This window comes from Dysgonomonas hofstadii (assembly GCF_014196915.1).
Taxonomy (GTDB): domain Bacteria; phylum Bacteroidota; class Bacteroidia; order Bacteroidales; family Dysgonomonadaceae; genus Dysgonomonas; species Dysgonomonas hofstadii.
The window spans coordinates 1-57,671 of sequence record NZ_JACIEP010000005.1; the positions used below are offsets into that span (position 1 = coordinate 1).

At 39.0% G+C, this 57,671-nt stretch carries 47 protein-coding genes and 1 tRNA gene (1 of these 48 running past the window's edge); 17 read left to right on the top strand and 31 right to left on the bottom strand.

Annotation, left to right across the window (positions count from 1 at the left end):
• Window positions 1–101: 101 nt before the first annotated feature.
• The 7 genes from GGR21_RS07465 to GGR21_RS07495 all read right to left on the bottom strand — a co-directional run bounded on the left by GGR21_RS07465 (window position 102) and on the right by GGR21_RS07495 (window position 11,285).
• Window positions 102–1,367 carry a retropepsin-like aspartic protease gene (locus tag GGR21_RS07465; protein WP_183306586.1) on the bottom strand — a complete coding sequence of 422 codons (1,266 nt, stop codon included), beginning with the start codon at window positions 1,365–1,367 and terminating at the stop codon, window positions 102–104.
• A gap of 126 nt (window positions 1,368–1,493) precedes the next feature.
• Window positions 1,494–2,891 (bottom strand): TlpA family protein disulfide reductase, encoded by a 1,398-nt coding sequence (locus GGR21_RS07470; protein ID WP_183306587.1) that lies wholly within the window; start codon window positions 2,889–2,891, stop codon window positions 1,494–1,496.
• 28 nt (window positions 2,892–2,919) lie between these two features.
• A complete protein-coding gene (locus tag GGR21_RS07475) occupies window positions 2,920–4,542 on the bottom strand; it encodes a PKD-like family lipoprotein (protein WP_183306588.1) in 1,623 nt (540 codons plus the stop codon).
• Between the two features lie 20 nt (window positions 4,543–4,562).
• A complete protein-coding gene (locus GGR21_RS07480) occupies window positions 4,563–5,411 on the bottom strand; it encodes a DUF4843 domain-containing protein (RefSeq protein WP_183306589.1) in 849 nt (282 codons plus the stop codon).
• Window positions 5,412–5,432: 21 nt separating this feature from the next.
• Window positions 5,433–6,929, bottom strand: coding sequence for a RagB/SusD family nutrient uptake outer membrane protein (locus GGR21_RS07485; RefSeq protein ID WP_183306590.1), 1,497 nt, complete (start codon window positions 6,927–6,929; stop codon window positions 5,433–5,435).
• Window positions 6,930–6,975: 46 nt separating this feature from the next.
• Window positions 6,976–10,116 (bottom strand): SusC/RagA family TonB-linked outer membrane protein, encoded by a 3,141-nt coding sequence (locus GGR21_RS07490; protein ID WP_183306591.1) that lies wholly within the window; start codon window positions 10,114–10,116, stop codon window positions 6,976–6,978.
• A 1,095-nt stretch (window positions 10,117–11,211) separates the two neighbouring features.
• A tRNA-Met gene (locus tag GGR21_RS07495) sits at window positions 11,212–11,285 on the bottom strand.
• 270 nt (window positions 11,286–11,555) lie between these two features.
• On the opposite strand from GGR21_RS07495, the gene GGR21_RS07500 reads away from it, so the two are divergent.
• From GGR21_RS07500 to GGR21_RS07515, 4 genes are read left to right on the top strand one after another with little or no spacing between them, the layout of a single operon-like run.
• On the top strand, window positions 11,556–13,550 hold the full coding sequence (locus tag GGR21_RS07500; protein WP_246348025.1) for an LptF/LptG family permease: 1,995 nt from the start codon (window positions 11,556–11,558) through the stop codon (window positions 13,548–13,550).
• Window positions 13,551–13,565: 15 nt separating this feature from the next.
• Window positions 13,566–14,783, top strand: a complete 1,218-nt coding sequence (locus GGR21_RS07505; protein WP_183306593.1) for a bifunctional 3,4-dihydroxy-2-butanone-4-phosphate synthase/GTP cyclohydrolase II — start codon at window positions 13,566–13,568, stop codon at window positions 14,781–14,783.
• Window positions 14,784–14,836: 53 nt separating this feature from the next.
• Window positions 14,837–16,030: a pyridoxal phosphate-dependent aminotransferase gene (locus GGR21_RS07510; RefSeq protein ID WP_183306594.1), complete on the top strand. Its 1,194-nt coding sequence runs from the start codon at window positions 14,837–14,839 to the stop codon at window positions 16,028–16,030.
• A gap of 3 nt (window positions 16,031–16,033) precedes the next feature.
• Window positions 16,034–17,443, top strand: a complete 1,410-nt coding sequence (locus GGR21_RS07515) for an amidophosphoribosyltransferase (protein WP_183306595.1) — start codon at window positions 16,034–16,036, stop codon at window positions 17,441–17,443.
• Between the two features lie 74 nt (window positions 17,444–17,517).
• On the opposite strand, the gene GGR21_RS07520 is transcribed toward GGR21_RS07515, so the two are convergent.
• The 8 genes from GGR21_RS07520 to GGR21_RS07555 form a co-directional block, all read right to left on the bottom strand.
• A complete protein-coding gene (locus GGR21_RS07520) occupies window positions 17,518–18,471 on the bottom strand; it encodes an N-acetylornithine carbamoyltransferase (protein ID WP_183306596.1) in 954 nt (317 codons plus the stop codon).
• On the bottom strand, window positions 18,471–19,379 hold the full coding sequence (locus GGR21_RS07525) for an acyltransferase family protein (RefSeq protein WP_183306597.1): 909 nt from the start codon (window positions 19,377–19,379) through the stop codon (window positions 18,471–18,473). Before GGR21_RS07525 ends, GGR21_RS07520 begins: the two co-directional genes overlap by 1 nt.
• A 93-nt stretch (window positions 19,380–19,472) precedes the next feature.
• Window positions 19,473–19,655: a hypothetical protein gene (locus tag GGR21_RS07530; protein ID WP_183306598.1), complete on the bottom strand. Its 183-nt coding sequence runs from the start codon at window positions 19,653–19,655 to the stop codon at window positions 19,473–19,475.
• A complete protein-coding gene (locus tag GGR21_RS07535; RefSeq protein ID WP_183306599.1) occupies window positions 19,652–20,905 on the bottom strand; it encodes a glutamate-5-semialdehyde dehydrogenase in 1,254 nt (417 codons plus the stop codon). Before GGR21_RS07535 ends, GGR21_RS07530 begins: the two co-directional genes overlap by 4 nt.
• 2 nt (window positions 20,906–20,907) lie before the next feature.
• Window positions 20,908–21,984: a glutamate 5-kinase gene (gene proB, locus GGR21_RS07540; protein ID WP_183306600.1), complete on the bottom strand. Its 1,077-nt coding sequence runs from the start codon at window positions 21,982–21,984 to the stop codon at window positions 20,908–20,910.
• 82 nt (window positions 21,985–22,066) lie between these two features.
• Window positions 22,067–22,588: a ribosome maturation factor RimM gene (gene rimM / locus GGR21_RS07545; protein WP_183306601.1), complete on the bottom strand. Its 522-nt coding sequence runs from the start codon at window positions 22,586–22,588 to the stop codon at window positions 22,067–22,069.
• Between the two features lie 32 nt (window positions 22,589–22,620).
• A complete protein-coding gene (locus tag GGR21_RS07550; RefSeq protein WP_183306602.1) occupies window positions 22,621–23,232 on the bottom strand; it encodes a DUF4290 domain-containing protein in 612 nt (203 codons plus the stop codon).
• Between the two features lie 118 nt (window positions 23,233–23,350).
• Window positions 23,351–25,081: a S41 family peptidase gene (locus GGR21_RS07555; RefSeq protein WP_183306603.1), complete on the bottom strand. Its 1,731-nt coding sequence runs from the start codon at window positions 25,079–25,081 to the stop codon at window positions 23,351–23,353.
• A 409-nt stretch (window positions 25,082–25,490) separates the two neighbouring features.
• Between GGR21_RS07555 and rfbA the strand changes: the two genes are divergently transcribed.
• The 5 genes from rfbA (at window position 25,491) to GGR21_RS07580 (ending at window position 31,219) form a co-directional block, all read left to right on the top strand.
• Window positions 25,491–26,354 carry a glucose-1-phosphate thymidylyltransferase RfbA gene (gene rfbA, locus GGR21_RS07560; protein WP_183306604.1) on the top strand — a complete coding sequence of 288 codons (864 nt, stop codon included), beginning with the start codon at window positions 25,491–25,493 and terminating at the stop codon, window positions 26,352–26,354.
• Between the two features lie 2 nt (window positions 26,355–26,356).
• Entirely contained in the window at window positions 26,357–26,905 is a 549-nt protein-coding gene (gene rfbC, locus GGR21_RS07565) for a dTDP-4-dehydrorhamnose 3,5-epimerase (protein ID WP_183306605.1), read from the top strand.
• Window positions 26,906–26,914: 9 nt separating this feature from the next.
• The gene (locus tag GGR21_RS07570) at window positions 26,915–27,715 is read left to right on the top strand and encodes a glycoside hydrolase family 25 protein (RefSeq protein WP_183306606.1); all 801 of its coding nucleotides are present in this window, start codon (window positions 26,915–26,917) and stop codon (window positions 27,713–27,715) included.
• 16 nt (window positions 27,716–27,731) lie between these two features.
• A complete protein-coding gene (locus GGR21_RS07575) occupies window positions 27,732–28,730 on the top strand; it encodes a S41 family peptidase (RefSeq protein WP_183306607.1) in 999 nt (332 codons plus the stop codon).
• A gap of 203 nt (window positions 28,731–28,933) precedes the next feature.
• Window positions 28,934–31,219, top strand: coding sequence for an NADP-dependent malic enzyme (locus tag GGR21_RS07580; RefSeq protein ID WP_183306608.1), 2,286 nt, complete (start codon window positions 28,934–28,936; stop codon window positions 31,217–31,219).
• A gap of 61 nt (window positions 31,220–31,280) precedes the next feature.
• Here the strand turns inward: GGR21_RS07580 and GGR21_RS07585 are convergent, their stop codons facing one another.
• Genes GGR21_RS07585 through GGR21_RS07615 form a run of 7 tightly spaced genes read right to left on the bottom strand, consistent with a single transcriptional unit; the run spans window position 31,281 to window position 38,664 of the window.
• Window positions 31,281–32,390: a hypothetical protein gene (locus GGR21_RS07585; protein ID WP_183306609.1), complete on the bottom strand. Its 1,110-nt coding sequence runs from the start codon at window positions 32,388–32,390 to the stop codon at window positions 31,281–31,283.
• Window positions 32,391–32,434: 44 nt separating this feature from the next.
• Entirely contained in the window at window positions 32,435–33,802 is a 1,368-nt protein-coding gene (locus tag GGR21_RS07590; protein ID WP_183306610.1) for a DUF58 domain-containing protein, read from the bottom strand.
• Entirely contained in the window at window positions 33,766–34,740 is a 975-nt protein-coding gene (locus tag GGR21_RS07595; protein ID WP_183306611.1) for an AAA family ATPase, read from the bottom strand. Before GGR21_RS07595 ends, GGR21_RS07590 begins: the two co-directional genes overlap by 37 nt.
• A gap of 13 nt (window positions 34,741–34,753) precedes the next feature.
• A complete protein-coding gene (locus GGR21_RS07600; protein ID WP_183306612.1) occupies window positions 34,754–36,070 on the bottom strand; it encodes a DUF4350 domain-containing protein in 1,317 nt (438 codons plus the stop codon).
• On the bottom strand, window positions 36,060–36,785 hold the full coding sequence (locus GGR21_RS07605; protein ID WP_246348026.1) for a hypothetical protein: 726 nt from the start codon (window positions 36,783–36,785) through the stop codon (window positions 36,060–36,062). Before GGR21_RS07605 ends, GGR21_RS07600 begins: the two co-directional genes overlap by 11 nt.
• Before the next feature lie 57 nt (window positions 36,786–36,842).
• Entirely contained in the window at window positions 36,843–37,715 is an 873-nt protein-coding gene (locus GGR21_RS07610) for a hypothetical protein (RefSeq protein ID WP_183306614.1), read from the bottom strand.
• Window positions 37,693–38,664 carry a stage II sporulation protein M gene (locus GGR21_RS07615; protein ID WP_183306615.1) on the bottom strand — a complete coding sequence of 324 codons (972 nt, stop codon included), beginning with the start codon at window positions 38,662–38,664 and terminating at the stop codon, window positions 37,693–37,695. Before GGR21_RS07615 ends, GGR21_RS07610 begins: the two co-directional genes overlap by 23 nt.
• A gap of 116 nt (window positions 38,665–38,780) precedes the next feature.
• Here GGR21_RS07615 and GGR21_RS07620 point away from each other — a divergent pair, with 116 nt between their 5' ends.
• Window positions 38,781–39,527: an RDD family protein gene (locus tag GGR21_RS07620; RefSeq protein ID WP_183306616.1), complete on the top strand. Its 747-nt coding sequence runs from the start codon at window positions 38,781–38,783 to the stop codon at window positions 39,525–39,527.
• A gap of 5 nt (window positions 39,528–39,532) precedes the next feature.
• Here the strand turns inward: GGR21_RS07620 and GGR21_RS07625 are convergent, their stop codons facing one another.
• The 4 genes from GGR21_RS07625 to GGR21_RS07640 form a co-directional block, all read right to left on the bottom strand.
• Entirely contained in the window at window positions 39,533–40,027 is a 495-nt protein-coding gene (locus GGR21_RS07625; RefSeq protein WP_183306617.1) for a radical SAM-associated putative lipoprotein, read from the bottom strand.
• Window positions 40,028–40,094: 67 nt separating this feature from the next.
• Entirely contained in the window at window positions 40,095–41,549 is a 1,455-nt protein-coding gene (locus tag GGR21_RS07630; protein WP_183306618.1) for a glycoside hydrolase family 57 protein, read from the bottom strand.
• Window positions 41,550–41,570: 21 nt separating this feature from the next.
• Window positions 41,571–42,827, bottom strand: a complete 1,257-nt coding sequence (locus GGR21_RS07635) for a glycosyltransferase (RefSeq protein WP_183306619.1) — start codon at window positions 42,825–42,827, stop codon at window positions 41,571–41,573.
• Window positions 42,828–42,899: 72 nt separating this feature from the next.
• On the bottom strand, window positions 42,900–44,861 hold the full coding sequence (locus tag GGR21_RS07640) for a glycogen debranching enzyme N-terminal domain-containing protein (protein ID WP_183306620.1): 1,962 nt from the start codon (window positions 44,859–44,861) through the stop codon (window positions 42,900–42,902).
• 408 nt (window positions 44,862–45,269) lie between these two features.
• Here GGR21_RS07640 and lgt point away from each other — a divergent pair, with 408 nt between their 5' ends.
• Window positions 45,270–46,313: a prolipoprotein diacylglyceryl transferase gene (gene lgt, locus GGR21_RS07645; protein ID WP_183306621.1), complete on the top strand. Its 1,044-nt coding sequence runs from the start codon at window positions 45,270–45,272 to the stop codon at window positions 46,311–46,313.
• Window positions 46,314–46,343: 30 nt separating this feature from the next.
• Window positions 46,344–47,549: an FprA family A-type flavoprotein gene (locus GGR21_RS07650; RefSeq protein WP_183306622.1), complete on the top strand. Its 1,206-nt coding sequence runs from the start codon at window positions 46,344–46,346 to the stop codon at window positions 47,547–47,549.
• 55 nt (window positions 47,550–47,604) lie between these two features.
• Here the strand turns inward: GGR21_RS07650 and GGR21_RS07655 are convergent, their stop codons facing one another.
• Window positions 47,605–49,236: a sulfatase-like hydrolase/transferase gene (locus tag GGR21_RS07655; RefSeq protein WP_183306623.1), complete on the bottom strand. Its 1,632-nt coding sequence runs from the start codon at window positions 49,234–49,236 to the stop codon at window positions 47,605–47,607.
• A 216-nt stretch (window positions 49,237–49,452) separates the two neighbouring features.
• Here GGR21_RS07655 and corA point away from each other — a divergent pair, with 216 nt between their 5' ends.
• Both corA and GGR21_RS07665 read left to right on the top strand, forming a co-directional pair.
• Window positions 49,453–50,529, top strand: coding sequence for a magnesium/cobalt transporter CorA (gene corA / locus GGR21_RS07660; protein WP_183306624.1), 1,077 nt, complete (start codon window positions 49,453–49,455; stop codon window positions 50,527–50,529).
• Between the two features lie 55 nt (window positions 50,530–50,584).
• Window positions 50,585–51,739 carry a tetratricopeptide repeat protein gene (locus tag GGR21_RS07665; protein WP_183306625.1) on the top strand — a complete coding sequence of 385 codons (1,155 nt, stop codon included), beginning with the start codon at window positions 50,585–50,587 and terminating at the stop codon, window positions 51,737–51,739.
• Window positions 51,740–51,941: 202 nt separating this feature from the next.
• Here the strand turns inward: GGR21_RS07665 and GGR21_RS07670 are convergent, their stop codons facing one another.
• The 4 genes from GGR21_RS07670 to GGR21_RS07685 form a co-directional block, all read right to left on the bottom strand.
• Window positions 51,942–52,625 carry a hypothetical protein gene (locus GGR21_RS07670; RefSeq protein WP_183306626.1) on the bottom strand — a complete coding sequence of 228 codons (684 nt, stop codon included), beginning with the start codon at window positions 52,623–52,625 and terminating at the stop codon, window positions 51,942–51,944.
• Between the two features lie 5 nt (window positions 52,626–52,630).
• Window positions 52,631–53,422, bottom strand: a complete 792-nt coding sequence (locus tag GGR21_RS07675) for an LVIVD repeat-containing protein (RefSeq protein ID WP_183306627.1) — start codon at window positions 53,420–53,422, stop codon at window positions 52,631–52,633.
• A 13-nt stretch (window positions 53,423–53,435) separates the two neighbouring features.
• Window positions 53,436–53,924, bottom strand: coding sequence for an LVIVD repeat-containing protein (locus tag GGR21_RS07680; RefSeq protein WP_183306628.1), 489 nt, complete (start codon window positions 53,922–53,924; stop codon window positions 53,436–53,438).
• A gap of 332 nt (window positions 53,925–54,256) precedes the next feature.
• Window positions 54,257–55,663, bottom strand: coding sequence for a DHA2 family efflux MFS transporter permease subunit (locus GGR21_RS07685; protein ID WP_183306629.1), 1,407 nt, complete (start codon window positions 55,661–55,663; stop codon window positions 54,257–54,259).
• Between the two features lie 280 nt (window positions 55,664–55,943).
• Here GGR21_RS07685 and GGR21_RS07690 point away from each other — a divergent pair, with 280 nt between their 5' ends.
• The 3 genes from GGR21_RS07690 to GGR21_RS07700 form a co-directional block, all read left to right on the top strand.
• The gene (locus tag GGR21_RS07690) at window positions 55,944–56,564 is read left to right on the top strand and encodes a YiiX/YebB-like N1pC/P60 family cysteine hydrolase (protein WP_183306630.1); all 621 of its coding nucleotides are present in this window, start codon (window positions 55,944–55,946) and stop codon (window positions 56,562–56,564) included.
• Between the two features lie 22 nt (window positions 56,565–56,586).
• Window positions 56,587–56,994 carry a DUF4878 domain-containing protein gene (locus tag GGR21_RS07695; RefSeq protein WP_183306631.1) on the top strand — a complete coding sequence of 136 codons (408 nt, stop codon included), beginning with the start codon at window positions 56,587–56,589 and terminating at the stop codon, window positions 56,992–56,994.
• A gap of 495 nt (window positions 56,995–57,489) precedes the next feature.
• A protein-coding gene (locus tag GGR21_RS07700; RefSeq protein ID WP_183306632.1) for a hypothetical protein crosses the window boundary here: on the top strand, window positions 57,490–57,671 show its 5' portion. 133 nt of this gene lie beyond the right edge of the window; the window shows 182 of its 315 coding nt (coding positions 1–182); its start codon is at window positions 57,490–57,492; its stop codon lies beyond the right edge, outside the window.

The following is a 57,671-nucleotide window of genomic DNA, read 5'->3' on the forward strand; positions in this document are numbered from 1 at the left end:
GTTGCGCAGGAGTGCGTAAACAAACTATGCATGTACATACGGGGATATCCTCTGCCTGCGACAGGCAGGGGGACCCAAAGTTTTTAAAAATGAAATAAACTTTAGTCTTCTAATTGTTTTCTTGGTACTAAATGGATTTGCTTTCTTAATAAATCTATTGTGAAATTATAATTGCTGAAAAATTTTATTCCGATAGATCCATCCGGAGAGTCATTATCTTGTTTAGATACTCCTCCTTTCGATGCTTGCAAAGTTATAGGCATATTCTTTTGGCTTATTTCGTTATCCAGTTTAAACTCAGAGGCCTTTCCATAGAAGACAGGACTTGAATATCCCATACTTACAGTAGTTGCTTCACCTTCGGGCTTAAATCCGGATAGGAGAAGTCTGTTTTTTCGTACATATTGTTCGAAAAGAATAAGGTAATAATTTGCACCTGTATCTATAATAAAGTTGCCGGTTATCTCCTTTTTCCCGGTAAGGTTCAACAAACTGGGAACGACAATGGACGAAGACGGTTTGCTTATCGGAAACGTTTTTCCGTTATCAGTATATCGATAGTTACCAAAGCTATATAAATAGATTTGATTTTCATCAAAGTTTATATTTGTTATAAATCTTGATACGAGATTGAGACCAATAATACCGTCAAAGGAATCGATAGTTTCAAATATAGCAATATTTTGATTTTTTAATGATATAGAGTCTGATAAATGAATTGTATTTCCGCCAGATATATTTACCTGTATTTGAGTACCCACTACACTTGTATTTTGAGAGTGGCTTATACTTAAGGAAAGAGAATCAGCCAGAGTTTTTCTTATAGCTATTCCATCTGCTCCTGTGTCGAGTAGAAACAATAATTCACGGGGATTATCATTAATTTTTATTTTAAGAATGATATATCCATTAAGGTGATTGAATGGTAAAATACCTAATAGCTTTGAGTCCTTAAAACGGGAATGTCCTGCGAAATGGTCAAAATAATCAATAAACAGTATCATATTGTCTCTATTAATAGCGATGACACTTTCTTCAGTCTTCCCATTTTCTAAATTGAATTTTACGTTGACTAAAACCACGCTATCTTCTTGTACACGTAACTCGTTATTTGTAAGCTCAACAGATTCAAAATTATTATTCTTAATTATATGTTCCAGTATATACTTTGCTCTTGGCCAGTTTTCTGTACTTAAAGAGAAATCTGGATCTAAATTCTTCTTAATAGCTGTAATATCTTTATTTTTCAAGCCAATACTGAGCCTGTATAAATTGGCTTTTATACTGTCTTCCGATATCTGAGTGGAGCCGGATAGGACAGAAATAATAAACAAAACGAGGATAGATAAAATCTTCCGATAATTCATACTATTAGGTTTATAAGTATTGGTAGTCTTCTGTGATAAGTATGGGAGGACGACAATTAATTGTTATATTCCTCCGGATACAAATCGCAGTATTTTAAAGATTTTTTTTTCTGATGTATTGATTCTCTATTTTGCTAAAGCGGAATCCAGTTGGGCTCTTATGTCTGTAGAGGATGGACGAAGAGCGTCGGCTGATATAAGTTTGCCATCTTTACCAACGAGTATAAAACGAGGAATTCCACTTATTTTATAAATTTCCATTAATTCTTTTTTTGCTCTGTCTCCAGCAAAAAGCTGAATACCTTTCAATTCTCTTTTCTGAATAAAATCTTTCCATTTCTGAATATCTTTACTCTCATCGGTACTAACACTCATGAAAACGATATCTTTACCATGGTATTCTTCTTCCAGCTTTTTTAGTGATGGTATTTCTTTTATGCATGGAGCACACCATGTTGCCCATACATCAATATATACTACTTTTCCTTTAAAATCCGATAATGCTATTTCTTTATTATCTGCATCAGGAAATTTGAAGTCTACAGCCATTTGCCCCTGAGCAAGTTTGGCTACATCTTTTATTTTATCATTCAGACGTTCCTTTTGATTATCAGTTATGAGGTGTTTTCCGTATTTCTGCTCAAAATCGAGGAATTCCTCATATGTTCTCAAATATTGCGAATACATTAATATGAGTTCTCCTTGGACTTCATCATTCTTTATTTCGGGGAGAACAACATCTAAAGCTTTCTTTACGTTTTTCAAATCCTTTATCTGCTCTTCAGTATACTTATCTGCAAGAATTCGGGGAGCCATCAGGTTGTAAGAGGTTATCAGAGTCATTCCATAGGGGTATTTAAGTAAGGTTTGTCCTGATGTAATGTCAGATATGTCAATCTGATGATAATAATCAGGAAAGTCCTCATCTTGCGGATGTGCAGAACGAGGAGTAGTAGTGAACATAAGAGCGTTGAGCAGCATATCGTACTTTCTGTAGTCTTTGAACAGTTCATTGAAAGTTGAATTGGCTGTATATTCTACTTTATAATTATTCATGACCTCTAATTTTTCATCCAGCAACGGAAAGAAATCAACATAGGTACTGTGTTCCGAGACAAAATACAGCGATTTCCTTTCTATAGGCAGGATAAATTCATGCCATTTTTCCATTTCTCTATTTTCGGGTGTATTTTCTCCTATCAGTTTATAACTTTTTTCTCCTACTTCTACATTGAGCTGATCTCCAGGTTTGAAATAGAAGGTATAATTATCTGAAGCAGTTTTCGCACTGTTTCCAATGACATAAAAGCCGTCATTTGAAATATTGAAAGCAAATAGGAATTTATTATTACTATCAAGCTGAGAAGATGCCATTTCTTTTATTGTTCCGCTTTCTACTTTGAACAATTTGACTTCCTTCGCTCCTTTTCTCAGCCATGTTCCATTAATAATGGATATGTTGTTGGCAAAACCTCCTGTAAAGGAGGCTGCCAATAATATAGTTAATAAGATTATTTTTTTCATTTTTTTAGAGAGATATTATCTATTCGTATTACTGATTACTTCTACTTTTCCATTCAATATCTACAATTTTACCAAATCCCGTCCATTCCATTTTTTCTTCGTTATATTCGTTAATATTTAGGTCTCCGTACAACGGGGTTACTTTCATTACTTCAAGTTTTCCACAGCTGTTGGCAGGTTTGGCAGGGTCATATGTTGCAATCATCAAGTCTTCGAGCCATTCGCTGCTGCTGCTTACGTTACGTGAATTTCCCAGAAACTTCATAGTGGTTATAATATTATTATCGGGAGCAGTATATACAACTTTGTTATCGCCATCGTTGATATTGTATACATATACCTTATTGTCAGTCCTGTAATACAGGAAAGGATTTAAATTACCTGTTTTGCTAATATTCTGTCCCATGGCAAATTCCCTAATGTTTTCAGAATCTACTAATGGGATTTTTGCATACATGGTTTGTTTTATTGTATTACCAAATTCAAAAGATCCAATAAATAACTCTTCTGTTACAGGATCTTTCAGTATACAGTAAATTTTAGGCATAGATACTGAGGCTTCAGTTTCTCTGCAAAATAGATATAATAAGTCTTTTCCTGTATTATTCATCTTGAATTCCAATTCGTTAAATGTTTGCTCCAACGAAGTGGAAAAATAGGATGAATATTTAATAAAACTGCCTCTTTGGTATATAAAACTTTTATTGTCAGTATCGTACATTACAATTCCGCCATAGGAAGAAGTAGGGGTGACAGCCCCAATCATAGGACTTACATTTATATATTTACTGTCGACAGTTGTATTAACATAAATGCCTACAGTCCAATATGTGCTGTAGGTATAATTATACAGATACACATTATTGCTATTATCAATAAGATATCCTCCTTCAGCGATTCTCATGGCAATGAAATCATCCGAAGGGTTTCCGATAAATACATAATTAAGATTGTATAACGGATCATAGGTGAAATTACCCGGATGCAGGCGATAAGCCCCCGTATTAGTTAATATAGTAACAGCGTATCTGCCATCTTCTACTGTCGCTCCCATTTTAGGCGAATTATTATCACTGTAGCAGGAGAGACTCAAGGGTTTACCAAAGTCCGGGTATTCAGAATTTATGATAGATAAGACATCGAGCTTAAGGGTTAATTCATTATTAAAATAACTGATAAAATCTACTCTTGCCTTATCATTTACATCGCTTAGGACAAGTATTCCGGAAGCAATTTCGTCAGAAATTGATATTTTAAAATTTTTGGACACCCATTCTATTCCGGTGGATGTATCTGTTATTTTATAGTAAGCGGTATAAGACCCCCCTGGCAGTTGGAGCCATACATCTTCCAAATATTTATCATTGGAAAAGGTATAGTTGTAGTAGAGCTTTTTGTCTATCTGGATACTCAGGAATATCCATTGGTACTTATAGTTTGCTTCGTTTCCTTGTATCGAAGATTTCAGGATGGGCTTAATAGTAAGCAGTTCTTCCATCCTTAACGAATACTCTTCTTCTATACCTTCTATTTCTATTTCATTGATGTCATTATAATCGTAATTTCCTTTGTCGTCGTAGCATGATATACAAAAAGATATGCTAAATACAACGCATAAAATATACTTAATAAAATTATATTTCTGATTCATGATTTTTATCTTTTTATTAGTTATGCATATAGTCCGGCTGACATTTCTTCGCCATTTTCTTCATAGATTGTATTTCCTGCTGCTTTTTGCTCGGCAAGGTATTTTTTCAAAAGCCCTCCCCATGCTGTGACTTGTGCTATGGTAGGTCCTTCGGCTGTGGAGGCGACATAGAATATTTCTATATCGAGATTTACAAGTTCTTTTAATAAGAATACCTTTTTAGCAGAAAAGGTTCCGAGATAATAAGCCCAGTTGTTCCACAAAAGAGGTAGGGTCAGAAAGTCGGATACTGTTACCCTAAAGTCTATAGTGCTGGCCTTGAGCGTGTCAGTTGCGCTCCGCAACACTTCCTTATAGTTTGTATAAAAATCGTTACCGGGAACCAAAGTGAGGTCAATTGTTTTCGTTTCTTCGGTATACTTTTCACGATACAACTCTATCACTATAGCACCAACCTCTTTATTAGCCGGAATTTTGGCTTCCAATATTTTGAAATCGGAATTTTCGACAGCTGTCGATGTCGATGCTAGTTTGTAACTTATTGTCCTGTCATAATCGGCCAGATTACCCATTATACTAACAGGTACGTATGTCGTATCTATAGGTAATAATCCCTTTTCTAAATATCCATAAGATAAGCTGATGCTATCCATTGGCACTGTTATATACCATTGTTTACTATAATATACATCATTGAAAGTGTATGAAAAATTAAAATGATTATCGGATTCGCGCCGATTTTGCAAAGAAAAATAGATATTGGTTTCTCCCTCAAAGAGATCTAATTTGTCTTCCTTGCAAGAAGAGAAAATTGCTATGGCCGTAATAAGCAGGACGGCAGGTTTTATATTTAATATACTCTTTTTCATGTTTTTGTTGATTCATTGTTTTTAATTATCTATTTCTACCTGAGGTATAGGAAGTACATATTTAGTAGCATCCATCGTGACATTACTAGTGCCACTGGTTAGATTTCCACTACGGATTGTTTTTTGATTCCGTCTTTTATAGTAGAAAAATAGTTGGCCTTCGCCCTGGAATTCCCTCATATTTTCTAACAATAATTCTGTAGTTACATTCACAGAAGTTTTGGCTTCTGATACTTTTTTCAGTCCTCTGTTTACCCGTACCTGGTCGATATATTCTATATCATTTTGAACTTCTGCAATGATATAATACAATTCTGTTTTGCGTATAAGAGGTTGATAATTCCAATTGTTGGTGGTAATTGTCGTTTTGGCAAATTTATAAGATGTCATATAAGTAGCATCGATACTATAATTAGCCCAATTCAGCGCTCTGTAGTCTGTACTTGTTGATAGTTGCCCTGAAGAACTAACATCGAAAGCATAGTTTACATTTGTCTGTGTAGAACCGGTAAAGACTGAAGAGCCTAGCCCAGGCGAGAAATTATTGTCCCAGACCGAGTACATATAAGGCGAATGTATTCCAAACAATACTTCGGGTGAAGCGATACGATCTTCTTTATTTGTGAGAGCTACTTGTGCCCTTGTAACCCATGGGAAATGCTCCGACAACTTTGAGTCATTCAATAGTGCCAGTGCCAATGCCAGTGCTGCTGCTTTATCTTCCCTGTATAGTAGCGCTCTCGCTTTGAATGTAGAGACAGCGTAATAATTCATCCGTCGGTTGCGGAAACGATAAAATTCATTGATTTCCAGTTGTGAGACGGACAAACTGTCCTCGCTTGCATATACCATTGCACCTTCTGTTATTACCGGATCATTTTTTAGATATTCGAGAGATGTTTCGATGTCGGTAAATATCTTGTCCATGATTGTATTTGCAGTTTCTCTTGGCTGTGTTTCTGTTATCGGCTCATTGTAATATGGTATAGATAACGCGGTAGAGTCGGTCACATACACAGGGCCAAAGAGCCTGAGCATGTCGAAGTGTATAAATGCTCTTAATCCATGTGCTTCTCCCAGCATAATTTCTTTTCGGCTTTGAGGTATAATTCCTTCTGTCGCATTGAGTTTTTTTATGAAATAATTAATGTTAAGAATTGTACTGTAGGCTTCTGTCCATATTTCAAGGAGATTATTTGTAACTACCTGATCTGAATAAGCGTAAGAATTCATATAATACCTTAGCTTATTGCTCGATGAAGTATTTGCGGGAACAGCATATCTTTGAGCTAGTATTTCTACAGCCCTATTGGTCAAGTCTTGTCCGTAAAGAGGCGTGTTTGCCATTTTTAGATAAATTCCGTTCAGCGCAATTTGAGTATTGTTTTCGGTTGCATATACCCAATCTTCAAGGGTTGAATCAACCGGGTCAACTTTTAACCAGTCACTGCATCCGACAATAGATAATGTTATGGCAACTCCTAACATTGTTTTTTTTATCATATTTACATATTTCATATGCATATTTTTTATTTTAAAATTTAATTCAATTACGTATCACTCATTAAAATGAAAGGTTTACACCCAGAGCAACACTTCGGGCGAATGGATATTGAGTAGATCTTTCGGTTTTGGATGTCTCCAGCCTGAATATATCATTCAGGTATCCGGTTACAGATAGAGTACTGATACCCAAATTTTGTTTTACCCATTCATTGTTTATAATATCATATTTACAGCTGATAGATTCGGCTCTCAGATAGTTGTTTTTTTGTATAAAACGGGAAGTTCTTGGTGAGGTACTGCTTACAATTGATATTCCTTTGTATTCTGCTATATCACCCGGATTCTTCCATCGGTCATATAATGCCCGTTTGTCCTGATTCTTTTCTAATTGAGATTTCGTTATATTCTCTACTTTGTTGTATAATACGTTATTATATATATCAGAGCCAAAACTGTAAGAGAAAGCCATGCCAATTTCAAAATTTTTGTAACGGAAAGAAGTAGAGATCACACCTCGCAGGTCAGGTCTGGTACTACCGACAGCGACCATATCGTCTGCATCGTAATCGAATGTCAGGCTACCATCTTTTTTTATATATATTTCTTGTCCGGTAGCGGGATCGATTCCATACGAACGTACAGCCCAAATATCATCGTCACTATAACCATCAACATATTGTCTCATTGTATTACTCTGCTGTTGTTTTAAATTATAAGAATCTATTGCGTTGCCGAATCCTCTGTATGTTTTTTTATTATGAATACCCGAAAAAGACAGCGACCAAAGTATACGGTCTTTCAAATTATATATAGGGAATACTGTAGCTCTAAATTCCACACCTTCATTTATTTGATAGCCTAAATCCATTGGATATGAGCTTATTCCTGTCGATGGTACCAGAGGTACAGGTATAATATTAGGGTCATTCTTTTTACGGAAATAATCAAATGTCAAGGATGTGCGCCCATTTAAAATTCTAAAATCGATCCCCGCATCAAAATCTTTTGAGATAGCCCAAGGTAAATCAGGATTGCCTACATTACTGAGATAAGCGCCTTGCCCGAATATATTACTGTCGATAAAGTATGTATAAACAGATTTTGAATAGGTCGTACCCGAATTTTGGCTTCCGGATGTACCTATTGTGGCTCTTATTTTAAGAATATCTATCCAGTATTGATCCTTCATGAAAGATTCTTGATTGATATTCCAACCTATTCCGGCAGACCAGAAAGACTTGTATAATTTATTAGAGCCAAATGAAGATGTTCCGTCTACACTTAAAGAGAAGTTGAAGAGATATCTTTTATCAAAATCATAGGTCAAAGCCCCAACAAGACCGACAGATCTTTTTTCATCTTCGAGATAGCCCGGTTTAGACTCTTGTTTGTAGCTATAGGCAAGGTTAGGAGTGCCTTGGCTGCCATATGGAAACCCGACAGCAGTGACACTTACGTAGTTTGTTTTACTCATTTCCATCTGTGCTCTGGCATTTATTGTGATCGAGTGCTTGTCTATAACTTTTGCATATGCTCCATCGATGCGCCCTTTATAAACCATTTGATTGAGGTCTTTATGAAAATATTCCCCCTTCTCATACATTGTTAGATCGTTATATTTTGTGTTTTCAGGAGGTGAGAACTGAGTTGTCTTGCTGTTTGTCCTTATCAGATCCAATCCGGCCTTGAATCGCAATTCATCAGTAGGCATGTATTGTATTTGGAAACTATTGGAGATAGTAATGTCACTTCGTTCGTCTTTGCTATTCAATAATGCATTATATAGCGGATTAGGAATGTTATCTACAATTGGAGAACTTAGATCTGCGTATCCCAGTCCGGTTCTGTATTGAAGGTATTTTTCTACTGTTCCATCTTCATTTCTCATTCTGAAATAAGGACTTGTGTTTACCCATGTGGAAAAATCTCCATATGGACTATTAGTCGCTTTATATCCAGTAATATCAAGGTCGTTTGATACGATAAATTTTTGATTACGATATACCATGCTTATATTTCCAGCCCATGTTTCACGTCCGGATCCTTTCATTACGCCCTGGTTATTCTTATATTTTGCTCCTCCATCGATTGTTAAGAACTCATTACCTCCCGATACCCTTACTGAATGTCCATGAGTGAAGCCTGTTTGTACAGGCTGGCTTAGCCAATATGTATCCACGCCACGTTGTATGTCTGCTAATCTGTAATTGTATAGCTCCATTAGGGCTTTTTGGGAGGCGGCACTTGAAGTGTTTGTATACTTTCCAGCCAACCTTTCGAATTCAAGTTTTTCGCTAGCATTCATCATGTTATATCCTGAAAGGTCAGTCATATCTATCTGAAAATCTCCGCTATAGTATACTTTTAGTTCTCCTGGCTTCGGTTTTATTGTTTCTACAACAATAACACCATTTGCTCCCTTAGAACCATATATCGCAGTAGAACCAGCATCTCTAAGGATAGTTATAGACTCTACTCTATTTATATCAAGGTCGTTTATACGACTAATGGATACTTCAACCCCATTCAAAACAAATAACGGCTGATTAGGATCATTACCAAACTCATCAATTGTAGCATTCAGAACAGAGCCTCCTTGTCCCCTCATTTCTATAGTAGGCATGGAGTTAGGGTCGGAACCTCTGAGGCTATTGTCCAGAATCACAAAAGACGGGTCTAATACTTTTAGACTTTTCAGTACATTCTGGTTACTTATGTTTCTGAGTTCCTGACCTGTATATGTTGATACTGAACCTGTAAAGCTAACCCTGTCTCGCTGAAACATACCTGTTTCTACAACGACTTCTTTCAATTGGTTGTCGGCAGGATATAGTTTTACATTATAGTTCGTCACCCCATCTTTTAGGCGAACTTCTTCTTCTTTCATTCCTATGAATGAGAAAATTAAAGTTTCACCTGGTTTGGTGACCGTGAATAAATATTTACCATCGGCACCAGAGAAATTAGCTACTTTTTTGTCTGATTTTAAGGAGATAGTAACTCCAGGTAGAGGCTCTCCACGTTCGTCAGTTATTAATCCTGTGATTTTAATAGGATCGGCTGCTACTTTTGTTTCATTTATAATTACTTTTTCAGCCGCTTTGTTCATTTCTAAAGCAGATAGTGTTTGTCGCGGATAACTATTTCCTGCATATAAGAAAAATATGCTCCAGAAACATAGAAATGTAGTGATTTTCATAATTTTAAAGATACGATTGTTATTCCCTCGCGAGAGATAATGGGGATTACTCTTTTGTTTCATATATCTGTAATAAATTTAGTTAACAAATTCGCTCTATAGGCGAGGCTTTTCACTTATAATATAATAAGTTCTTTTTTTAATTTCTTCATAACTAATGTTTTTCATAATGGATAAAAGGGTGTTTTAATTAGTGTTTTTATAATTATTCATTGTTGATTGTTAATGATATTTTTGTCTCCTGATTGTTGATATGTTGTATTTGATATTGTACATACGATATTTTCAGTACTTGTTTCTCATTTTATAAGTGATAAAGTTTTCTGAAGCATATTCTGTATTTTCAGCTTATACATTGATCTGTATTGGCTTTCTTATGCGTTTCTTTTCCGAATTCATTGAGAACAGTTCGTCAGGGCTATATATTAGTGTTTTGGATTTAATTTCGGATTCTATTTTTCTGCTAATCAAAACGATCGATTCTTTCTTATCATTTTTACAAGATTGTAAACAATCAATCCTGTATTTACTAAGCAATTATAAAAAGGATAAAGATGATAAAGATTAACTGGGCATATTTCAGTACGTTGATGTATTTTATATCCTCTACTTTATGCGAAAATTATGCGATTTGTTCTGTCATTATTTAATTTGATTACTTGTATTTCATTTATTTATTTTATGTTAATAAAATTAAATATATAATAATGATTATAAGGCTATAAAACTGATATTTAAATATGTGTGTAAAACCACATATTGATAAAAAATAAAAAGGGATTAGGGTGAATTTTCAAAATGTGGTTACATTGATATGTTTTTGGTATAATTTCGAAATTTAAATCTGATTATTTGCAAAATGGTATTGTGGGCTCATGTTTGATATTCTTTTAAGTATATTATACACTGATCATCCGCTGGCCAAATGAGGATGTGCTTAAAGATATGGTAAATTTTACCCATGCGTCTGTCAGGTATTTCGTAACAGAACCGGTTAAGGACGGTATAATATAAATAGTGGGTTTATTTTATGCAATTTTTATGCAAAAATAAAAAGAACCTACAATTTCAAATTGTAAGTTCTTTATTTTTAGGTAGCGGGAGGGGGACTTGAACCCCCGACCTCATGATTATGAATCATGCGCTCTAACCAGCTGAGCTATCCCGCCATCATCTTATTAGCGGGTGCAAAAATAGAAGAATATTTTTGATAAAACAAGCATCATGCCCGAAAATAAAAAAATAATTTGGCAAATGGTCGAGAAAGTTCTCATATTCAACGCGAAAAAGCTAATAAAATCTAAGAAACTCATCTTTCCATCTATTATTACCTTTCGAAAGGTTCTTTTTACTACTTTTGTACTCAATTTGAGTAATTACCAATGCTAAGGATAAAGCGGCTATATACATTCATTATTCAAACATTTATCCCAGTCTTCATGATGACTTTCGGGATATGCCTGTTCATCTTTATAATGCAGTTCCTCTGGCGTTATATCGAAGATCTGGTAGGTAAGGGGCTCGATAATGTTGTCCTATTTGAGCTATTCTTATATGCAGCTTTACAGCTGATACCGATGAGCCTGCCATTATCATTGCTTCTGGCCTCACTTATGGCTTTCGGTAATATGGGAGAAAGGCTTGAATTGCTAGCAGTAAAAGCTTCAGGAGTATCGTTGTTGAAGGCAATGAAACCGCTCATTATGCTAGTGGCTTGTATATCCATAGGTGCATTCTTTTTTCAGAATGAAGCTATGCCACGTATCAATGTGAAATTTCGCTCCCTGTTGATTTCCATTAAACAAAAATCACCCGAACTGGATATTCCCGAAGGTTCTTTCTATAGTGGGATAAATAACTATAGCCTGTATGTAAAGAAAAAGAATAAGGAAACAGGGATGCTCAAAGATGTAATGATATATGATACATCCAGCGGATTCGATAATATGTCTGTATTTGTCTGCGATTCGGCTTTAATGCGTGTTTCGGAAGATAAGAAATATCTGGTGCTGAACCTTTTCTATGGGCAGCGCTTTGCAAATTTCCAGCAGGCTGATATAACTAATACCTCTAATGCCCGGAGGAGGAATGATAACCAATTCGTCCCATACGGACGGGAGAATTTCAAGGAAAAGGAAATCATTATTCCTTTCGACGCCAACTTTGAGCGGATGGACGAATCTAATCTCGAAGGTACCCAGATCGCAAAAAATATTGTTCAGCTGGGGCAGTCCATCGATTCGATGTCGTTACGTCTTGATTCTATAAATGTAAAAGACAGGCGTACAATCGGGCAGCATACTTATCTTTCATACAAAATGTCTGATTCTTACAAAAAGGAAAAAGCCGCCCGGGATTCGATAAATAAAATAGAAAAGCGAGATAAAAAGATAACGGAAAACCGGATAGACTTTGATTCCCTACTGGCCTCATTCAGCAGGAATGATATGTCTCAATATTTGAGCGCAGCATCTGTCGAGGCCGATAATAGTAAGTTCAACGTGATAGAATGGAATCAGAAAAAGAGTCTGCAAAAGAATATTCGTTTGCATGAAGTAGAATGGCATCGTAAATTTACCTTGTCTTTTGCCTGTCTTATCTTCTTCTTTATTGGTGCGCCATTGGGAGCTATAATACGCAAAGGCGGGTTGGGAATGCCCGTTGTTGTATCAGTAGCCTTATTTATTATATACTATATAATAGACAATGTTGGCTATAAGATGGCTCGTGACGGAGTTTGGTATGTATGGCAGGGAATGTGGTTGAGTTCTGCAGTATTGTTCCCTTTAGGAGTATTCCTTACATACAAGGCAATGAATGACTCGGCATTGTTCAATCCGGAAGCATACAATAAATTTTTCCGTAAAATAATGTTCATTAAAGAACCTCGGAAATTAAATGCAGAGGAACGTAGTATATTAGTTGACCGCATACCTCCGGTATCACAATTGAACATTGAGCCTGAAAGATTAATCAGTCTGCAAGCTATGGACAGTGACCTGGTTAGGGACATTGCGAAAAATTATATAAAACACGGCTATGGCAAAGATATGCAGATAGCTGCAATAAGTGTTCTGAAAGAAAGAGAAGCCGAACTTGACGATCTCATTGGCAGTCAAAGCTATGAAATGGCTAATGAAGATTATACCGATTTTTGTAAGAGTGCTCTGCTTACAGGGATTGGGTATGTTATTTCCCTAATATTACTGATACTCAATATTCCTGATTTTTCGACTATAATTTACGCCGCTTACGGGATATTGTTTATCCGTTCGGCTACGTATTATATGATGTTCTATGCAGGCATTATCGAGAAGTCGAAATTATATCATCTTTTCAACATAATCGCATTATTCACATTCTTCCCTGTTGCATTTCTTTTTGTAAAGAAGGATATGGAAAAGGTGAAGGAAAAAATCGGAATGAATATTTAAAAACAGCTATAATAAATGGACAAGATAAAGTTAGATACAGTAGAAGAGGCCATTGAAGAAATACGGAATGGTAATTTTGTAATTGTCGTTGATGACGAAGACCGTGAGAATGAAGGTGATCTGATTATTGCAGCAGAAGCTATAACTCCTGAAAAGATCAATTTTATGGAAACCCATGCCCGGGGACTGCTTTGTGCTCCACTTACGGCAGAGAGATGCGAGGAATTGGATCTACCGATGATGGTTACTCACAACACTTCGGTACATGCCACACCTTTTACCGTTTCGGTAGATCTGCTGAAGAATGGCGTAACTACAGGAATATCAGCCTATGACAGGGCTCAGACTATATTGGCATTAACAAAAAAAGATACGAAACCCGAAGATTTAGGACGTCCGGGGCATGTATTCCCTTTAAAGGCAAAAGACAAAGGTGTTCTTAGCCGTGTAGGACATACCGAAGCCGCGGTTGATTTGGCTCGTCTGGCAGGATTATATCCGGCAGGGGTACTTATCGAGGTGAAGAAAGAAGATGGAGAAATGGCCCGTCTTCCCGAGCTGAAGAAGATGGCTGACGAATTCAATCTGAAACTTATATCAGTGGCCGATCTGATCCGTTACCGTCTTGAACGCGAATCGCTGATAGAAAAAGGAGCAGAAGTAAAAATGCCTACTCAGTACGGGGACTTTCGCTTAATCCCGTTCAAACAAAAATCAAGCGGACTTGAACATATCGCTTTGATAAAAGGTACATGGGAAAAAGATGAACCTATATTGGTCAGGGTACATTCATCCTGTATGACCGGAGATATATTTGGCTCTTACCGCTGCGAATGTGGAGAGCAGCTGCATAAGTCGATGCAAATGATACAAAAAGAAGGGAAAGGAGTTGTCATATACCTTAACCAGGAAGGCCGCGGTATTGGGCTTATGGCTAAAATAGAAGCATACAAACTTCAGGAAGAAGGTTATGATACAGTTGATGCTAACCTACATTTGGGTTATCGTGCTGATGAACGTGATTATGGAGTAGGGGCTGCCATGCTTCGTGATCTGAATGTTTCCAAAATGCGTCTTTTGACAAATAATCCGGTGAAACGCAGGGGGCTGGAATCTTTTGGCCTTGAGGTAGTAGAGAATGTGCCGATCGAGATTACCCCGAACAAATATAATGAGTTCTATATGCACACAAAGAAAGAGCGTATGGGGCATGATTTGCATCAGGTAGACTAGAAATGGATATCTAAAAACAATAACGAATAAATCTAAAAAAATCTTTATCAACTATGACACAAGTGTCGCAACGTATAGCCAGTCTCGCCGTTTCGGAGACACTGGCTATGTCTCAAAAAAGCACTGAGTTGAAAGCCCAGGGAATCAATGTTATCAATATGAGCGTAGGAGAGCCCGATTTCTTTACTCCGGAGCATATAAAAGAGGCTGCAAAAAAAGCAATCGACGATAATTTTTCATTCTATACTCCTGTTCCCGGCTATATGTCGCTGCGTCAGGCTATCAGCCGGAAATTGAAAAACGAGAACAGACTTGATTATAAGCCGGAGCAGATCATCTGTTCGAGCGGTGCTAAGCAAGCGGTGTGTAATGTTTTACTTACAGTAGTTGACAAAAATGATGAAGTGGTTATCCCTGCACCATGTTGGGTGAGCTATATTGAAATGGTGAAGTTGGCCGAAGGTAAAAGTGTGGTCGTGCGCACAGGTATCGAGCAGGATTTTAAAATAACACCGGCTCAGTTGGAAGGGGCAATAACCCCCAAAACAAGAGCTATAATTCTCTGTTCCCCGTCAAATCCTACAGGAAGTATATATTCAAAGGCGGAACTGGAAGCCTTGGCAAATGTATTAGCTAAATATCCGAATATAATTATTATAGCCGACGAGATATATGAGCATATCAATTATGTTGGTAAACATGAGAGTATTGCTCAGTTTGATAATATAAGAGATCGTGTGGTAATTATAAACGGAGTGTCTAAAGCTTATGCGATGACGGGCTGGCGTCTCGGCTGGATGGCTGCGCCGCAGTGGATCGCATCGGCTTGTAATAAATTGCAGGGGCAATATACATCAGGCGCGTCCTCCATAGCCCAGAAAGCTGCTGAAGCGGCTTATAACGGAGACCAACAGTGTGTGGAGGATATGCGTGAGGCTTTTATGCGCCGCCGCGATCTGATTGTAAAACTTGCATCTGGAATAGAAGGTTTCAAAGTAAACAAACCGGAAGGAGCATTTTACCTGTTCCCTGAATGTAGCTATTATCTGGGTAAGTCGTATAATGGCAAAACAATAGTAACATCGGCCGATCTGGCAATGTTCCTTCTTGAAGAAGGGCATGTGGCATGTGTCGGCGGACTGGCTTTCGAAGCTCCTGACTATATCCGTTTCTCATATGCTACATCTGATGAGAATATCATTGAAGCAATGAGACGAGTGAAAGAAACTTTAGCAAAACTGAAATAAAAGATGGGAGGTTTTTTCGGAACTATATCAAACTCACCTTGTGTAACCGATCTGTTCTATGGGATTGACTATAATTCGCATCTGGGAACACGCAGGGGTGGGATGATAACCTTTTATGATGGCGAATTTAACAGGGCGATACATAACCTGGAAAACTCATATTTCCGCCTGCGATTTGAAGCAGATCTGAGTAAGTTTAAAGGCAATTCGGGTATCGGGGTAATAAGTGATACCGATCCACAGCCCATATTTATAAATTCTCACTTGGGGAAATATGCAATCGTGACGGTAGCAAAGATAAATAACCTGAAGGAATTGGAGAAAGAGCTTCTGGCAACAGGTGCTCATTTTACCGAATTGAGTTCAGACCAGAAAAATCAAACCGAACTGATCGCCTTACTGATTTCACAGGGGAAGACTTTTCTCGAAGGTATCGAATTAGTTTATGAGAAGATCAAAGGCTCGTGTTCGATGCTTATCCTCACAGAAAACAGTATTATCGCTGCCCGCGACAAATGGGGACGCACACCTGTGCTGATAGGATCGAAAGACGGGGCTAATGCGGTTTCAAGTGAACCATGCAGCTTTCCTAACTTAGGTTATGAATTGAGCTATGATGTAGGCCCGGGTGAGGTAGTCGAGCTTACCGCTGATAAAATAACACAATTGCGTAAACCAAATAAACAGAAACAGGTCTGCTCATTCCTTTGGGTATATTACGGTTATCCTGTATCTGATTATGAAGGAGTGAATGTAGATGCTGTGCGGTATGCTTCCGGTCAGGCTATGGCGAAAAGAGATGCCGTAGATGCCGATTATGTGGCCGGTATTCCCGATTCGGGAATTGGTATGGGATTGGGTTATGCCGAAGGTAAAGGTATCCCGTATCGCAGGGCGATCATTAAATACACCCCTACATGGCCAAGAAGCTTTACTCCTGCCAATCAGGCCGTGCGTGACCTTGTAGCTAAGATGAAGCTCATACCTAACCGCCGTTTACTGGATGGCAAGAGAGTCATATTTTGTGACGACTCTATAGTAAGAGGTACACAGTTGAAAGATAACGTAAGTATTCTGTACGGATATGGCGCAAAAGAGGTGCATATGCGTATTGGTAGTCCGCCTATCCTGCATGCATGTCCATATCTGGGATTCACTGCTTCGAAGTCTGCGATGGAACTTATCACACGTCGTACAATAGAGGAGTTGGAAGGTGATGCCGATAAAGATTTGGATAAATATGCTATTACCTATTCGCCTCAATATAACAATATGATTGATTGCATCCGTAAGAAATTGCATATAAGTACATTGAAATTTATGACAGTCGAAGATTTGCTTACTTCTATCGGATTGCCTGAAAATCATGTTTGTACATATTGTTATAACAAAGTCGAGCCGAAAGAAGAATAAGAAATAGAGGCATATAAAAAAATAACAGGGGAACATCTATGTAGATATTCCCCTGTGTTTTTATAGCTGTTGCATTATAATGTTTCCAGCATTCTTTTTATTACAGTTTGTGCAGATATCTCTCTGTTCGCAGCTTCTGGAATAACAATCGACTGAGGACTCTCAATAACATCGTCACTAACGATCATATTTCTTCTTACAGGCAGACAGTGCATAAAATAAGCATTATTTGTTAATGCCATTTTCTGTGCGGTTACAGTCCACGACATATCTTTGCTCAGGATTTTCCCATAGTTAGGATTGGTATAGGCAGCCCAGTTTTTGGCATATACAAAATCAGCATCTTCGAGGGCTTTATCCTGATTGTATTCAACCTTTGCTCCTCTGACAAACTTAGGATCGAGATCGTAGCCCTCAGGGTGGGTTATAACGAAATCCACATCAGCTTCATTCATAAAGTCAGCAAAAGAGTTTGGCACAGCCTGAGGTAATGCTTTCGGATGTGGAGCCCATGTCAGTACAACCTTTGGGCGGGCTGTTTTTTTGTATTCTTCGATAGTTATCAGATCGGCGAATGCCTGTAACGGATGGCCTGTAGCGGCTTCCATACTAAATACAGGCTTACCTGAGTATTGGATAAACTGGTTTAATATTTTTTCCTGATAATCATCTTCCTTATTTTCGAATTGGGCAAATGCACGCACGCCTATAATATCACAATAACTGCCCATTACAGGTATGGCTTCGAGTATATGTTCCGATTTATCGCCATCCATAATTACGCCACGCTCTGTCTCCAGTTTCCAGGCTCCCTGATTAATATCGAGCACCATTGTATTCATACCCAGGTTCATTCCTGCTTTTTGGGTGCTTAGCCGTGTGCGTAAACTGGAATTGAAGAATACCATCAACAGGGTTTTATTTTCGCCTAAGTGCTTATATGCAAAGCGGTTTTTCTTTATTTCAAGAGCTTCTTTTACAGCGGCATTCAGGTCGCCAAGATCTTTAACATTGGTATATGTTCTCATTATAGAAATATTTTTATTCGTTTATTTACAAAGATAACAAAGATAGACAACAATATCGATAGTGTGGCTACAATAGGATAAGTAACGATATTATATGTCTCAGATAATGGTACTGCCAGCGCGATCACCAAAATGTGAATATAATATATGCCGGTCGCTAATTGTCCCGGATTTATTTTACCGGAGACTATCTTCTTTTTTGCTCCTTTTAATAACAGGACAAACAGCATGGGACAGAATATATACAGGGCAATTATCATGTTCTTATGGGTATTGAGAACATATCCAAGATATGAATCCAGGAATAAGAAAACTAAACCTATAATAAGAAAAAGGTATAATCGGAAACCTTTAAATCTTTCTATCCAGATTCTCTTATTTATGCAATAGCCCAGAACTAAAAACGGATAGCCGAAAAAGAGTCCGTTGCAATATGTCCTGTAATAAAGACCTTTGTATTCCAGATAATAGCCAATAATAAAAAGAGGGAAACCGGTATATAGAATAATCCTGTCATTATTTATAAAGCGCTTAACAATTAGCAGTAATATAACAGCTATAATTAATGCGGGCAAAAACCATAGGTGATAATATCCCAGCAAAGCAGATGTAATAAAGGAACGGGGCTCTATTTCCTGATAATAGGTAGGAAGATAAAGTAATGACCAGACTATATACATTATTAATAGATGCAGAAGATAATTCTTTGTATATTTCCGGTCATCAAGTTTGGTACTTATAAAATAACCACTCAGAATAAAAAAGAAGGGAACGGCTATGCGGGCGATACCATTAGAGATAAGCCATCCTGCTAGTGAATCTTCTCCGAAAAGAGGCTGCATATGTATTGTGATAACCAATAAACTAAGTATGAGTCTGAAATAATCAAGTCTTATGATCCGTTCCATATTGATCAGTAGAATATCTTAATATGCTTGTTTATCCTATAGATAAAGTAAGACAAAATTAATGAAAACAGGGTATTTATCGTAAAGAGTCTTTTATTCATCCGGAAGGCTCTTCTTATCTCTTTTCCTGTCGTAGGCTTTCTTGTTCTTATGTATGCTGGTTGTGCGTTTCCATCCGGCCGACTGGGACAATTCATTTTCCCTGTCGGCTTTCTTCACTGCTTTTACATAATCTTCTATAGTGATTTTTCCTTTGGTCTTTTTCTTCTTTTTCATGATCGTGTTTGTCCGTCTCCCTCAATTATCCATTTGTAGGAGCATAGTTCTTCCAATGCCATCGGGCCACGGGCATGCATTTTTTGTGTACTGATACCTATCTCAGCGCCAAGTCCGAATTGTGCGCCATCGGTAAAGGCTGTAGATGCATTGGCATAAACGCAGGCTGCATCCACCAGTTTTTCGAATATATTTATGGCTTCACGGTTCTCGCTGACTATGGCTTCGCTATGTTTCGAACTGTATTTTGATATGTGGCTGATAGCTTCATCCAGCCCCCAAACGGTTTTGATCGCCATTTTATAGTCGAGGAATTCTGTGCCGAAGCTATCTTCGTCTGCTTTTTTCAGCAGATCGTAGGAGTATGAAGGAAAGAGTGCTTCGTATGCCTGTTTATCGGCATAGATAGTTACATCTTTCTTTTGCAGGTCTTCACACAGGAACGGCAGGTCTTCAAGCCTGTCCCTGTCTATGATGAGGCAGTCCAGAGAATTGCATACACTTACTTTCCTCGTCTTGGCGTTGGTTATGATCTCTTTTCCTTTTGCTAGATCCCCGTCTTTATGAAAATATGTATGGCATACGCCGGCTCCTGTTTCAATTACAGGTATTTTAGAATTCTCCCGTACATAGTTGATCAGTTCTTTTCCTCCGCGGGGTATGATCAGGTCTACATATTCCCGCGCGTTGAGTAGCTCCTCTGTTGCCGAACGTTCATTAGGCAATAATGTGCATACATTGGGATTAACGCCGTTCTCATCCAGCACATTCTGTATGATGTTTACTATCGCTTCGTTGGAATACCAGGCATCTGAACCTCCTTTCAGAATGCAAGCGTTGCCTGACTTAAAGCACAGAGAAAAGACATCGAAGCTCACATTCGGGCGTGCCTCATATATGATTCCTATTACACCGAACGGAACTGTCTTTTTGGTTAGATTCAATCCGTTTGGTAATGTTTTTTGCATCAGGATTCTTCCTGTAGGAGAGGGTAGGGTAGCTACATTCCGGATATCCTTTACAATATCTTTTATACGTTGCTCGGTCAAAAGCAGCCTGTCGTATTTAGGGTTACCTGTATCCATCCGTTGCAAGTCCTTTTGGTTTTCGGCAAGGATGTAATACATTTTAGACTCTGTTTCTTTAGCAATACATTCAAGTATCGCATTGATCTGATTCTCGTCCAGCAGGTTAAGACTCTTACTTACTTCAGAAACTAATTGAAAGGTACTCTGGTGATAATCGTCCATTTTTATTTATCAATATATAAATAGTCGTAATGAATAATTGCTTTCTTATTGCTTTTCCCTATTATTTCTTTTGCTTTGTCGCTATTGTATGCAGTCTTGCCAATACCAATCTGATTGCCCGATTCGTCGATGATGCGTACAATATCGTCAGCCTCAAAGTTACCAATTATTTTTGTTACGCCAATAGGCAGCAGGCTAACGGCTTTGTTGCTTAATAATGCTTCGCGTGCACCGTCATTGATATATATTTCGCCTTTGGTAAATCCGTTGGAATGAGCAATCCATTTTTTTACACTCGTGGTTCCTTTGTCAGAGGGCATAAAACGGGTAGATACAACATCCTTTCCCTTTATCAGTTCAATGAGTATATTGTCTCTCCGCCCATTGGCTATAATAACCTCGATACCCTCTTCGGCGGCTTTACGGGCGATATTGTATTTGGTAGTCATTCCTCCCCGTCCCGTAGCCGACTTTGAGGATTGGATACAGTCTTCTATATTATCTTTATGTATGTCGATTTCTCTGAATATCTTCGACTTGGGATTGCACGGATCTCCTGTATATATACCATCTATATTGCTGAGGATGATAAGCTTTTTGCAGTTCATCATTGCAGCCACCAGTCCCGAAAGTTCATCATTATCGGTGAACATCAGTTCGTTTACTGATATAGCATCATTTTCGTTTACGATTGGTATGACTTTGTTATCGAGCATCACCGACATGCAATTCCTTTGATTCAGATAATGGCGGCGTGTGGCAAAATCTTCTTTGGTAGCCAGTATTTGTCCGCAAACGATACTTTGCTGGCGAAAAAGGTCGTAATAGCGGTTTATCAGTTTTACCTGCCCTATGGATGAGTATAACTGGCGCGCCGATATCGTATCGAGTTTTGCTTTTGGCTTTATCTCTGTTCTGCCTGCAGCTACCGCACCTGATGATACGAGTATGACTTCTGTATTTCCTTTATGCAGTTCCGCTATCTGGTCGACAAGCGCCGACATTCTGGTGACATCGAGTGTGCCGTCCTTGCGTGTAAGTATTTGGCTTCCTATTTTTACAACAATGCGTTCTTTCATTGAAATAGTATCTAAAAAGACAAAGATATGATTTTATTTCAAGAAAAATGATAGTGGAGCGTTGAATGCAATAGATGGTATGTTAATCCAATAATCCTTCGGGCAAATTTACGTACACTATTTTTTTCTTAGGGTCGACCTTTTCTATAAAATCTTCTGTGGCGGGGACGATGATTTCTTCCTCTCCGTTTTTAATGAGAAATAGTGTGTTAAGTGTTTTGTCGTCAATTTCTTCTATTATTCCGATCTTGCCCGCGGTTTTGTCTACAATGGAAAAGCCGATGAAGAAATTCCATGAGTATTCTATATCATCGTTGTTTTCTTCTTCATAGTACTTCCGGGGAAAGTAAACTTCGAGGCCGGATAACCTCCTGGCCTTTTCTTCATTGTCTACATCTTCGAAAGTAATCAAGGCGGTTTCACTGCCTTTAAAACGGTATTCCTCTATAAAGAAGGGCACAAATATACCATCTACCCTGCATACAAGATAAGGGCAGTCCACCCTGTCGAATACATCGTTCTCAAAAGCAAAACTTATCTCGCCCTTTATTCCGTGTGGCTTGATAAGTTTACCTATTTTAAAAACCTCGTTGTCTTTTATCATTTCTTTGGAGTGGAGGTTATAATTGTTTCCGGCTATTTTTTCTTTCCGCCTTTCTTTCCGTTGTTGCTGTTATTGTTGGTATTATTATTGCGTTGTCCGAGGTCTTTCATTTCCGGCAGTTTGATATTTGAATTCCGTATGTCTACCTTGCCATTAGTCAGGTCATACAGGTCTCCGAATATCTTTTGATCGTCCACATCCTTGTTCCATTGTATATAAGATTTCTTCATGTGGGTAGCTACCAACAGGGTGAACTGCTCTTTCTCTTCCGGATTATCGATGCTTAGTATCATACGGGCCATCTTTTCCAGCGTTTTTCCGTAATGGCGGTATTGCATGTCGGGACGGCTGTATTCTATTTTACCGGGTTTAGTGTAGAGATCTTCTTTCTTCACTATTTCGTATGGATACTCTATATCGAGTTTAAAATCGGACATTATAGCCAGATGGTCCCACAGGATATGCTTAAAATCATTCACATCACGCAGGTGGGGGAACATGTTTCCCATAATGTTTATTATAGTGTTTGCACAGCGTTTCCGTTCCGCAGGGTCAGGTATGGCTACACAATAGTCAACCATGTTCTGTATATTTCTTCCATACTCGGGAAGTGCGAGTTTCTTTAATTGGGTATTATATTCCATTCGTGAATTAATATAAGTAATAAAAAGGTCTGCACCCTTGATGTGATAAGAATAATGCTATCAGGACTGCAAAGATAATAATTTATCTATCAATCTGAAATACATTTAAATGGCTTTTTTACTCGGCATTGGCTACATTTTCCAGAGCAGGGGATGATAATGTCTTTTTGTATGTATCCTGATCATTGAGTATCTCCAAAGCCTTAGCCAACCCTTTGTCATTCTTTAGGTTATAGATATATTCTCCTTTTTGGTAATAATAACGCTTTATCACCTCGGCATTTATAAGCTTAATGATGTCGTCCCTGAATGTTTCCAGATCCCTGTCCAGATCGGGTACCAATTTCGCTTCCAGTGCTTTAAATTCTTCACTTGCCGATTTCATATATCCTTCAAAGTCCATTACTTCTTTTAGTGCCGCCATCGACTTTTCACTCATGCGGTCGTATTGGAAATCTTTCGATTTCACAAAGGCTTTGAAACTATCATAATCTTCATCCGAAATGGAAAATGCTTCGGGTGAGTCGATCTTCTTGTGCTTGCTTACCCAGTCGGTAGCCCAGTCGAATATAATGTACTGGTTTGCCAGATAGTATGTTATCGTCGGAGTTTTTTCTTCTTCGAGCACAATATCGGGAGTTACGCCACCCCCGTCTCTTACAGGGCGTCCCACTTCAGTATAGAAAACAGTAGTAAGGCTGTCGGGTATACGGCCCACACTGCCATCGGCGTTACGGTGCGAATAGTCTATCGCCTGAATACACCTTCCGCTCGGGATATAATATTTCGATGTGGTTATTTTAATTCCCCCTCCGTAAGGAACTTCCCGTGGCGATTGCACCAGGCCTTTACCGAATGTGCGTTCACCTACAAGCACAGCCCTGTCCATGTCTTGCAAGGCTCCGGCAACGATTTCGGCTGCAGAGGCAGAACCCCTGTCTACAAGTACGACAACAGGAATGTCCATATCTATGGGTTCCAGCGTTGTACGGTAAGTCCTGTCCATTTGTTTCAGTTTTCCTTTTGTGGAAACTACAACCTTTCCTTTAGGTGTGAACATATTTACCATCTGGACTGCTTCTTCCATGATGCCACCGCCATTTTCCCGTAAATCGAGTATAAGCGAGGTGATACCTTGATTTTTCATTTCCAGAAAGGCTTTTTTTACGTCCATAGCACTTTTGTCGGTGAAAGTGCTAAAACTAATGTAGCCCGTTTCAGGAGCGACAAGCCCATGATAAGATATGGGGTCTATATTTATTTTCTCCCGCACTATTTTTACTGTAATGGGCTTCTTTTCCCCAACACGTTCCACTTTTACTTCAATGGTCGACCCGGGCTGACCTTTCAGGTTCGAACTGACAAAGTTGCTCAATGTGCGTCCGAATGCTTCACCCTCTACAGCTTCACAGGTAGTCATATCTTTTCCATCGATGGAAAGAATATAATCCCCGGCTTTCAGTCCGGCTTTATCGGCTGGTTTCCCTTCAAACGGGTCTGTTATAGCCACTTTCCCTTCTTTGAAAGCAATAGCAGCGCCAATGCCTGCATATTCTCCGGTAATCTGGGTGTTGAACTCTTTCATGTCATCCTTATTGAAATATGTTGTATAAGGATCCAGCGTATTCAGCATATTGTCGATGCCACTACGTACGGTTTTGTTCAGGTCTATGCTATCCACATAGAACATTTCCATTTCGCGTACAACGGAATTGAATATTTCTATATTCTTGTTGATGTCAAAATAGCGTTGCTGTTGTTTGGCATTGCTTTCAGTGTTGGTTTGACCGTAAGTAAATGTGCCACCAAGTGCAAATATCAGTAAAGATGTTATAATTCTATTTTTCATTGAATTTATACCTAAAATATATTCTATTCTAAAAACAACACAAAGGAATACTTTTTTTTATTAATACCGAAATTTGATATGTCCATATCTGTCTTATTTTTAACTAAAAACTTACAAAACTTACAAAAATAAGTAGTTAAAGTAGTCAGAGGTGTTAAGCCGTCAAAGATTTTTATTTTCATATAGGTATAATAATATCCTTTTTTGCTTATTTCATTTTTAACTAAAAAGTGACAAACATTACACTTTTCATTCTTTCCATTCTTCATTTTCAAAGATCGTTTTCTACTTACTACTTGACTCCTTTAACTACTCTGACTACCTAATAACTACAGATAAAGTTTTCAACTTCTGATTACTATTACATTATTAACGCTTATATTTGTAACCATAATTGAAAAATGCACAAATGAAAGGAATTATTCTGGCCGGAGGAAGCGCGACACGCCTTTACCCTTTATCTAAAGCTATATCCAAGCAAATAATGCCGGTTTACGACAAGCCGATGATCTATTACCCTTTGTCAACACTGATGCTGGCGGGAATAAAGGAAATATTGATTATTTCTACGCCCCGCGATTTGCCTATGTTCCGCGAATTGCTGGGAACAGGCGAAGAATTGGGTATGAGTTTCGAATACGTTGTACAGGAAGTGCCCAACGGACTGGCTCAGGCTTTTGTTTTAGGCGAAAAATTTTTGAACGGAGAACCGGGTTGCCTCATTCTCGGAGATAATATGTTTTACGGGCAGGGCTTTTCCAGGATGCTGAAAGAAGCCGCTTCAATAAATAAAGGTGCTTGCATATTCGGTTATTATGTGAAAGATCCGAGGGCATACGGCGTTGTTGAATTCGATGAAAACGGAAGAGTCCTGTCTTTGGAAGAAAAACCTGAAAACCCAAAATCAAATTATGCTGTTCCCGGTCTGTACTTTTACGACAATACGGTAACAGCAAAAGCAAAGGCATTGAAACCATCAGTCAGAGGAGAATATGAGATCACCGACCTGAATAAATGTTATCTGGAAGAAGGTACATTGCAGGTACAATTGTTTGGACGTGGTTTTGCTTGGCTCGATACAGGCAATTGTGACAGCCTCCTCGAAGCAGGAAACTATGTGGAAACTATTCAAAATCGTCAGGGATTCTATATTTCGTGCATAGAAGAGATCGCATGGCGCAACAAGTGGATAAATAACGAACAATTGCGTGTTTTAGGGAAGATATTAGATAAAACAGCATACGGACAATATATACTAAGTTTATTAGATTAAGAATGAAATTTACGGAACAAGAGATAGAAGGTGTCTGGATAATAGAACCGAAAGTATTCAATGATGAGAGGGGATACTTTATGGAATCTTACAAAAAGGAATTATTTGAACAGCATATCGGTAAGGTAGAGTTTATTCAGGATAATGAATCGAAATCTACTCGTGGAGTCCTTCGCGGATTACATTATCAGACAGGAGAATATGCTCAGGCCAAACTGGTAAGGGCACTCAAAGGACGTGTGCTCGATGTGATTGTGGACCTACGCAAGTCTTCGCCTACCTTCGGCAAAAGCTTATCAGTTGAACTGACAGAAGATAATAAGAAACAGTTCTTTATCCCCCGTGGTTTCGCCCATGGTTTTTTAGTGCTTAGTGAAGAGGCGATATTCTCATATAAGGTAGATAATGCTTATGCTCCGGCACATGAGGCGTCTTTGTTGTGGAGCGATCCCACAGTGAATATAGATTGGGGTATAAAGAAAGAGGAATTGATTTTATCGGCCAAGGACAAAGCCGGGAAATTGATATCCGAAACCGTTGTGTTTGATTGATAGTGCTTTATGGCCAAAAGGGTAATAAAAAAGACTATACAGAGAAGGAAAGTAAAGAAGAAGAAAAAAGCGGATAATAAGATTATTCTCAAAAAATATGCACTTCCTCTTGTATTGGTTGTCTTTTTTGTCCTTGTGGCTTTTTTCCTGATAAAGGATTACTATAATGAATCGCCAACATTCGATTCGGGTAAATATTTTGTAAAAGGTATCGATGTTTCACATCACAATCCGATCCTCGACTGGCGGGCTGTTTTGGATCAGAATATAACATTTGCCTATATTAAAGCCACCGAGGGTACATCTCATCTGGACAGGAATTATCCGTATAATTACGATTTGGCCCGAAAAGAAAATATAGCGGTAGGTTCATACCATTTTTATTCATTTAACCTGCCGGGAAAAGAACAGGCTGCACACTTCCTGAAAACGGCAAAGTTTAGTGCCGGTGATATGATTCCGGCGATAGATGTAGAGCATTCTCCGGCAAATATATATAACAAGGATAAAAACTATATTGCGAATATAGTAAGAGAATTGAAAGAATTGGAAAATGAATTATATGAGCATTTTGGTGTACACCCTGTAATATATACGAATCGGGATTGTTATAAGTTATATATAAGGGGAAATTTTCCTGACAATATTATCTGGATGTGCGATTTGCATAACGAGCCGTCGGAAGATATTGCGAACTGGCGGGTTTGGCAGTTCTCACATAAGGGAGAGCTACCCGGAATAGACGGGAATGTCGATCTCAATTATTACAGGTACTCGTATAATGAGTTTAAGGAATTATTGTTACCATAGTTAATATTTTTATCAGATGAAACATCGTTTTTTGTGCTATACAATTATTTGTCTTTTATTAAGCTCATGCTTTTCGGAAGACAGCCATTTCGAAAATACGAAAAGAGGTAATTTCGAAGCGTTGTGGAAAATATTTGATGAGCATTATTGTTTCTTCGGTTATAAAGATGTAGACTGGGATGAGGTCTATGAACGATATTCTGTACGCATAAGCGAGAATATGAGTAACGAAGCCTTATTTGATGTACTGGGCGAAATGCTTGCCGAATTGCAGGACGGGCATGTAAACCTGACCGCATCCCACAATGTTGCCCGCTATTGGAAATGGTTCGAAGATTATCCCGATAATTTTGATGAAAAGATACAAAAGAATTATCTGGGTACGGATTATGGCATTGCCAGTGGATTGAAATATAAAATACTGGACGATAATATCGGATATATCTATTATGGAAGTTTCTCAAGTGGGATCGGCGAGGGGAATATCAATCAGGTGCTCGACCGCCTGGCTGCTTGCGACGGTATTATTCTCGATGTGCGGGACAATGGAGGTGGTCTTTTGACTAATAGTGATAAACTGGCTTCTCATTTTTTTAATGAGAAAACACTGGTCTGTTTTGTTATGCATAAAACAGGCAAGGGACATGACGATTTTTCGGAACCTTACAAAATATATGTCGAACCTTCCGATGGAGTAAAATATCAAAAGAAGGTGGCAGTTCTAACTAACCGCAGTTGTTATAGTGCTGCGAACGATTTTGTGAATGCCATGCGCTATGCCCCTAATGCAGTGATTATAGGAGACAAGACAGGAGGGGGGAGTGGCCTTCCGTTTTCGTCCGAGATCCCCAATGGATGGTCTGTCCGTTTTTCAGCATCTCCTTTTCTTGATGCTGAATACAATCACATCGAATTTGGTATCAATCCGAAGATAAAAGTTGATATGACTGAGGAAGACATGCAGAAAGGAATTGATACCATTATAGAACGAGCCCGTGCAGAGTTGAAAAAATAATATCTTCTGACTTTTTGAAATTAAAAATTCTAAAAATGATGCCTATTTGAGGTGTTAAGCTTACTAAATGTGCTGAAAAACATATTTTTTGATAAGTTATTTATCGTGAAAATTTATGTTCTCTAAATTTCCTTTTTCTAACTTTGCAGAATAAATAAACAAATGACTGATTAGTCAGAAAACCTTGTTTAAACTTAACTGCTATGCCAAAAGTAACAAAAGAAGCGGCACTCAAGTACCACAAAGCTGGAAGACCGGGGAAAATAGAGGTTATACCCTCTAAACCACACAGTACTCAAACTGATTTATCGCTTGCATACTCCCCCGGAGTTGCAGAACCTTGTCTCGAAATAGAGAAAGATCCTCAGTTAGCCTATGATTACACGACTAAGGGAAACCTTGTAGCCGTGATCTCAAACGGAACGGCTGTCCTCGGGCTTGGCAATATAGGCGCAATAGCCGGTAAGCCTGTGATGGAAGGAAAGGGTCTGCTCTTCAAGATCTTTAGTGGAATTGATGTCTTTGATATCGAGGTAGATGAAACCGATCCTGAAAAATTCATTCAGACGGTAAAAGCCATCTCTCCGACTTTCGGCGGTATCAATCTCGAAGATATTAAAGCGCCCGAATGCTTTGAAATAGAGAAGCGGCTGAAAGAAGAACTGGATATTCCGGTGATGCACGACGATCAGCATGGAACGGCTATTATTTCAGCGGCAGCACTGTTGAATGCGCTGGATGTAGCCGGAAAAGATATCGCTAAAATCAAGTTAGTAGTAAATGGCGCCGGGGCTTCTGCTATCGCATGTACCAAATTGTATATGAAATTCGGTGTGAAAAAAGAAAATATAATCATGTGCGATAGTAAGGGCGTTTTGTCAACAAAGCGTACCAATCTTAGTGAGTCGAAGTTGAATTTTGCTATAGATACGGATAAAGTTACACTAGAAGATGCCATTGAAGGAACTGATGTTTTTCTGGGGTTGTCTTCTGCCGATGTGCTTACTAAGGAAATGGTACGTAAGATGAATGATAATCCTATTGTTTTTGCTTTGGCCAATCCGAACCCTGAAATATCTTATGAAGAAGCGATGGCTTCCCGTCCCGATATTATTTTTGCTACAGGCCGCTCCGATTATCCCAATCAGGTGAATAATGTACTGGGATTCCCTTATATATTCAGGGGAGCACTTGATGTCAGGGCTACTTCTATCAATGAGGAAATGAAGCTGGCAGCATCCCGTGCTATTGCCGACCTGGCAAAGGAAATTGTACCCGATGTGATAAATACGGCTTATGAAATAAATAAATTGAGTTTCGGACGTGAATATATTATTCCTAAACCACTTGATCCCCGTTTACTTACAACAGTTTCTACTGCAGTAGCCAAGGCTGCCATAAAAAGTGGTGTTGCCCGCAAGACGATTACAGACTGGAATGAATATGAATCCCGGCTCGACGAAATGCTGGGTTACAGCAACAAATTGGTACATCGCCTCACTACCCTTGCCAAAAGCAAACCTAAACGTGTGGTTTATTGTGAAGGCAATCATATCAATATGATGAAAGCTGCCATTGTTTCTCAGAAAGAAGGTATATGCCAACCTATTTTACTCGGTAGCGAAGACCGTATCAGAAATATTGCCCGGGAAAATGGCATAGACCTGAATGGTGTTCAGATTATTGATCACCGTAATATTTCGGAGGACAAACGCCGTAGTCATTATGCTAAATTGCTGAGCGATAAGAAAGCCCGTGAAGGCATCCGTTATCAGGAGGCATTTGAGAAGATGAGCGACCGTAATTATTTCGGTATGATGATGGTCGAAACCGGTGATGCCGATGCTGTAATAACAGGTGTCTACAGTCATTATCGTGAATTTTCGAAGACAGCTTTGGAGGTTATAGGGTTAAAGCCTCAGTATAAGCATTTTGCGGCAATGCATATTGTTCAGACTAAAAAAGGCCCTTACTTCCTTGCCGATACGTTAATAAACCGATGGCCGGATGAAGAAGTATTAATTGAAATCGTAAAACTGACACACGATGCAGTACGTTATTTTTCGACCGAACCGGTAATGGCAATGCTTTCATTCTCCAATTATGGGGCAGATGTCGATGGTGGACCAAAAAGTATTTCCGATGCTATAAAATATTTCCATGCCAACCATCCTGATTTTATTATCGACGGAGAAATGCAATTGAATTTTGCTATGAACAAAGAATTGAGAGACAGGGCATTTCCATTCAATACTTTAAAAGGGCGGGATGTGAATACACTGATATTTCCTAACCTGAGTTCAGCTAATATATCCAGTAAATTACTGATGGAACTGGGCATTGCAGGTGAAAGTATCGGGCCGATACAGATGGGCTTGCGCAAACCAGTTCATTTTACAGATATTGAAAGTTCCGTGAGGGACATAATAAATCTGACAGCCGTTGCAGTTGTTGATGCAATAGCTTGTAACAGAGAAAGTAATGATTAATTGGAAATGTTAATGGCGAAAAATCCGACTGAAAGTAAAAGTTTTCAGTCGGATTTTTTATTTAATCATTTTGAGTCAGCCCCAACGGAAGTGATAAATCGGCTATTGTCTCCAGTTTTAATAATGATTCTATTTTAACCTGTTTTACAGATGGGTATATTTTCTTATATTTTTCTGTAACATCTTCTGTTAACAATATTTTGTCATCTTCTACTGTTGTTACGGCCTGACTTATAAAATGCATATCAAACAGTTTAAATATTGTTGTATATGACGAAACGGGGGCTTGTGCGAGTATACTGTGTCTTTCATCATTAACGGTATAATATAATCCATAACCATCAGCTCCTACTAGAAAAGAGAAAAGTCCTTCCTGTGCAATTTTTCCATTCTTAGCATCTTCCCTGTTTTTAAATATATATAAAGGCATATTTTTGTAGCCTCTGATCATTGAATATACATAGTTATCCTTAAATAATGCATTTTCTTTTAAATCGGTTTCTATTGCGGTTTTTATATCAGAGTCGGTAACCTGAACATCTGTTACGACTTTTTCAGTCACTAAAGATAAATAGGGAAAGGAGACATTTATATGTATAGTAATTGTTTCATCCAAAATAATATCTTTTACATAAATCTCAGTACTTCCGGGAGTAATTCCTGAAAAGGTGATACCGTAATATGTTTTTCCATCTTCCTGAGCTGATGACTGAAATATAGAAGCTCCGGCAATCTCTTTATCTTTTACTGTTATTTCGTATTTGCGGTTACCACTTTGAATGAATATATCGGTAGGTACAAACATTGTAAGGTTAACTTCTTTCTCGTCGATTATAAAATCATGGATAATAACTTCTGTATTGATTATTAACTTATCTCCTGTTATGTTGTCCACAACCGTTATTGTTGTTTTTCCCTGTTTTTTTCCATTCAATTCCAATATTCCGTTCTTTTTTGACTCACGGGTATAGGACGCTTCGGCTATCTCCTGATCACCTATGACAATACTATAATCATCGTTTCCTTCCATCAAAGAAATCTGTATAGGGTAACCTATTTCCAGTACAATGGATGTAGTATCTGTTTTTGGCTCATCGTCGTTATTACAACCTATAAAAGAAAATATAAATGCAGAAATAAGCAATAAGATAATTGATAGTTTACTATTCATAGTTGTTTTATGCTTATAATAAGATATTTAGTGAAGGTTTGATTTTAAATTAATCCTCTGGATTTAAATTCCAGATATTTATTAATCGAATTGATTGTCAGATTTTCAGGTTTGGATAAAATGGTATGTATGCCGTGGCGGTTCAGTTCTTTTACGATAAGGAACTTGTCATTCGACAGCTTTTCGGCTATTCCTTTCCGGAATGTTTCTTCCATATTCATTGGTTGGGTATCCAAAACTTCGTTGAATTCAGAATTCAGGAAAAATGCAACCAGTACCAAATGGTCTTTTGACAAATGGCTCAGATATCTAAGTTGCCGTCTCATACCATTAACTGTCTCAAAGTTGGTATATAGTATAATAAGGCTTCTCTGGGTGATTTTTCGTCTCACTGTTACGTAAAGCCTCTCGTAGTCCGATTCCTTAAAGTTTGTCTTTTGGGCGTATAAGGTTTCCAGCACCTTATTCCGCTGGCGGCGTTGCTTGTCGGCCGGAAGAATTTCGTCAATGCCTTTCGAGAAAGTAATCAGTCCTACCTTATCCCCTTTGTTCAGGGCTGTACTACATACCATAAGGGTGGAGTTTATCGCATAATCGAGCAAGGTCATCCCGGCGAAAGGCATTTTCATTGTCCGCCCTTTATCGATAAGGCAATACACAGGTTGAGATTTCTCTTCCTGATAAGTATTTACCATCAACTGATTCATCCGGGCAGTTGCCTTGTAGTTTATCGTGCGGGGGTCGTCTCCTGTAATATAATGTTTGATATGGTCAAATTCGGTGGCGTGCCCTATCCTCCGTATTTTTTTGATACCATAATCAGTCAGGCGGTGAGATGCGGCCAGTAATTCGTATTTATGCATTTCGATAAAAGACGGGTAGACAGCCACATCCTTATGCTCGTCAAATATATATCTCCGGCTGATGAATCCGAATAATCCCGCTGCATATACATTTAATGCTCCGAAATCATAGACACCCCTTTCGGTGGGGCGGATATCATAATAATAGGTTTCGGTTTTATCTACTCCGACAGATGCAGTAAAATACAGATCCCTTTTCTGGAACTGGAAAGGTACTTCTTCTATAATCTTGATAGATACTCTATACGGATATCTGTTGGTTACGGATATGGAGATTGTGTTTATATCCCCATTCGACAATCTTTCAGGACAATTGCGTGCGGCAATAATTCCTTTCTTTTGACGGTATGCGGTGAATATATCCAGCAGGAAGAATGCGATAACTACTCCGAATGCAATCTTCATCAGGTAGAAATATTCGTCGAAGATAAAGCACGCGAAGAAGCCCAGCACGCATAAGCCGAGTGCTATGAAAAGACGGTTTGTAAGATACAGGCTCTTAAAAAACCGGATTATCGGGGAACTTCCGCTTTGTCTATTAGCTGGCATATAATTGTGTCGGTAGATGTACCGTCCATTTCTTTTTCAGGAGTTAGTAAAATTCTGTGGCGTAATACTGGGACTGCCATTTCCTTGATGTCATCGGGGGTGATAAAATCACGTCCTCTGATAGCTGTCAACGCCTTCGAAGCATTCAGTATGGCCAGTGACGCACGTGGCGACGCTCCCAGTGTGATCCACGGGCTTTGGCGGGTAGCAGCAACTATCTGGGCGATATATTCCAGCAGATGCTGTTCTACGAATACTTTCTCCACAGCTTTTCTTAGTTCGTTCAACTTTTCAGCCGTTAAGACCGCTTTGATGCCGATATTAGCTGACAGTTCCCCTTTATTCTGCCTGTCCAGTATAGTTATTTCCTCGACAATATTCGGGTAGTCAACCAGAATTTTGAACAGAAAACGGTCTAATTGAGCTTCCGGCAGGCGATAGGTTCCTTCCTGTTCTACAGGATTCTGTGTAGCCATCACCAGGAAGGGGTATTCCATATTATAAGTTGTTCCATCATTTGTTACCTGGCGTTCTTCCATTACTTCGAACAGGGCAGCCTGCGTTTTGGCAGGAGAGCGGTTTATCTCGTCAATAAGCACTATATTGGAAAATATAGGCCCTTTTTTGAACTCGAATTTTCCCGATCCCGGCATAAATACACTAGTTCCCAATACATCCGAAGGCATCAGGTCGGGAGTGAACTGGATGCGGCTGAAACCTACATCTATTGTTTTTGCCAGTAGTTTAGCTGCCAATGTTTTGGCTACGCCCGGTACACCCTCTACCAGTACATGTCCGTTGGCTAAAATAGCTACGATCATTTGTTCGATGAGCTGATGCTGGCCTACTATAACTCGTCCTATTTCACTCTTTATGTTCTGAACGCTTTGGCCCAATTCGGAGAAATCTATTCTCGACTTAAATTCCAGGTCTGACATATATTTCGTTTTTTTATTTGTTTTTCACTGTTCTGTAAAATTCCTCCAGCAGGCTGTTATATTTCAAAAATGACTCGTTCGGCATAAATGCCAGCGTAGACACATCTTTATATATAAGGAATAATTCGCTTAACTTATCTTTATCGGAACCCGATTTGGCGCTTAACACATTTATAAATTCATTGTCTATATTTTCGGTCGACATATAGTAATGCTTCCGGATATAATCCAGAAAATATGCATGGCGTTTTTCTACAATAGTATGAAAATCCCTTTTCTTATAATATAGGTTGCTCAGGGTATTTAAAAATTCCAGGGATGAATTTACCGGAGGTTTTATCACAGGTATGATCCGCTGGGTACGCTTTGCCCTGAATATCATAAACAACAGCAATCCTCCGAGGATGATATATAAAGCTATGCGCAACGGCGGGTTGGAAAGCATAACTTTAAAGTCGCTGCCTTCGCCTATTGCTCCCTGCTTCTGGTATTCGTCCCATATGATCTTAGAGTTTTGCGGTAAGTACGATAAAGCCCTGAATCCGAAATCGTATTTTTCGAGGTTTATCATATTTATATTGGCGAAAGCCGTAGGCACAGTGTGCAGATAGATATGGCCTTTACCGTATGTGAGATCTATAAATACAGTGTCATTCGTGGTTTTGGTTGTAGCCAGCACCCTCACGGGATGTTTACAGCTATCCACATTAAACCGCGTGGTTCCATAAACCGTTTTGAAAGGATATTTTTTTTCAGGATGCTCAGACAGGACGAATATGGAATCATCCCTGTTGTAATTCATCGATGTTTTTATACCTAATGTATCGGTGAATTTCCGGCTATAGTCTTCTGCCGAAATAAAAACATTATTGCCCAAACCCACAAAATCGAGTAAATATTCGAGATCGAGATCATCTACATCGAATGTCCTGTTTATAAACAGGTAGGATGTGGTATCAGGTATATTTTTCAGGTTGTGATACCAATATGTAGGATTGATGTAATAAACAGAATCGAGGTATTCTTCACTATAATCCTCATTCTCATCCTCGGCAACCGGATAATCATAGTCCTCTTCGGGATAGATATAAGGATCTATTCCACTTTTCAGATTATTGTATACAGGCCTGCGTGTGGTTCTTATACTTCCTTTTTCAAAAACATCTTCCAGCAATTGATAAGTGATGTATGTGCCGTACGGGGCTGTTTTGGTATTGATGAAAGTCATTGACCAATCCTCCGGTTTGGGTTGATTTGACTTGATTACAGACAGCACGATCATCAGTAAGATGATCCCGGCTATCAGGGCGACCATCTTCTTATCTTTCATCGGCTATCATTTTATTAAATGTGTTCAACCTGTCGTATGCGCCGGAGAACTGAGTTTCATTTACAGGAAATTCTCCATACCACACATAATCAAATATCAGAGTTGTTTCAAGGAATTTTGAACGAAGTGACGAACTCGATATTTCGAACTGGTAACTATAATTTGTCTTATTTGCGTTCCATTGTATAATCTCTTTGTCTGACAATGCTTTCAGGTTTTTCAGATAAAGGAAACGCACAACAAGCCGGTAATCTTTATTCTTTAGCGCATTAGAGATCAACGTATCAAAATCCATTTCATGGACATTCTCTGTATAAATATCTATTTCGGGAGTATCTATCTTCTTTCTGCCTAAAACAGTCCTATAGTCCACGCCCAATACCTTGAGTACAATAAAACAAATGATTAGAACGATAAGCAGGATAACGATTACTCCGGGTACACCCGAGTCGATAGCTGTACCGAACAATTCACCGAAAAAGCGCATTATCCGGTATTTTATCATATCCCAGGCCGACGGGCCGCTTTCTGCTTTTTTACTGTAATCGAACCGGCTGTCTTTCTGGTATTCCTCAATTTTTTCTTTATCCGGGACTCTGAACTCTGTATTTTTAGCAGATGCTGATATATCCGGAGTTATGGTAACAACAGCTGTATCGGATGGGATAGTATCGGATTGTGCCCTGACAGGTAGATACGATAGTAGCAGGAGCATGATAAACATACTCTTTATAAGAACCGTATATGTAGTCTTTTTATATATCACCCGCCTTTACGGTAAATAAGAAGTGTTGTCTTCTTCCTGGTTGTGAGCACCTATACTGTCTATCTCCGAATCTTCATCGATCATTTCCGATTGGTTCCTAAGGCTGTAATACACTACTCCCATCGCCATATAAAGGATCGGCATCAATATAAATTGCCCCAGACTTCCGATGAGGTTTGCCATATATACGTAAATATCGCTTGAAAGGAAATCTATTCCTATGAGAACCCCAAACGCAGAAAGGTAAGACGGGATCAGGAATATGATAGATCCTATAATTACCAGTATTAAAAATACGATTCCCATTCCGAGTGTAGACCAAAAATTACCCTGAACCAGTTCGAAACTACGCTGAAAACTTTCTATAACGCCACGCTTTTCATTTACATATACATATATATAGAATCCGAGGTAGTTATATACTATAATACCGGGTATAATACAAAGTATTGAACCTATACTAACTAGTATAGCAAATATGATAGAGCACAGCAAAACCGGAAGCACTACATTCAATACCCTTGACCATACATCCGATGCTTTTACCACACCATTAGTGGTCTTAGTATATTCGGCCATATAGGCGACAACAAATGTATACCCTAAAAGAGAGGTCATTATACTAAAGAACACAGCAATAAAATACCCGAATGTAAATATCTGGCCATACAGATCCCACACATCATCATAGTTGTATACGTCAGTGGATATGTTGTTTGTATTTGGCGTAAGGAAAACAGTAACAAGTATTACCGGAATAAGTAAACATAATGATTTTAATACTGTACCGTAATTTTGTTTTATGAATGTTAGCGCTAAATCGAAATTTTCACTAAAATCTCTGGTCGCAAAAAGCTTAATTTTCTTTGGCTCGTTCATTTGTTCTTTTATGTATTAAGTAAGGATAATAGAAAAAGTACCATATTATAAACAAGGCGGAAAGCCCTATTATAGTCAGATTAAAATAAATTGGCATTTCGGTCAGTCTGGTCAGATAACTTTCGATAAATGCTGCTGTGATGAAAACAGGGATAAGTCCCAGAGCTATTTTCAGCGCGTCCATTACAGCTTTCTGTAGCGCATAAACCCGTTTGTGACTTCCGGGGAATAGCAGGCTGTTGCCTAACGTGATGCCCGCGCCACCGGCTATGATTATGGCAGATATTTCCAGTGTACCATGCAGCCATATCGACATGGCAGAGGTGAGTAATAAACCTTTCTGATAGAAGAAAAACTGAAAAACGCCCAACATGATACCATTGGAAAAAAGCACCCATACAGTACCTACAGAGCAAAAAATGCCCAAAATAAAAGCAAGGAAAGCAACCCTGATATTATTAAATGCTATGCCATAAAACATCGATTCTTTTGCCTCATCTTTATATACAGCCATAGGATCTCCTTTTTCTATATTTTCCAGAGTCATGTTAACATAGCCTGAGCCGAGAAAATAAGAAGCGAAATTAGATTCCTGCTGCTGCGAAAATATTCCCAGCAATACTCCTGCAAACATGAAAATGAAAGAATAAAGCATATACTTCCGGCAACGGTACATCGTCAACGGGAGGCTCTCTTTCCAGAAACGCCAAAACCAGCCTTTCTCGCTTTTGCGGTATTGGTATATGTTGATAAAATAGCGTCCTGCCAACTGGTTCAGATATCTTACAGTCTGTGATCTTGGGTAGAATGTGCGTGCATAAGAAAGATCATCTGTAAGTTCTATAAAGTTGTCAGCCATAGTTTCGGCCGGAATGTTTGTGTTCCGGGTTTCATTATCTATTTTTTGCCACTTATCTCTGTTGTGTTTAATAAACGCGGCTTCTCTCATTTATCAGTATTTTCTGAATAGTACGCACAAATATAACTCTTTGGGTAAAAAGAATGAAAAATTAAGCTAATAATCATACAAAAAAATTAAATTTGCCATGAGTTTTTAATTTTGATATGATAATAGAGGTACAAACCACTCAGAACGTAACGATAGATTATGAGATTGCAAATGTCGGAAAACGCATCCTGGCGTATCTTCTGGACTGGGTAGTCATTATGCTTTGGTTTTTTGGCTGGCTGTGGATATTGAGTACAGTTGCGCGTTTAGGACTTGAAGCCGCGATAGATGGTGATATTTCAGCGATAATCATTTGGATTATATTATTTTATCCGATGCTGTTCTATGATTTCTTGTTCGAAAGATTCAACAATGGACAAAGCCTGGGCAAAATGGTTCTAAAGATCAGGGTAGTGAATGTGAATGGCACTGCGCCTACAACCGGCTCTTTTCTGGTCAGGTGGTTGTTTCGCCTTATCGACTTTACCATAACCTATGGGTTTGTAGGGGTGATTATGGTTGCAGTGTCAAAAAAATCTCAGCGTTTAGGAGATCTACTGGCCGGGACGACTGTGGTAGACCTGAAACTGAATGCCGGGAACAGGGAACTTTCTATAACCGATCTCGATTTTCACGAGGACTATAAAGTGACTTATGCCGATGTGTTGGATCGTTTGTCCGACAGGGATATTCAAACTATTGTTTCTATCATTGAGGACAGAAGGATGCGCGACAGCGATTACTTTAACCAACGTTTGGCAGAAAGAATAAAGTCCATCACAGGGTATAACTATGATGGTCCCGACAGGGTATTCCTGAAAAAGATTGTGAATGATTATAATTTCCTGGCCGTGCAGGAATAGCGGACTTATTCTTTTGTGTTGTCCGGATTACCTTCGACTGTTTTCAGGCTCATCTTTATTAATCCCATTTCCTTCACTGTCTCTCCTGCATCCGAACTTCCATTACCACCTGTGAACGATGGATTTATAAAATCAATATTCCTGATTGCCGTGTCAAATCGCTTCGGATCATTTATATCTTCTATTTTCAGTTTAAATTTCTGAGGCTGAGGGTATTCTGTTATACTAAGGCTAAATATTCCTTTATCTTCGGTACTAAGGCTGTCTACATAATAAATAAGCGTATCTCCTTGTGTGGACAGATATGGAAATCCCAGGGCTACTCTTACATCTGATAGCGGTGTGTTATCTTCATTATCCTCGACAATAGTTCCAGTAACAATGAATTTGCCCAGAGGGACATTCGCATCGTCAGAGTCAAGACTACAAGACGACACATACAGAAGCATAAGTGTAGCTGATGTGATCTTCAAAAAAGTGGAAAACACCTTTATATTCATATAAAAACAATTATTTTAGGTTTCTATTTTAAAGATGCTTTCCGCAGGTAAAATGCTGCATAAAACGTTATTTTTTAACAGCTTTTGATTTAGCCGCAACAGTTTTATCCGGTTTAGGTGTTACTTCCTTCTTTTCTTTAGGCTTTGATACAGGTTTTTTTGCGGTAACACTTTTCGGCTTTTCATCTGTTTTTGCTTTACTTACTGCCTTTGGTTTAGCTGTTCCTTTTGGTTTGCTTTCCGGTTTTTCAGGGGCTTCCAATTTTTTTATCATTTCCTCGAGCCGCTCTATTTCGTCCGCCTGGTTGTGTATTGTGGTCAGCAGCGAATTCAGTTCTTCTGTCTCTATCGAACTTGGGAATTCAGCTTCAACCCGTTCTTTGAAATCGCTCAATACATTCATATAAGTGTTGAATGCTTCGTAAGGAGAAGCATAAGGACTGAACGGTAAATCGTTTTTCGTACCCATGTAATAAAAATGATCGCTTGATTGCAGATAAATCCAGTCTTGTACCAGCCTTCTCGATTGGCTTAGGCTTACACGTTCGGCAATCTCATACAATTTGTTGAAAGCTTCCTGTTGAAGCGAGTTTCCAAGCCATGCCGAGATATCCCTCTCTTCGCCGACCCAGGAAATGGGATGCATGGAAGATATAGAATCCACAGGTTTGTGAAGGCTTAGTATTTCCGACGGAGTGGCAAAGCCTATGTTCTTCTCTGCGGCAAATCGTGGCAAAGCCCTCATGAAATCGAATATTCCCGAGCTCTTCTTCTGAAAGTTACCCAGAACTTCGTAGTTCATGAATAGGTTAATAACTTGCTCTTCTTTAGGTGTTGCGGCTATCCATCCGATAAATTTGTCTGCAGTAAGCGGGTATTCACTCCAGCTATAATTTGAGAAGCGGGTGGCTATGTCGTCACTAAAGCGTGGATTACGCATCAGTAATTTTAGTTTAGGCTGTTCTGCCGACTGATAAACATAGTTCGGGCTCTTCCATCCCAATGTTCTTTTAGCTCCGGGCGTTAATATTCCTGTATAGCCCATTTCGTAAACAAGGCTGGCAATATCGTCGGAGTAGATCAGTTCTGTATTTCTGAAAACTTTAGGCTTTTGTCCGAACAGGATTTCTATTTTTTCACTATGGTTTTTCACCTGTTGTTTAAAACCTTCCGGATCGATCAGCGAGGCCAGTGAATGCCCTTGTGTTTCGGCAAGGAATTCAACACAACCCGTGTCGGCCAGTTCTTTAAACCCGTCTATCACCTCCGGAGCGTATATTTCCAACTGGTCGAGGGCTACACCCGATATGGAGAATGCAGCTTTAAATTTTCCCTTGTATTCTTTTATTATCTCCAGCATTACCCTGTTGGCCGGAACAAAAGATATTTCAGCTACCCTTTGTATGAAGTCTTCATTTGCAAAATCGTCATAGTAATAATGGTCTCCGCCTATATTGAAAAACCTGTAACGTTTCAGCCTGTGAGGCTGATGTATCTGGAAGTAAAAGCAAATATTTTTCATAACTATATTGGTTGTATTTTTTTACATTAAACTATTATAAATATCTCTTACTTTCTGGCCTGCATATTCCCATTTTATATTATCGACTTCTGCCTTGCCTTCCCTGCTAAGGAATTCGGCCATTGCATCGTAGGTGCAGATGGAATAGATGGCGTCAGCCATGCCTTCTACATCCCAGAAGTCTACTTTTACAGCTTTGCTGAGAATCTCGGCACATCCCGACTGTTTGGAAATAATGGTCGGTATACTGCATTGCATAGCTTCTAACGGTGATATGCCAAATGGCTCGGAAACGGATGGCATAACATAAACATCACTTCTTTTAAACATGTCATATACCTGTTTGCCTGTCAGGAATCCTGTGAAATGGAACCGGTCTGAAATGCCTTTTTCGGCGGCCAGGTATATCATGCGTTCCATCATGTCGCCGCTTCCGGCCATTACAAAGCGTATGTGTTTAGCTTTTTCCAGCACACGTGCAGCGGCTTCAACAAAGTATTCGGGCCCTTTCTGCATAGTGATGCGCCCCAGGAATGTGACTACTTTATCTTTGGTGCCTTTCTGAGGGTTGATGGCAAGTATTTCGGGGCTTAACGGCTCAACGGCGTTGTGCACTGTCGATACTTTTGAAGGATCCTGAAAATATTTTTCGATAACTGTTTTTCTAGTCAGGTCACTAACACAAATAATGTGGTCGGCATGATCCATTCCATTCTTTTCCATCTCGTATACCTGAGGATTGACATTCCCGCGGCTACGGTCAAAGTCGGTAGCATGGACGTGGATGACCAATGGCTTGCCTAATATGTTCTTGGCATGGATTCCGGCCGGATAAGTGAGCCAGTCGTGCGAATGGATAATGTCGAACTGATGTGTGCGGGCTATTACTCCGGCTACAATAGAATAATTATTTATCTCCTCAAGCAGGTTGTCGGGGTATCGTCCCGAGAACTCGATGCATCCAAGGTCGTTAGTGCGCAAATATCTGAAGTCAGCATATATATGATCTCTCAGATTGTAATATTCCTGAGGATCCATATATTTGGACAATCGATCGCTGACATAGTCCCAATGTACATCCTGCCATACAACAGGAGTATTGCAGGCGCCTATTATTTTCAGAAAACTCTGATCTTCGTCGCCCCACGGTTTAGGGATGACAAAAGTTATATCCATGTCGGGTTGCATGGCCATGCCTCTTGTAAGCCCGTAGCTGGCCGTGCCAAGTCCTCCCAGAATGTGGGGAGGAAACTCCCATCCAAACATTAATGCTTTCATATGCCTTCGTTATAAGTTAGGGTTATAAGTATTATTGTCGACAGATACTATAGAACCATTAACTTTTTTTGATTAATATTCATCTGCAAAGGAATTCTGTAAATTCAATGCTTTTAACACTCCTGCAACATTAGTTGCGTATGATATAGGGCCATGCCCAAAGTAAGGGATGCTGCCATCATAGATCGCCGATAGTGACCCAATGCCATCGTTTGACATTTCTTCTTCTATTCCTATAAGTAATCTTTCGAGAAACGAATAACCGCTTTTCTGGAATATTTTTATATATACTTCCATATATATACCCAGAAGCCATGGCCAGGCGGCACCATTGTAGGCACTGTAGAGCCTGTCGTTGACAGAGCCTTCGCTACGTGGTCTGAATCCTATACTTTTAGGGCTTAAAGAGCGTATGCCTTTCGGTGTCAGCAACTCTTTGGTTATGATATCCAGAATAGACTTGCTTTGCCGCTTGTCCAGTAATGGGTAGTCGCAGGCTATGGCCAGTAGCATGTTTGGCCTTACACTCCAGTCTACATAGTTGCCTATAACATAATCGTATAGATAACCTCCGTCGTTGAGGAATATATCGAGGAATGAATTTTTGGTTATTTCGGCCAACAGTCCCATTTTCTTGGCCAGTTTCTCGTTTTTTTTGTGTAGAGCTATTTCCTGATTGAACATCAGTGCGTTGAACCAGAAAGCATTAATTTCGACAAGGCAACCTGAACGGGTAGACCTTATGTTCTCAGGGACTGCCGCACTGTGCATCCAGCTTGGCAGGTTGGAATGATTATCTACACTGAGTAGTCCGTTTGCCAATGGTTTTAAATAGGGATGTTTTCCCTCGTGTATAAATGTGACAATATCGTTAACCAGCTCAGCGTATTTTACATAAAACCGGTCGTGATCGGCAATGTGATATTTTTTAAGGGAGCGCAATACCCATAACAGTACATCCGCATTTGTTATGTCCTGAAGGAATCCCGATACAGGTTTACCTTCCATAAAGTTTTTTATGGCCGGGATGGCTGTGTCCATGACCTCTTCGAAAGATTCGGGTTTTCCCAGTCCGAATGTCAGACCAGGCAATGCCATAAATTGTTCGCGGGCGGCTACCCTTCCCCAGGGGTATCCGTTAAGTAAGTACAACTCTTCTTTAGTAGGACGGAAATAGAATTGATGGCCGGAATTTTTCAGGCAGTTGAAGAACGAAGACCGTGGAGTGCGTTCTTTTATTCCATCTTCGAATAAGAGTGATAGTTTACTCGTATCTGCTTTTACATCACTTGCCGAGAAAATAATGGATTCACCTTTTGCTATTGGTAATTCAAAATATCCGGGAACATAGAGATCCTCCTTATAATCCAGGCCTTCTTCTTTGTCGCGTTCATATTCTATTCCTTTATACCAGTTAGGTTCGAAAACAAAATTGACCTCTTTGCTGAATTGCATAAACAGTTCAGGGTATCCGCTGTACATTTGCATGCTGATGCCGTTCTCCACTTCCTTATAACCATGCTCGGCGACAGAGTTCTCACTCGTGAGTTCGTTAATTTCCCTGAATGCGAGGAATGGTTTGAAACGCATTATCGTAGGAGAGTGTGCATCCAGCAATGTATAGCGTATGAAGATCGTATTGTCCTCGAGCGAAAACATTTTTTCTTTGGAAAGAACTACGCCGCCTACCCTGTATATTGTCCGGGGCAGGGAGTCGCAATTGAATTCACGGATATATTTATGCCCCATCGGGCTGTAATTGTTGCCGTCGTATTTGTGAATGCCCAGGTTGAAATCGGCTCCGTGCTGTACCACCGTCTCGTCGAATGATGACAGAAGTACGTGGTTCGAATTATCCAGCTTGGGAACAGGCATAACCAGTAAGCCATGTTGTTTACGGGTGTTGCATTCCACCAGGGTAGTACAATGGTAAGCCCCCCGACGGTTAGTTCTCAGTATTTCCCTTTTCAGAGAGTACTCGAGATTTACCATGCGGCTCTTATCAAATTTTAAATATGCATTATTTTGATCCATACTTCAAGGATAATTAAACTGTTTATACAAAGAGAAATAGACAAAAGTGATATACTTCTTTGCCTATTTCTGCTTTTAAAGATAACAAAAATGTTAAATATACTGTTCTTTTTTTTTGAATGTTTAGAAACATATATCAAATATTGTATTATTGCTTGTTTTTGGTTATTTATGCCAGATTAGTGGGTAGCCGTGATGGACTGCTTTATTATACCGGACTAATTGCCGATTCGTATTATTTAGAATAGTTTTAGACAATGCCGGATTGTTTTCGTTAGTCCTTTTATCTGATTCATAATGAATAGTATTACATATTTTAAAGAATTGGATAACTAACTTCTTGAACTGAAAAGCCTGATGTGATTACTATTTTTATATCTTTGTAAACCAAAAAATAAAGTTGCCGATATGCTTTCATTTATTACATGGGACGTTTCTCCCGAAGCTTTCTCCTTGTTTGGGCGCGCCATCCGGTGGTATGGTATTCTCTGGGCAGGAGGTGTTTTGTTATGTACCCTGGTTGTACAACGTATGTATAAGCATGAGAAATTACCAGATAACTGGTTCGATTCTCTGTTTATGTATGTTTTGATTGGGCTTATCATTGGTGCGCGTCTGGGGCATTGCCTGTTTTATGATCCGGTGGCATACCTGTCCAATCCTATCGAACTGCTGAAAGTCTGGGAAGGAGGACTGGCTAGTCATGGAGGAGCTATTGGCATGACTATAGGAGTCTGTCTTTATTCGTTGAAGGTGACCTCAAAAAAGCTGAAGTGGAAACATCTGGGAATATCCTCATTGATAGGGCTTGTATTGGGTGCTGCTAGCTACTATATCTATAAACTGGTTACAGGGGCTGAATCTGCTCTGGATCTGTTATTATATCAGTTTGTGTTTATGGGATTCTTTATCGGAGTTTGTGTGTCAATGGTATATACCACACGTGAAATGTCGATAAAGACACTCGACAGGCTTGTGGTCGGAGTGGCTATTGGTGCAACATCCATTCGTCTGGGCAATCTTATGAATTCTGAGATATACGGTGGCCCGACTACCATGCCCTGGGGTTTTAATTTTGTGAGAGATCAAAAGTGGAGCTGGCCTCTCGATCAGGGTGGCGGTGGTGGACTCCCTGCTCATCCTACTCAGATATATGAAGCATTGATCTATTTATTCATATTCGTACTGGGACTATATTTGTTTTATAAGACTACAGCTAAAAATAGGACAGGGCTCATTCTGGGGATTTCATTGATCGGCATTTTCTTTTCCCGTTTTTTGATAGAATTTATCAAGAACATACAGGAAAAATTTGAAGTGCAAATGATGGAGACCATCGGTATGAATATGGGGCAATTGCTTAGTCTTCCGTTTGTTATATGGGGTGTCTGGCTGGTATGGAGTGCCCTGAAGAAAAAAGAGCCGATAGGGAACAATATAAATAAAAAGTAATATTCGCTTTATTAAAATTCACCAGATAATATGTTAAAACCAATTCCAATAAAAGAAGACTTATTCTATATTGGCGTAAACGACCGTACAAAACATCTTTTCGAAAATTTATGGCCTTTGCCTAAAGGTGTTTCTTACAATTCATACCTGATAGTAGATGAGAAAACTGCATTATTCGACACTGTAGATGTATGTTATTCCGATATATTTTTCCATAAACTGGAGATAGCTCTGGCCGGAAAACCACTCGATTATGTGATAATCAATCACATGGAGCCCGATCATTCAGGGTCTCTCGGATTACTAAGAAGCCGTTTTCCGAATGTAGAGGTTGTGGGAAACAAACGGACTGCCGATATGGTGCAGGGATTTTATGGTATTAATGATGGCGTGATAGTAATAGATGACGGAGATCAATTGTCGCTGGGGAAGCATAATCTGGTGTTTTACATGACTCCTATGGTACACTGGCCGGAGACGATGATGACCTACGATACTACCGATAAAATTATATTTTCCGGTGACGCCTTTGGTACATTCGGAACACTGGACGGAGGGATTACAGATGCTCAGCTTCATCCTGAACGTTATTATGATGAAATGATCCGTTATTATTCAAATATAGTAGGCAAATTCGGCTCACCTGTACAAAAGGCATTGGAAAAGCTGGGAACATTGGATATAAAATATATCTGTTCTACACACGGGCCTGTATGGACTTTGCCCGATCAGATAGAAAAGGTGATCAGCATATATGACAAACTAAGCCGCTATCAGGGAGATGAAGGTGTTGTCATTGCCTATGGCAGCATGTATGGAAACACTGAACAAATGGCTGAGACAATTGCATACGAACTGGCACAACAGGGAATCCGTGAAATAATAATGCATAACGTATCGAAGCGTTCGCATTCTTATATCATTCGCGATATATTTAAGTATAAAGGACTGATAGTGGGTTCGCCGACGTACAATAACAAGCTATATCCTGAAGTGGAATATTTACTGTCGAAGATCGAAGGGCGTGATATGAAGAACCGTTACTTCGGTTATTTCGGATCGTTCACATGGGCAGGGGCAGCAGTGAAACGTCTGGCACAATTTGCAATCGATACAAAATTCGAAGTTGTAGGTAATCCTGTTGAAATGAGACAGGCAATAAGCATAAATACCTACGATGAATGTATTGCACTAGGTAAAGCAATGGCAGACCGGTTGATACAAGACCGTAAATGAATTTAAATTATGAATTATAAATTGCAAAAAAACACTCATAATTCATAACTCATAATTATTCATTGAACTTCTTTTTTATATCTTCATATTTTTTTGTTCCTACAAAACGTTTTCTCGGAGCGAACTTCTGAGAAAACAAACTTCTGTTGTCATTATAGTCCTTGTATCTTAATCCGGCAATATCGGAGACGGAGTAAATAAAATCAGCTGACGAATAGGGGCGGTTCTTGTCAAATACAAGGTCAGGCCTGTTTTTTTTGTACGATTCGGACATCCATACTACAAATGGTATTTCGCACATCGGAGGCGATACTTTTTCATAAGCATGTCCTGCGAACTTATGATATTCGTATAATTCTTCACCGTGATCGGAGAAATATATCATGGTCGAATTATCGGTATCATGATTTTGTAAAGAGCGGATAATGCTATGTATAAGAAAATCGTTATATAAGACCGAATTATCATATTTATCTATTGTCATCACATCATTTTTATCCATATATGGTGCTTTCGGAACCAGACAGTCTTTTTTACAGTTGAAGACAATAAACTCTTTCGGATACCGGAATTCGTAAGCCATGTGGTTTCCTATCAGGTGGACGAGTATAAGTTTATTTTTATCATTTTTCTTGCTTAATACCGAATCCAGTACTGGTAAAACGATGTCGTCGTGTTGCTTATATGGCGCCAGATTAAGCTTCTTCTTTGCCAGGCTAAGCAGGATATCGTAACTGGATTTATACTCATTACTGAATTCCTGATTGCTAATCAGATAAGTTTCGTAACCGGCCCGGTTGAAAAGCTCGAAAAGAGATGGCTTTTCCGTAAAGTAGTTCGAATGATCCAGTTCAGACATAGATAAAAGAGATCGCATCACCGGAATTGTATGTACCTGCGGAGAAACTATATCCTGATAAACAACCAGACTGTCACCCAGGGAGGAGAGTAGGGGATTGGTATCTCTTCCGTATCCGTAAAGCGACATATGCCGTTTATTCAGCGATTCGCCTATGACTACAACTATGGTTTGAGGAACGGAGTCGGTAAAGGCAGATTCTACTTTGTATTCCTCATTCTGCCGCTCTTTTATTGATTTTATTTCGTTGCTTGTCCGCAGCTTATAACTGATGAAGGTCTTATAAATATTTATGAAATATACAGAGCGTGATAGTTGGTTGAACCCGATAATGGAAAAGATAACAAAAAGACTAAGGATAAATAAGTAGATATGTTTTCTTTTACTCAACCGCTCGAATGGCTTCATCAGGCATATCATCACTATCGGAATGGCGGCATATACAAGCACTCCGGCTATAACCCAGATGCTTAGGTAGTAAGCGACAAATTCCTTGCTCTCTTCAGGATTTGTCTCGAAGAGGCTTGTTACGCTGTTCTGTTCCAGAAGTACTCCTGCAAAGAGTAAATAGCCCAGATAGATAGAACCGGGTATGATGGATATGGCCAGAAGGATGGAATATATAATTTTCTCTGCTCTGGAATCGATGAAAAGCGATAATATCTGTATCGCCATAAACAAAAGGCCGCAAACAACAAAGACTGCAACCTTATCAATGAAATTCAGATTCTGTGCAAGCGGACATAAAAAAGGCACCAGAAGTATGACATAAAAAAGAAAAAGCGACTGAAGCTTTTTCTGTTTTAATATATTCAGAACCTCTTTCATAAATTCTTTTTGTCGTTTGTTCTTGTTTCGTTCAACTTCTCCGGATGAAAATAACAGAATGTATTAATGATATATTTTTACTCACAACTGGCTTTAACCGTTATGCTTAGCAAAGAAACAAAAGGATATCTTGCCTTAAATAATTCTGTTAAGTGTGTAAATATAGTATTTTATTCTTATTTTTGGTTTATAAATTCCTATATCAATACTGGTATCATGGGGAAAAGGACGTTAAAAAGAATAAAGAGTAAATTACCGGAGAGAAACTATATACTGACCAAGCCTGCGTACTTTGGCGACAAAGATATACAGACGTCTATCGAATTGATACAGTATGATTCTCATCATCTGGATGTTAAAAACATACCTCCGCAATCGTCATTGAAAGAATCAATTGATAAGACAAAGGTCAACTGGTTTAAAGTTACAGGTATATCGGATGCAGCTTTGGTGAATAGAATATGTCTTGAATTTGGCCTTCACGGGTTCGATGTAAAAGATCTGCTTTCCGATCAGCAGGTGGTAAAAGTTGTGGCCTACGATGAGGTAACATTTGTCCTGATGTCTTCTTTCTATCTGGAGAACGATTCCCTGAATATAGATGATATGCAGGTAGCCTTTATTATGGGTAAGAATTTTATAATCAGTTTTCAGGAAGCTGCGATTCCGGTTTTCGAGGATGTGAAGAAGGAAATAAACGATAATAATATCCTCATACGCGAGAAAGGCGCTGATTTCCTGCTCTATATACTCCTCAACATTGTGAACCTGTCTAATATAAATGCCGTGATGAGTATAGAGGATAAACTGGCGGAAATAGAAGATCAGCTTATTGCCGGAAAAGACTCGGGCAATACATTAGGCTTTCTGCACATCTGCCGTGTAAATTATACTCATATAAAACGATCGCTGATTTCGCTTCGTGAAGAATATAGTAATCTGTTACGCAATACCAACAAGCTTATAAAGGACGAGAATATTGTTTACTTCGACGATTTCGATGATCGTTTGCGCACTACATTAGGAGATCTGGTCTCTTTCCACGAATCGCTGAGTTCATTGTCGGATATGTATTATAATAACAATAATCTGAGGATGAATGAAATAATCAAGCGTCTGACAATCGTTTCCACTATATTTATTCCGCTGACATTTCTCGTCGGGGTGTGGGGTATGAATTTTAAGTTTATGCCCGAAATAGATTGGGAATATGGCTATTTTATAGCATGGATATTGCTGATTGCAATAGCGGCGTCTACTTATTTGTGGATGAGGAAGCAAAAATGGTTTTGAAACCGGAGATCTATTTATAACTTAAACACTGATATCTAACACAAATATTAATATTATGAAAAAGGTTTTGTTTACATTAATGATAATTGCTTTTACAGGAGTGGCGTATGCAAATATATCTTTCCCCTATGATCTGCAGGTCGTAAAACCTGATGAAGATATAAAATCGATGTATGAAAACGAGCAATATCAGGAAATCATAGACCAATATGCAGGAAAACCACGTTCACTTTCTGTAACTGAACTTATCTATGTGGCACAATCATATCTTCAGTTCGAGGATTTGGAGAGCGCTACTATCTTTATTCAGATGGCTACGCAGAAAGATCCTAAATCGGCTCTGGCATATTATGTGGATGGGATTGTAACTAATATGATCGGGAATCACCAGCAGGCGATAAATAAATTTAGAACAGCTATAAAGCTGTCCCCTGATAACTCCGATTACTATATCGCTCTGGGCGATGTATACTATGTGCAGGAAAAATATAATGAAGCATTGGCAGAATATGAAAAAGCGCTGAAAGTATCCAACCCATCAGAAAAATCATATTATATGCTGGGCGTGGCTTATATGGGAATTGACGATCATAAAAGGGCGCTGGACGCATTTTATGAAGCAAAGAAAAAAGTTGTGAAGGACAAGGAACTTTATGTAACGATTCTTTACAACATAGGAAAGACGGAATATGATAACAAGCAATATAAAGCCGCCTCAGAGATATATAATGAGTTGATAGAATATTTCCCCGATGACTATTATTCGATCGAAAAACTTATTCAGTGCTATAACGCTATCGGTGATTATGATAATGCCGGTAAAAATAAAGCGATCTTATACAAAGCATATTCAAACGGCTATTTAGATGACTCCAGTCTGGCAGATATGTTCGGTATAGAACATTTCCCGGTAGGCAATATGAGCGTCGCAGGTTACGAAAGATATGAAAGCATCACAGATGAAGTAGTGGTCAAGAATATTTTTTATGTACTGGACAATACCGGAAGCATAGAATCCGCAATTTATCTGGAATATACTCCTGCGCCGGATGGTAAGATCAGCGGAAATGTAATTATGACAAAAGGATCGGAACGTTACTCGTGCGGGGTAAAATTTAGTGACCAGATAAGTTATGGGGTATTGAAGCAGAGTATCATTGATATTGTTTCGGGTAAAATACCCACTACATTGATAACATCGGCTGAATAATATTATCAGACAAGGAATAAAATAAGGGAGTATTCTTCCAATAAAAGCCACTATCAGAATATCACTCTCCTTGTCATGTTGAACGTAGTGAAACATCTCTTTTCCCGAATTGAGAGTCGGGATTCTTCATTACATTCAGAATGACAAAGAGAGAGTAAATCCTTTTAGGAAAGTCTCCTTTATTTATTATTATCTAGATTAATCACTTACCGAATGCCACTCCAATCCTTACACCTCCGGCAAGAAATGCGCCTCTGCGGCCAAATCCGTACATTCCCTCTTCGAATGATCTTTTGTCTTTATCATACATACTATAAGCATAGCCTATGCCGATATATGCATCGAAGAAGAGAACATTGCTGAAGTGCGATTGCATCCCAATGCAGATACTCGATGAAAGCTTGTTGAAAATCTGCTTTTGCTGTGTCCAGTGATATTCATAATAAGTGAGTCCGTCTTCTATATAAGGAAAATAACCGAATCCCGGATATTTTACCCTGTAATGATCGTATGCAACTCCTGCTCTATAATAGAGCCAGGTGGAATAAATAATGGATTTATAAGCTGCACCCAGTCCAAATCCCTTCAGTCCGGAAAAATCGTTGAAGTCAGAATTGAAAGTAGACCACGAATAGTTCGATGAGTACATATCTCTTGTGCCCAGATAAGAACCGGAAATACTTAACTGAAGCCAGTTTTTCGGGCTTTTCAACTGGGTTTCGAAATCAAGTTTCAATGTGCCGTTCATCAGATGAAACGGTTGTACAGCGATAGTATATTTAGGATAACCTTCCAGTGTGTTTCTCTTTTTTACTTCTTGTCCCATAAGTGAACCGGATAGGGATAAAAGGAGAATAAATACGGTTCGTTTTATATGTATTTTCATAGACCTTATTCTCTGTTTATTTCTATTTTACTTACGAATGCCAGCTTGTCTCCACTATAATCGAATTGGTAAAGGCCGTTTGCTCCGGTAACGAGCAGAAGCCCGTTCAAGGGAATGACATCATATGCATCGGCATTCACAGCTTCGGGTATATGAGTGAAGTCATCTATCCATTTAGGTTTTTCGGGATCGGTGACGTCATAAAGTTTAATGCCGTCGTCGCATATAAATAATTTATTCTTATCCACCCCTAGTCCCCTTGGATGCTTAAATCCGGTCTCGGTCCTTACTAATTTAGGATTGTACGGGTCTTCTATATTGAATATTTCCAATTGATTGGACGAGTTCCCGCACCAGGTATTTTCTGAATTAAGGGTTACATAAGCATATTTACCCTGTGCTACTACCGGATCACAACTACGTATATGGCGTGTCATCGACATTTGCTGAGGAAATTCGGGGCGGGTGATGTTATAGATATACATACCATCCTGCGATCCGATAAACAGTAAGGTATCCATCGTGAAAATGGTCTCTATCCCAAATTCCATATACTGGTCTTTTCTTTCAAGATATTTTGGTTTACCGGCTGTAGACAGGTCGAATGTCTTTAGTGTTGTCTGGTCTACAGTGTACATATAGTCTCCGTTGATGGTAAACCGTGCCATCGATCCGCCAATGCCGCTGCCACCATCTGCATAACTGAAGCCCGAACTGTCATCAGAGCAGGCTATCATTGTTCCCAGGCAGAGAACAACAGCCAAAACTGTATTTTTTATTATATTGTTGTATCTCATAATTTTCATTTTTTTATTGGGCTCTCTTCCAGCCTACCAGTATAAAGCCATTGGGGCGGTTGATGTAATAATAGAGATTGTGTGGTGGCACAGGCTCGGGGAAAACATTTTTGATACGTTCTGTTACCTCTTTGGTGTTCAGGTCGAAGGCCACAAGGTCTACAGAGTTATCTACATATAGAATGTTACCCTTTATGGCCATGTCGATACAACCAGGGGTAACGATAAATCCCTCGTTTACAGGTTTTTCCGGATTTGAATTGTTGATTACATGGACACCTTTATACTGTTCATTGATGTAGATATAAGGTGCTTTGTAATAAATTTTCCCCGGGGAGACCAGTTCCCGTCCTTTATCCTGATAAAATACCGATTTTTCCAATTCGGACCTTTCCATAAATATGGGCACGTAATCATATACCGAAGGTGTATATGATGTGTTAATAAAGAAAGTACCGATCAGAATTATACAAAAAAGAAGATTACGTAATTTAGTCTTCATAATTCCTGATTTTAGGTTATAGATGTTCTTGTTTTAAGCTTTCTAATAGATAGGATGTAAAAATCTATAAAAAAGCTGCAAGAAGAATTAAGAATGAAAAATTATGAATTATGCAACTCAGTAGTTCAATATAAAAAGTAAGTTCTCGCAAAGTCGCTAAGACGCAAAGGGAAATATGGAAGTTGACAAGTAAACAAGGCACAAGTAGACGAGTAAAAAAAACTGTGTCTTGTATTTTGTCTATTCGTATCTGAATTATTCTTTGCGTCTTTGCGAGAATATTTTAAAAACTGATTAGTATAAATTGTGGACTATGAGATACTAGTAATTTTTCATTTTTTATTTTTAAGTCCTCTTACTGCATCTCCTGCGTCAGGAGCAAGTTTGGTGAAACCATACAGTGAAATAACACCCAGTATGGCTACAAAAATAAAGGCTAGGCGGAAATCAGGCACCGTATAATGTTCGGTGCTTCCGTTTATCATATTGGCAAACCGGAGAAATACGGCGCCCATGGCAATACCCATACCTGTAGACATTTGTTGTACGGTGCTGTATAAGGTGTTAGCCGAGGTCATACGTTCCTGAGGTATTTCGGCAAAGGCCAGTGTTGTGATCGCACTGAACTGCATAGACCGGAACATCCCCGACAAGAACATAACAACAACTATTAATATGACAGGAGTAGTTGGCAATAGTAATGATGTGAGGAATGTGAAAAATGCGACTAAAAATCCGTTTGCCACTAATACCGTACGGAAATTATAGTGGCGCATGATCCATATCGTAGCAGGTTTCATAGTCAGGTTTCCGGCCATAGTGGCAAGAAAAAGCATCCCCGACTGAAAAGGGTTCAGGCCAAAACCTTCCTGAAACATCAACGGTACCAGGTAAGGAGCTACGCCGATCACCATGCGCGATAACGATCCTGTGAAAATTGTGATTTTATAGGTAGGTATTTTTATGATAGTATAGTCTATCAGCGGGTTTGAAATGTGCCGTGAATAACGGACATTAAAGAATAATAAACCCAGACTGACCAGAACTATTATTGCAGATACATAATATGGAACTTCTTTCCGGCTTAATAATTCTACACCATACATAAATCCGGCCAGTGCCAGCCCGCTGAGCACAAAACCGACGGCATCGAAACGTTTTTTAGGTTGTCCGTCCTCTTTTTCTTCAGGAATATGATACCACGCTAAGAGTACACAAGCTATACTGATAGGAATATTCAGGTAAAATATCCAGTGCCACGACCAGTATGTAGTCAGATATCCTCCGACAAGAGGACCGAGGATAGGAGCGACAAGGGCAGGCCATGTGATATAGGCCATAGTTGTTACCAGTTTTTCTTTTGGCGTGGCTTTTAATACAGCCAACCTGCCTACAGGGGTCATCATTGCTCCGGCTATACCCTGAAAGATACGGAATGCGACAAACTGGTTAAGATTCTGGGCTGTACCACAAAGGGCAGAAGCCAGAACAAACAATATGATGGAGGTACAAAAGACCTTACGTGTACCGTAGCGATCGGCTATCCAGCCACTGACAGGAATAAATATGGCCAGAGCTATAAGATAAGATGTAACCCCTGCGCTAAGATGAACTACATCCGTCCCGAATGACCGTGCCATAGCGGGGACAGCAGTATTTACGGCAGTGGTGTCTAAGCCTTGCATAAAAAACGCAATAGCAACTATAAGTGCAACTGTATATGATTTGTCTGGTTTCATTTAGTGATGCCGCCTGTCAGATTTGCTTACAAAAGTAGTCTTTTCGCATCGTCTTTCCAATAAAGCCGGTTAATGCTTATTTTGGTTTGAAAAGTTAAAAAGCTAGTTTTTATATGTTTAATAACAATAAATGGAATAAAATAGTTTGTCCGGCAATAGATTCTTTTATATTTGTAGAATATAAGATGTGCCCCGGACAAGCTCAAACAAGTTTGGCTTGCCCCTGGCTTTCGTTATATTTATAAAAGGAAATCAAATACCAAACTATAGTTGCGATACTATGGAAGTAAGGGTTAATCTGGCTGTCTCTATAATTTGCCTTAATGGGATTCTTTTCTCATGCCACGAAGCAGAGCAAAGGCCGTATTTTGTTTTTCCCAAAGATATTCAATTAAGTGAAGGAGATATTGTATTCCGCCAGGGTAGGAGTGTAGCCAGCAGGGCGGTACTCTCTGCTGATAAGGCCGGATATTATTCCCATATCGGTATAGTTGTGAAATATAATGATAAATGGCAGGTCGTTCATGCAGTACCCGATGAGCCCGATTTTGAAGGTGATGAAGACAGGGTAAAAATTGATGATCTGAATGTCTTTTTTAGTGCTGAAAGGGCGAATTCAGGGGCGTTGATGCGCGTAACGAATGATACTTTAGCCCGGAATGCAGCAGGCAGGGCACTGGATCTTTTTAACAGGAAAATCCTCTTCGATCATCAATATGATCTGAATGATACACTGAAAATGTATTGCACCGAATTTGTATATCATGTATATGATCAACAAGGTTTGGATTTAACAGAAAACAGACGCAGCGAAGTTACAATCCCGGGTTTGCGGGGGACATATATTTTCCCGTCGGATATCGAGAAGAGTTCAGATTTGGATCTTATATATAATTTTTAGTATAACTCAAATTTAAAATGTTATGAAAAAGAATGCTATTTATTTATTCGGGTTATTGGTTACATGTATTTTCTTATTTTCAGCCTGTTCTTCTTCGGGAAATTCTCCGGGCGAAGCTGCTAAGAAGTATATGAATTATTTCAAAACAGGGGATTATGATAAGTTTATAGAAGGTGTTGCTATGGGAGAAGATACTTCCGAGAAGGAAATTGAAGCAGGAAAAGCCATGCTTGCCGCTATGCTGGATAAAGCTAAAAAAAAGATAGAAGCGAAAGGCGGCATCAAGGATATTGAAGTGGTATCGGAAACTATCGATGAAGACGGGAAAACCGCAAAAGTGGTACTGAAAACTACCTATGGCGACGGGTCGACAGAGGAGAAAACAAATAGGATGGTTTTGGAAAAAGGAACCTGGAAAATGAAAATGTAGTTTTTATATTAACAATCTCATCTTGACTTTTTCAACACAGAGAAGTCATCTTGACTTTTTAATTTTATATCTTTTTGTCATGCTGACGATAGGAAGCATCTCCTCGCTGGCGCAGGCTTCCAGTCTGTGTGTTGCGAAGCAAAAGATCGTTCGGGGAGGCACAGACAAGATGTCTGCGCCAGCGAGATGTTATATGCTATTTCCTATATTGAATTCATGTTATATTAGAACGATAAGTAAAAACGGAATTCTTTTTAAAGTTGACCGGAAAATGCTAACTTTGCAGCTGACATAATTTGCAAAGCGTTGCAAAAAAATATACGTGAATAATTAATTTCTCTTGTACAAAGAAAATCTGGAAAATTTTAGCAAAACAAGAGAGGTTTACAGTTGTTCATGCCAGTATGGGCATGGGCATGTGGATCTCGTTTTGCAGGGTTTTCCAGAACCTTCTTTGTGCGGGTGAATCATGTTCCATGCTTCTTTTTTAACTGTATGAAAAAACAAAGACCGGTCGTATTCTATGTAATCACACTCTTTTTTATCTGGGGAATAATCACAATAGGCTTGTGTTCCAGTTTGCTTTTCAACCCTCCTGCCTTTATAATATCAGTTCTCGCTATCCTGTTTTTTACATCCCTGTTTTTACTGCTGTTCTGTCTGTGGAAATTATTTTC

What these genes read in the sequence shown, in the direction of transcription:
- GGR21_RS07465 (WP_183306586.1), bottom strand. Translation starts at nt 1,367, where the DNA reads ATGAATTATCGGAAGATTTTATCTATCCTCGTTTTGTTTATTATTTCT.
- GGR21_RS07470 (WP_183306587.1), bottom strand. Translation starts at nt 2,891, where the DNA reads ATGAAAAAAATAATCTTATTAACTATATTATTGGCAGCCTCCTTTACA.
- GGR21_RS07475 (WP_183306588.1), bottom strand. Translation starts at nt 4,542, where the DNA reads ATGAATCAGAAATATAATTTTATTAAGTATATTTTATGCGTTGTATTT.
- GGR21_RS07480 (WP_183306589.1), bottom strand. Translation starts at nt 5,411, where the DNA reads ATGAAAAAGAGTATATTAAATATAAAACCTGCCGTCCTGCTTATTACG.
- GGR21_RS07485 (WP_183306590.1), bottom strand. Translation starts at nt 6,929, where the DNA reads ATGAAATATGTAAATATGATAAAAAAAACAATGTTAGGAGTTGCCATA.
- GGR21_RS07490 (WP_183306591.1), bottom strand. Translation starts at nt 10,116, where the DNA reads ATGAAAATCACTACATTTCTATGTTTCTGGAGCATATTTTTCTTATAT.
- GGR21_RS07500 (WP_246348025.1), top strand. Translation starts at nt 11,556, where the DNA reads ATGATGACTTTCGGGATATGCCTGTTCATCTTTATAATGCAGTTCCTC.
- GGR21_RS07505 (WP_183306593.1), top strand. Translation starts at nt 13,566, where the DNA reads ATGGACAAGATAAAGTTAGATACAGTAGAAGAGGCCATTGAAGAAATA.
- GGR21_RS07510 (WP_183306594.1), top strand. Translation starts at nt 14,837, where the DNA reads ATGACACAAGTGTCGCAACGTATAGCCAGTCTCGCCGTTTCGGAGACA.
- GGR21_RS07515 (WP_183306595.1), top strand. Translation starts at nt 16,034, where the DNA reads ATGGGAGGTTTTTTCGGAACTATATCAAACTCACCTTGTGTAACCGAT.
- GGR21_RS07520 (WP_183306596.1), bottom strand. Translation starts at nt 18,471, where the DNA reads ATGAGAACATATACCAATGTTAAAGATCTTGGCGACCTGAATGCCGCT.
- GGR21_RS07525 (WP_183306597.1), bottom strand. Translation starts at nt 19,379, where the DNA reads ATGGAACGGATCATAAGACTTGATTATTTCAGACTCATACTTAGTTTA.
- GGR21_RS07530 (WP_183306598.1), bottom strand. Translation starts at nt 19,655, where the DNA reads ATGAAAAAGAAGAAAAAGACCAAAGGAAAAATCACTATAGAAGATTAT.
- GGR21_RS07535 (WP_183306599.1), bottom strand. Translation starts at nt 20,905, where the DNA reads ATGGACGATTATCACCAGAGTACCTTTCAATTAGTTTCTGAAGTAAGT.
- proB (WP_183306600.1), bottom strand. Translation starts at nt 21,984, where the DNA reads ATGAAAGAACGCATTGTTGTAAAAATAGGAAGCCAAATACTTACACGC.
- rimM (WP_183306601.1), bottom strand. Translation starts at nt 22,588, where the DNA reads ATGATAAAAGACAACGAGGTTTTTAAAATAGGTAAACTTATCAAGCCA.
- GGR21_RS07550 (WP_183306602.1), bottom strand. Translation starts at nt 23,232, where the DNA reads ATGGAATATAATACCCAATTAAAGAAACTCGCACTTCCCGAGTATGGA.
- GGR21_RS07555 (WP_183306603.1), bottom strand. Translation starts at nt 25,081, where the DNA reads ATGAAAAATAGAATTATAACATCTTTACTGATATTTGCACTTGGTGGC.
- rfbA (WP_183306604.1), top strand. Translation starts at nt 25,491, where the DNA reads ATGAAAGGAATTATTCTGGCCGGAGGAAGCGCGACACGCCTTTACCCT.
- rfbC (WP_183306605.1), top strand. Translation starts at nt 26,357, where the DNA reads ATGAAATTTACGGAACAAGAGATAGAAGGTGTCTGGATAATAGAACCG.
- GGR21_RS07570 (WP_183306606.1), top strand. Translation starts at nt 26,915, where the DNA reads ATGGCCAAAAGGGTAATAAAAAAGACTATACAGAGAAGGAAAGTAAAG.
- GGR21_RS07575 (WP_183306607.1), top strand. Translation starts at nt 27,732, where the DNA reads ATGAAACATCGTTTTTTGTGCTATACAATTATTTGTCTTTTATTAAGC.
- GGR21_RS07580 (WP_183306608.1), top strand. Translation starts at nt 28,934, where the DNA reads ATGCCAAAAGTAACAAAAGAAGCGGCACTCAAGTACCACAAAGCTGGA.
- GGR21_RS07585 (WP_183306609.1), bottom strand. Translation starts at nt 32,390, where the DNA reads ATGAATAGTAAACTATCAATTATCTTATTGCTTATTTCTGCATTTATA.
- GGR21_RS07590 (WP_183306610.1), bottom strand. Translation starts at nt 33,802, where the DNA reads ATGCCAGCTAATAGACAAAGCGGAAGTTCCCCGATAATCCGGTTTTTT.
- GGR21_RS07595 (WP_183306611.1), bottom strand. Translation starts at nt 34,740, where the DNA reads ATGTCAGACCTGGAATTTAAGTCGAGAATAGATTTCTCCGAATTGGGC.
- GGR21_RS07600 (WP_183306612.1), bottom strand. Translation starts at nt 36,070, where the DNA reads ATGAAAGATAAGAAGATGGTCGCCCTGATAGCCGGGATCATCTTACTG.
- GGR21_RS07605 (WP_246348026.1), bottom strand. Translation starts at nt 36,785, where the DNA reads ATGCTCCTGCTACTATCGTATCTACCTGTCAGGGCACAATCCGATACT.
- GGR21_RS07610 (WP_183306614.1), bottom strand. Translation starts at nt 37,715, where the DNA reads ATGAACGAGCCAAAGAAAATTAAGCTTTTTGCGACCAGAGATTTTAGT.
- GGR21_RS07615 (WP_183306615.1), bottom strand. Translation starts at nt 38,664, where the DNA reads ATGAGAGAAGCCGCGTTTATTAAACACAACAGAGATAAGTGGCAAAAA.
- GGR21_RS07620 (WP_183306616.1), top strand. Translation starts at nt 38,781, where the DNA reads ATGATAATAGAGGTACAAACCACTCAGAACGTAACGATAGATTATGAG.
- GGR21_RS07625 (WP_183306617.1), bottom strand. Translation starts at nt 40,027, where the DNA reads ATGAATATAAAGGTGTTTTCCACTTTTTTGAAGATCACATCAGCTACA.
- GGR21_RS07630 (WP_183306618.1), bottom strand. Translation starts at nt 41,549, where the DNA reads ATGAAAAATATTTGCTTTTACTTCCAGATACATCAGCCTCACAGGCTG.
- GGR21_RS07635 (WP_183306619.1), bottom strand. Translation starts at nt 42,827, where the DNA reads ATGAAAGCATTAATGTTTGGATGGGAGTTTCCTCCCCACATTCTGGGA.
- GGR21_RS07640 (WP_183306620.1), bottom strand. Translation starts at nt 44,861, where the DNA reads ATGGATCAAAATAATGCATATTTAAAATTTGATAAGAGCCGCATGGTA.
- lgt (WP_183306621.1), top strand. Translation starts at nt 45,270, where the DNA reads ATGCTTTCATTTATTACATGGGACGTTTCTCCCGAAGCTTTCTCCTTG.
- GGR21_RS07650 (WP_183306622.1), top strand. Translation starts at nt 46,344, where the DNA reads ATGTTAAAACCAATTCCAATAAAAGAAGACTTATTCTATATTGGCGTA.
- GGR21_RS07655 (WP_183306623.1), bottom strand. Translation starts at nt 49,236, where the DNA reads ATGAAAGAGGTTCTGAATATATTAAAACAGAAAAAGCTTCAGTCGCTT.
- corA (WP_183306624.1), top strand. Translation starts at nt 49,453, where the DNA reads ATGGGGAAAAGGACGTTAAAAAGAATAAAGAGTAAATTACCGGAGAGA.
- GGR21_RS07665 (WP_183306625.1), top strand. Translation starts at nt 50,585, where the DNA reads ATGAAAAAGGTTTTGTTTACATTAATGATAATTGCTTTTACAGGAGTG.
- GGR21_RS07670 (WP_183306626.1), bottom strand. Translation starts at nt 52,625, where the DNA reads ATGAAAATACATATAAAACGAACCGTATTTATTCTCCTTTTATCCCTA.
- GGR21_RS07675 (WP_183306627.1), bottom strand. Translation starts at nt 53,422, where the DNA reads ATGAGATACAACAATATAATAAAAAATACAGTTTTGGCTGTTGTTCTC.
- GGR21_RS07680 (WP_183306628.1), bottom strand. Translation starts at nt 53,924, where the DNA reads ATGAAGACTAAATTACGTAATCTTCTTTTTTGTATAATTCTGATCGGT.
- GGR21_RS07685 (WP_183306629.1), bottom strand. Translation starts at nt 55,663, where the DNA reads ATGAAACCAGACAAATCATATACAGTTGCACTTATAGTTGCTATTGCG.
- GGR21_RS07690 (WP_183306630.1), top strand. Translation starts at nt 55,944, where the DNA reads ATGGAAGTAAGGGTTAATCTGGCTGTCTCTATAATTTGCCTTAATGGG.
- GGR21_RS07695 (WP_183306631.1), top strand. Translation starts at nt 56,587, where the DNA reads ATGAAAAAGAATGCTATTTATTTATTCGGGTTATTGGTTACATGTATT.